The sequence below is a fragment of the Bacteroides sp. K03 genome (assembly GCF_019734355.1).
In the GTDB taxonomy this organism is placed as follows: domain Bacteria; phylum Bacteroidota; class Bacteroidia; order Bacteroidales; family Bacteroidaceae; genus Bacteroides; species Bacteroides nordii.
In genome coordinates, this window is sequence record NZ_JAASHC010000020.1 from 1 (window position 1) to 57,671 (window position 57,671).

Genomic DNA, 57,671 nt, shown 5'->3' on the forward strand with positions numbered 1-57,671 from the left:
ACTTGTTTTAACTACAAAGATAATATTTCAACCTCTATTTATTATGATGCAAATCTAAAGGATAAACGCAGATTTTCTGTAAAGAATATTGTTTTCAAATATCACACAACAATCTAATTCGTGAAAATCTACGATCATCTACGCTTTATTTGCGTTTTAATAAATTCGTATTTATAGAGTATACTCATTTTGAATCAGTACTTATCACTTACAGAATATAAAAAAAATAGAGAGAGAACTGAATTATATAACACCAACATCACATTATTAAAAGCGGAAGAATCACCCGAAAACAACATTAATTTCCTTTATATCTGTGACAAAACAAAAAACTATGCGACTTATGGGATAAATATCAACTCAATTATTTATCTTTGTTAGCTTTAAAAAGAGCTGGCATAAAAAACAATAAATACAATGAAAGATTTCTTTAAATTTACGCTTGCTACAGTAACAGGTATCATACTGTCAAGCATTGTTCTGTTTTTCATCGGTATTATGGTGATTTTCGGAATCGTTTCATCATCTGACACAGAAACAGTGGTGAAGAAAAACTCAGTAATGATGCTCGACCTAAATGGTACCTTGGTAGAACGTACTCAGGAAAGCCTGGAAGGTGTACTCTCCATGCTCACAGGAGACAATTCAAATGTCTATGGTCTCGATGATATCCTTACTTCCATTAAAAAAGCAAAGGAGAATGAAAACATCAAAGGAATCTACATCCAAGCTTCTGCATTAGGTTCTCCGTATGCTTCTCTACAAGCCATTCGCAATGCATTGACCGACTTCAAAGAAAGCGGAAAGTTTATCGTAGCTTATAGCGATGGATACACACAGGGACTTTACTACCTGTCCAGCGTAGCTGATAAAGTAATTCTGAACCCAAAAGGTATGATTGAATGGCGAGGAATTGCCTCCGCCCCAATATTCTACAAAGACTTATTGCAAAAGGTAGGTATCGAAATGCAAATATTTAAGGTAGGCACTTACAAATCAGCTGTCGAACCGTTTATCGCAACTGAAATGAGCCCGGCCAACCGTGAGCAAGTAACTGAATTTATCGGTTCTATCTGGGGACAGGTTGTAAGTGGCGTATCTGCCTCTCGTAATATATCACCAGACTCACTGAATGCTTATGCAGACCGCATGCTGATGTTTTATCCCGCCGAAGAAAGTGTAAAATGTGGGCTGGCAGATACACTTATTTATAAAAATAATGTACGCGACTATCTCAAACAACTTGCAAATGTTGATAAAGACGACCGTCTGCCTATATTAGGCCTTGATGATATGATTAACGTAAAGAAGAATGTTCCAAAAGATAAAAGCGGTGATATTGTAGCTGTCTACTATGCATCAGGAGAAATCACAGATCAGTCAGGCTCGGCTGCTTCCGAAGATGGTATCGTAGGCAACAAAGTAATTCGCGACTTACGCAAGCTTAAAGATGATAAAGATGTAAAAGCAGTTGTATTACGCGTAAATTCTCCGGGTGGTAGTGCTTTTGCTTCCGAACAAATATGGCATGCCGTAAAAGAGCTGAAGGCCGAAAAACCGGTTATCGTTTCAATGGGTGATTATGCTGCATCAGGTGGTTACTATATTTCTTGTGTAGCCGACACAATTGTTGCCGAACCCACCACCCTGACCGGTTCTATCGGAATCTTTGGTATGGTGCCCAATGTGAAGGAACTTGCTGATAAAGTAGGGATAACTTATGATGTAGTAAAAACCAATAAATTTGCCGACTTCGGAAACCTCATGCGTCCTTTCAATAATGACGAAAAAGCACTCATGCAAATGATGATAACCGAAGGGTATGATACATTCCTTACCCGCTGCGCCGAAGGCCGTCATATGACCAAAGAGGCAATTGGAAAGATTGCCGAAGGCCGTGTATGGACAGGTGAGACAGCAAAAAAGCTCGGCCTTGTTGACGAACTGGGTGGTATAGACAAAGCGCTCGACATCGCTGTAAAGAAAGCTAATCTCGATGGTTATACCGTTGTTTCTTATCCGGAAAAGAAAGATTTCCTTTCTACTCTGCTTGATACGAAACCGACCAATTACGTAGAATCACAATTGATGAAAAGCAAACTGGGTGATTATTATAAAGATTTCAGCTTACTGAAAAATTTAAGCGAACGCTCTATGATACAAGCCCGTGTTCCGTTTGAACTGAATATTAAGTAAACCATTCTGCATGGAAGAAAGCTTTATCAAGATACATAAATGGCTCTACCCTCTTTCGTTCCTTTATGGAGCAGGAGTAGCCTTACGAAACAAACTCTTTGACTGGGGATACCTCCGGTCAAAGAGTTTTGACGTTCCTGTCATCTGCATCGGCAACATTGCCGTAGGAGGAACAGGTAAAACGCCACATACCGAATATCTGATAAAGTTACTTCACCGTGAATATCAGGTTGCCGTATTAAGCCGGGGCTATAAGCGTCGTACAAAGGGATATATATTATCTACCCCTGAAAGCAATGTACGCAGTATCGGAGATGAACCATTTCAGATAAAATCTAAATTTCCCGATATACGGGTAGCTGTGGATGAAGACCGTTGTCATGGCATTGAACAGCTTTGCACATTGGACAATCCTCCTGTCGAGGTTGTTTTGCTTGATGACGCTTTCCAACATCGTTATGTTAAGGCCGGATTCAACATTTTACTGACGGATTATCACCGTCTGTTTTGTGATGATGCATTATTACCAGCAGGCCGTCTACGCGAGTCTATTCAAGGAAAGAACCGGGCACAAATAGTTATTGTTACCAAATGTCCACCCGACATCAAACCCATTGACTTCAATATCATTGCTAAAAGGTTGAACCTATTCCCATACCAGATGTTGTTCTTCTCGTCATTTCGTTATGGAAATCTGCAACCGGTATTTCCAGAGGTAGCAGGAAAAACAGAACAGAAGTTATCTTCCCTGCAAACAGATACACAGATATTGCTCCTTACCGGTATTGCCTCGCCAATTACTATCATCCAGGAGCTGGAAAGATATACATCGCATATAGATCTGCTGTCATTTGATGATCATCATAATTTTAATCAACATGATATGCAGCTCATTAAACAGCGGTTTGACAAGCTGAAAGGTGAACAACGGTTGATTATCACCACAGAAAAAGATGCTACCCGGTTGGTACATCATCCCATATTAGATGCGGAGTTAAAAAGACATATCTATGCGCTCCCCATTGAAGTAGAGATATTACAAAATCAACAAGATATTTTTAACCAACACATTATTGGCTATGTTAGAGAAAATACAAGAAACAGCAGCTTTTCTAAAAGGAAAGATGCATACAAGCCCTGAGACAGCAATCATCCTGGGTACCGGACTTGGTAGTTTGGCAAATGAAATCACTGAGAAGTATGAGATAAAGTACGAAGATATTCCTAACTTCCCTGTGTCTACTGTTGAAGGGCATAGCGGAAAGTTAATCTTCGGCAAATTGGGTAACAAAGATATCATGGCAATGCAAGGCCGCTTCCATTACTATGAAGGCTACTCCATGCAGGAAGTGACTTTCCCTGTACGTGTAATGCGTGAATTAGGAATAAAAACACTATTCGTATCCAATGCCAGTGGTGGTACTAATCCCGCTTTTGAAATCGGTGATCTGATGATTATCACAGATCATATCAACTATTTCCCCGAACATCCGCTTCGTGGCAAGAACATTCCATATGGTCCCCGTTTCCCGGATATGAGCGAAGCATATGACAAAGAGCTTATCCGTAAAGCCAATGAAATAGCTAAAGAAAAAGGTATAAAAGTGCAGCATGGCATATACATCGGTACACAAGGACCAACCTTTGAAACCCCTGCAGAGTACAAATTATTCCACATCCTCGGAGCTGATGCCGTAGGTATGTCCACCGTCCCTGAAGTAATTGTAGCTAACCATTGTGGTATCAAAGTATTTGGTATTTCGGTTGTAACTGACCTGGGTGTAGAAGGAAAAATTGTAGAAGTATCACATGAAGAAGTTCAGAAAGCAGCTGATGCAGCTCAACCGAAAATGACAACTATTATGCGCGAACTTATCAACCGCGCTTAATAAATTAAAGTCACTTCAATCTTAAATTACAAACAATCCCATGTGTTTATGACCAAATAGTGGTTATAAACACAGGAAATAAATCGTAAATTATAAATATATCGATGCGAACAGAAATAGCAACCCTGGGTGAATTTGGCCTAATCAAGCATCTCACTGAGGGTATTGAACTAAAAAATGAATCAAGCAAGTATGGAGTGGGCGATGATGCCGCCGTCCTCTCCTACCCTTCAGATAAGCAGGTATTGGTCACCACCGATCTGCTTATGGAAGGCGTACACTTTGACCTTACCTATGTACCTCTCAAACATCTCGGATACAAATCTGCTATCGTAAACTTCTCTGATATCTATGCGATGAACGGAACTCCGAAACAGATAACCGTGTCCCTCGCCCTCTCCAAGCGTTTCAGTGTGGAAGATATGGATGAGTTTTACGCTGGCCTTCGCCTGGCATGCCAACAATATCATGTAGACATTGTAGGTGGTGATACTACTTCTTCACTGACAGGGTTGGCTATCAGTATCACTTGTATCGGAGAAGTAGACAAAGATAAAATAGTCTATCGTAACGGTGCAAAAGAAACAGATCTCATCTGTGTCAGTGGTGATCTTGGTGGCGCCTATATGGGTTTACAATTGCTGGAACGTGAAAAAACCGTTTTTAAAGGTGAACAAAATGCTCAACCGGACTTTTCCGGTAAAGAATATCTGCTTGAACGTCAGCTTAAACCCGAAGCCCGCAAAGACATCATCGAAAAGCTAGCTGCTGCTAATATTGTCCCTACCTCTATGATGGACATCTCTGATGGGTTATCTTCCGAATTGCTACACATCTGTACTCAAAGTAATACCGGATGCCGTGTATATGAAGAACATATCCCGATTGATTATCAAACGGCTGTTATGGCAGAAGAATTTAATATGAATCTCACGACTTGTGCCATGAATGGTGGCGAGGATTATGAACTACTCTTCACTGTTCCTATTGCAGACCATGAAAAGATTTCAGAAATGGAAGGTGTACGATTAATAGGACATATTACCAAGCCAGAGCTTGGCTGTGCACTAATAACCCGAGACGGACAAGAATTCGAGTTAAAAGCACAAGGCTGGAACCCATTGCAAGAAGAGAAATAGGATGTAACCCACCAGATATCTGTCTGAAGATTAGCATTACTAATTGAATCTCTGGACCAATAAAACATCTTTAACAATAAAATTTACCCCGCCATAAAGAACTATGGCGGGGTAAATTCTTTAAAAATGAGCTTCTTTGAAAGAGTTTTCTATAATAACTCACTTTTATTTCACGGAATTCTTTTATCCTCTAACTCCCATAAATTTGAAAGGTAACGCTATCTTAAACTCTTTGGCCGTATTCCCATGATACATTTCTCCATTAGCAATAGACAATTTAAGTACGGGAGCTCCTTCTGAGAAATCCAAATCCCGCAAATCCACCCAAAAAGTATTTGGAGTCAGACTTGACTCAAAAAAATATCTCAGACTTTTACTTTCCGAAACAGTCCTCCATTGTGTAGTAGAAATTTCGGGACTTTCAGGAGTTGATATACCGTAAGGCACAGAGGCATTACGGACAACACTAAATACACTGGCAACAGCTATCCTTTCATCATCAGTTTTCGGTAATGCATTAATATAGAAACTAGCTCTGGCAAAACGGTCGGCTGCGCGATTCGTTCCGGGTAAAAAGCTCAAACCTCCTATCGTTTTCCAGTATTCATTTAGTGCCAGCTGTTTGTCATAAGTAGGAGAATTAGTCATTACTTTATAATCTTTATTATGATATACAGTAAGTCTTCCACCTACATACTCAAAGATAGCACAATCACCCGTAACATCGGATATAGATAAATGCAATGTTGCTAAACGAGACCCATCCGGCATCATATCTGATACCACCTGAAAGGTATCTTCATCAATATAAGAAACGGCCTCTTCCACTGTTGCAAAATTATCCAGCATATATTGTACCCACGCTGTTATAGCAAGCCCCGGTTTATTTTTATCTCTTACCGGATATTGTGTTTCGGGTAACCAAAGTAAATTGGCAACTAGCCCTTTCTCATTCATCCCATCCGTACTGGCAATTTCAAAAGCAGAGGTTACTACGCTTCCATATCTCGACGTCCACTTCAACGAATTTGTTCCAGCTTCTCCGTTACGCATCATTCCTTTTGGAAATGCCCAAAGGTTACTATGCATTTCTGTTTTCCAGTCCATAGAGCGACCGGTTGCTACCATCCCATTTGTTCCTGAATAAACTACTCTTGTACACATAATTAAAGTTTTAGTTAATGGTTCATTTATTGGCTATTAATTCATGAAATTCAATCAAACCGAACTCCTACCATAAAATATAGCTATCATTCGTAATAAGAACAAAAAAGTCTATCAAAAAACGTTAGAATTAAGTTATTGAAATCTAATATTCTCCTTAATTAATAAGTAAATAAGAGAAAAGTAAAAAACAATATTTATATATTGAAGAAAATAAATTTAAAGAATCCGGATAAACTTTTTAATTCTGTTGTTATATAATAAAGTATCAAGAAAATAATGATTATGATATTAAGTAACCTTTTAATTATATTTACATTTTCTTTTATGGCTTTGTTTCCGGTAATAAATCCATTGGGAAATGGTTTTGTCGTTAATGATTTTCTGAACGAGCTGAATGATCATCAGCACAAAACAGCTATTCAGAAATTAATTATCAACTATATTCTGATCGGTATAGGTACTTTGGTGATAAGGCATTTATTTTTATTGATCTTTGGTTTGGCTATTCCTGTAATTCAGTTGGGAGGAGGGTTACTTATCTGTAAAACGGCAATGGAGTTATTATCCAATTCCGGTACTCCAAATAAATCTGATAAAAAATATATAATTAAAAAAAATGAACCATGAAAAGATTTTTTACATTCTTATTACTTTTATTTCTCATACTTATTCTCGTACTGATAGTAAGAACTTTCACCTATCAATTTAAGAAGATAGAAAAAACCGGAGATAATAAAGAAGTAGTGAATACTACTCCTTCTGAAAAAGCCATACGTCGTTTTGTCGGTGGAATACGTATTCCAACCATTAGTAATGAGTTCTATGAAGAAACCAATTTCAAACCTTTCGGAGAATTCATGAAATATCTGTCCGATTCTTATTCTGAGGTATATAAAGTAATGGACACAGATACCATTAATACATATGGCATGATCTTTCATTGGAAGGGAAAAAACGGTAATTTGAAACCGGTTTTATTCTTATCGCATTATGATGTTGTACCCGTAGCCGGCTATGATCCATCTACTATGATTCCTGCTGATACCATTTTTCAGTTGAATGACAAACCGTTACCTCCAATTCAGTCTTATGCTACCAAATGGGATTATCCACCATTTTCAGGAGCTGTAATAAATGGCCGTATCTACGGACGTGGAACGCTCGACATGAAATGTATGCTCTTTTCATTAATGGAAGGAGCTGATAATTTAATTGCTGAAGGTTTTCAGCCAGAAAGAGATATCTGGTTTGCTTTCGGACATGATGAAGAAGTAAGTGGACGTCAAGGAGCTGTAAAAATAGCAGAGTATTTCAAAAATAAAGAACTGAATTTTGACGCTATTTATGACGAAGGGGGTATTATTGCTGCTCCAAGTTCAGCTATAGAGTCTATTAAAGTTCCATTAGGCCTAGTTGGAACCGGAGAAAAAGGCTTCCTTACTTTACGTCTTACAGTAAAAGGAATGGGAGGACATTCTTCTATGCCTCCGAAAAAAAGTTCGTTAATCTATGCAGCAGAAATCATTGAGAAACTGAACAGTGACCAGTTCCCTGCACAAATTATTTCCCCAATTGCAACCTTCTTTGATAATGTCGGAAATGAGATGGGATTCTTTTCCCGTATGACAATAGCAAACCAATGGTTACTCAGACCGTTATTACTGAGAACAATGGAAAAATCTCCTGCATCCAATGCACTGGTTCGCACAACTACAGCTGTAACAATGGCTAAAGGTAGTGATGCTCCAAATGTTCTGGCTTCCGAAGCAGAAGTAACGGTAAATTTCCGCATCTTACCAGGTGATTCAGTTTCTGGTGTCATAGAACATGTGAAAAAACTATGTGAAGGTTACGATATCGCCATAGAGGTAATTTCTCAACGTGCCCCCTCAAATATTTCTCCGGAAAACGTAAGAGGCTTTGAAATTATAAAAGAAAAAGTAAATAAGATCTACCCTGACGCGATAGTTACTTCTTATATAACAATCGGTGGTACAGACTCTTATAAATATCAAACAGTAAGTAATGATATTTACCGCTTCATGCCTATATGTCTGAATCAGTACGAACAACGTACAATACACAATGAGAACGAATATATATCATTAGAGAATTTTGGAAAAATACAATGGTATTTTAAGGAGTTACTAAAAACTTATTAGACATTGATTCTTATAACCAGAAAGAATTTCTACACTAGTAAATAAAAGGCTATCTTAAAATTTAATTTTGGGATAGCCTTCCCCCCTATGGATAATGTTATAAAAGACAATGGCTATTACTTTTCTTCTATAAATATAGTTACATTATAATATCTTATATATAAATGAATTATCCAATGATTTATCTCCCTTATACATATATCAGTAGCATTTCATTAGGAGACTATAGAAAAATATAGTTACCGTTCCGATAACCTACAACACAACAAGTAATATACTCAATGAATAAGCCATAAACCAAATATTCTTTTCAATAAAATGAAATATTTTCATCAAATAGATAATTGATAATAAACACTGTAGCTATTTATCAGTGTTTTTTATTTCTCCTCCTCTTGCAAGATAAAAAAACTTTCGCTACCTTTGCAATCGCAAATAAGAAAGGTGCCATAGCTCAGTTGGTAGAGCAAAGGACTGAAAATCCTTGTGTCCCCGGTTCGATTCCTGGTGGCACCACTTGTAAAAAAGAGAGTTACTCAACATAGTAGCTCTCTTTTTTGTTTATATATCTACCTATTTACCTCATGATTTAAACTGAAAGTTAAACCAGTTTTCTTATGGACACGGACATTAACATTTTGTGTATACAAGTCTAAAACACTATTAAATGGCAAACATCCCGTAAGCGAATGTTACCGGAAATTTAATTGAATTATCAAAAAAGCCTAATGCCACTATCAAATATCAATTGTTTATACAAAGTATATCTCTGAGGTTACATCAACACCCCGCATAGTCATTTGTGTTTTTTAACAAATACATCAGATGGTTTGTTATAAAAATATAGTTAAATTCGCGCCCCGTAATAGCTTATGGAAAGAACTATATGTTTTATCAATAACATAAAATACTAATAATAAAGACTTTGCACATTCCAATCAGCTCGTATTTTAGCTGAATTCATATTAAACATTTATATTATTTATAACTTAATTAAAAGCTATTTATCTTATGCTGAAACAGTTTTTAAAAGTACTGCTTCTTCTAGTGTGTGCTGTTTACCCGTACAGCCTCCATGCCAAAATGTTGACTATAGAAGAAGCTGCTGAAGCCGCTGCTAATTTTTTTAATGCTGGTAACATTTCGAGACTAAGTAATCCCGATGCTTTTGAATTGGCGTATACATCACAAAAAAGTGACGGGACACCTGCTTATTATGTGTTTAATGCCAAGGATGGTCGTGGATTTATCATCATATCAGCCGATGACAAGGCAATCCCGGTTGTGGGATACTCTTATGAGTCTTTATATATACCGGATGAAATATCTGATGTCACTACGATGATGCTTAACAATGCTGTAAAACCGGTTGGAAATAATATCACCGAGCTTCGCAAGCGTGTAAGTATGCAAACTTCACTGACAAAGTCTATCAAAACTCCAGAATGGAGTCAGGAAGCTCCATTCAACGGTCAGATACCTAACCGCCGCCTCGTTGGTTGTGTCGGAACCGCTATGGCTACCGTTATGAAATATTATAATTATCCCTCAATGGGTAACGGTTCACTTGACGGTACGGATTTCAATGTCCAATATGATTGGGGCAATATGAGGATGGACAACTATCGTTTTGGATATTCTACAGCTGAAGCTGATGCTGTAGCTACACTGATGGCTCATTGTGCTATATCGATAAAAACAGATTTCGGAATGTATGGTTCGAGTGCTTTTGAAGTGCGTGTTCCTGCCGCCCTTATATCATTTTTCGGATATGACCCAGGGGTATCCTATAAAAAGCGTTCGGAAACCGACCGAACTGTATGGGATGCCATAATTGTTGACGAGATCAATGCCGGACGACCAGTGATCTATAGTGGTCAAGATGTCTCAGTAGGTCATGCTTTTGTGTGCGACGGATATGAGATAAAAGGTTCAGTACCTTATTTCCACATCAATTGGGGCTGGGGTGGTTCGGCCAACGGTTATTTTTCTTCCGATGCTCTCAACCCAACTGTAAGTACATCACACAGTTTCAACGACCAGACCACTATCATCTATAATATCAAGCCCACCGAAACAGCTGTCAAATGGTCACCTGTTCATATCACAGCCGACGAACGTCAGATCGGTATAACTTCCGACGCAGTAGATATCAGCCCCGATATGAAGTTCACCATAAGAGCTGGTGCCTTTAAAAACGTTTCATATGAAAATTTCTCAGGAAAAATTTCTGTGGCTCTTTTCTCTGCTAATGGGAAATTGAAAACATTACTGCATGATGGTAAAGGACTATCACTTCAAGCAATGCAGGTGATGACGCCAAGACTTTATTCTGATTTTGCATGTTCGGTACCTGCCGAAACCGTTGTCGCTAATGATGATATAATTCGTATGGTCACTATAGCCAACGGCTCTGACGAGTGGTTACCGGTTACCGGTGACCTTATCACAATAAATGAGATTAAAGCAAAAAACAATTCCATACCGTATTTTTCAATTGACATACCGATCAACGTAGACGGAGCTATCATATCGTATGCCGATGTAAAAGTAATCAAAGGCCGTGACTACACATTTAAGGTCCAATCCGCTTCCCCCGACAAGGTTATAACAGTCAAAGCAAACGGATTCATCCTGGCTCCAAGTACCGATAATGTTTACAAAATTGAAAATGTCACCACTGACCAGCAAATCCGTATTATCGTACAGTCAATGGAGGATGTAGTGAATAAACGCAATCTATGGGTAACTGCCGGTAACCTTGAGAAGCTTATCAGTGAAGCCGATGCCGGAACGATTAAGGAACTGACACTTTATGGAACGATCGACGTCCGTGATTTCACATTTATACGCGAACGTATGAAGCTAACCATGCTTGATATTTCTGGTGTGAACATAGTAGCCAATGGTTCGAATCCTGCTAATGCCATTCCCACTAAAGCATTCAGCGGCTACTATTCGTTACAACATATTGAGTTGCCAAAGTCTCTCACCATTTTGAAAAATGGCTGTTTCAATGCCACTGGTCTGCAAAAAATCGAAATTCCGGCATCAGTGGGTACTTACGAATATAATATATTCTTAAATTGCAGCAGTCTGAGAGAAGTCATTGTACGCCGTCAATCGCCGGCATGGATCAATTGGTGTGTGTTCACAGGGACACCTAAATCTAAACTTGTGGTACCGGTTAACACAAAAACAGCATATTCGTCAAAGGAGAACTGGCAGGATTTCAAAGAGATTGTTGAGGAAAACTCTGCTCCGGCTTCTTCTTATATGATTGTTCTTGAAGAGACAGAAGGTGTAAAGATCACTCCTGATTCCGAAAGTCTTGAAGTGACACCCGGTTCATTGTTCTCATTCACCGTTGAAACTGACAATCGTTTTGGTGATGCCAAAATGGAAGTTTTCGCCAATACAACCAAATTGAATGCCGGAACCGATAACCGATATACCATCGCCGTCAACGCCAACACTATGATTCACGCTAATTTTGTTCAGCCACAACCTACAACTCGCATATCTTCGTGGAAGTTAACTGATTCAAGGGGTGGTGTAGGACTGGTAACCGACGTAATCAATGTTATTTCCGGCAAGACATTTACCATACGTGCCAACGCATTGGCTATTCCTCAGGATGACGCCTCGATGTTCTATGCTGCCGTGCTTACGGATGCTAATGGTGCTATTAAAGAATTCATTTCGCCTGTGTTTACTAACTCAGGAACGAATTATGGCGACCTGCCATGTAGCTTCAGCTGTCAGGTGAAAGAAGCTTCGGTACGTGAGGGTAATCTTGTACGTGTCGCAACTTCGTACAACAAAAAAGAATGGCATCTCGTCAAAGGAATAAATGAAAACGTGAAAGATTCAATCAAGGCCGTAGGCAATGAGGTGTTGTACCACAAGATCACTATGCCATCTTCTGTTCAGGGGGCCACTATCCAGGGGGCTATTGATCAGATCGTCCATGGTATGGACTTTACATGTAAGATCATGCCGGTTTCTGTTGCTGACGCAGTAACGGTGTCGATCAATGGTAAGATTGTGGCTGATCGTCAGGGAGTAGCCCAAATAAAGGTTGAAAGTGTACGTGAAGATCTTGACATAACCATACAAGTAGTGGCTGCCGGAGACGAAACTTATACAGCAATCAATCTCAATGCAGGAGAACTCGCCTCAAAGACTTCTCTTGCCTTTCCTTCACGTCTCAAATTAATAGGTGAGATGAATGCCGCTGATTTTAAAACATTGCAGGACAATGCAGCCAAACTTGTAGCTCTTGACTTGACCGATGTGACAATAAAAAGTTCGCCTACTCCTAACTCACTACCTACCAATGCTTTTACGTCATCAAATCCGACGAAAGCAACAGCTTTGTCAACTATCCTTCTACCTAAGAATCTGAAGAGTATAGAGGCAAGTGCATTTTATCGCTGCATGAATATTAAGGAAATAACAATTCCGGAGACAGTAACCCATATCGGAAGCGGTGCTTTCGCAACCTGTATTAAACTTGAAAAAATAGTAGCTCTGTCAAAAACTCCGGTACAACTGAAAAGTAATCCGTTCCCAATGAATAGCGCCAACATAACTCTTGAAGTTCCCCAAGGCACTGAATCGGCATATGCGAACAGTGAATTCTGGAAAGAACTCCAACATACAACTTCAAAAGTGTTCTATAACATTCAGATCGACCCGGACAGAACTTTCCAATATTCGGCAAGAGAACCGTTGGCCAAGATTGAAGGGCCTGTGGGAAGTGCAACTAAAACCGTAATGCTTGGTTTACCCAATTTCAAACCGACCTCTTATAAGCCTAATCCGATTTATCGTCCCGAAGTCGCATTTAAACTTTATGACAACAAACAGGATGTAACGGCTCAACTGGCCCCGCTTGACCCCAGTGCTTTCAATCCCGGTGGTTATTACCAAGTGAAATTCTACGGTTATGTAACAGATCCTCAATACTTGACTTGTCCGCAGAACCATACCATCGATGTGGTGTTCCATTACGAAATTAAATTCAAGGATGCCTCAGGAAAATCTAAAATCAACTTTGTAGCTCTCAATGAGGCAAACGTGTGGAAAGATGTGAATATGTCTCTGTTTATTGAAGGCTCTAAAGATCATAAGACCCTCTATAAGGAAGGTTGCGATTACAAGTTTACTGTCGTTTCCGAAACTCCGAGTATGACTCCTAAAGTCAAAATAGCCGGTGAAGTTGTTCTTCCGGATGAAAACGGTATTTATGTGATCACTAACCTACAGTCGGATATGGAAGTTGAAATCACGATGGTTCCTGTTGAAGGTGCGGTTCTCAAACCGGAAGAAGTGATCCATATTGATAAAGAAGAAGCCGATGGGATTGTTGAACTCGGATTGTCGGGAGAAATGACCGATACGGCCTTTGAACACATACGTGAAAACTTCACGTCTCTGGAAACCATTGACATGTCTGCCATCGAAAACAGCGAAATACCTTCAAATGCATTTGCCGGAATGGAAAACCTCACAAATGTAGTGATTCCGGAAAACGTTACCTCTATAGGAAAAAATGCGTTCGCCGGCTGTTCGCAACTCGAATCGCTGACACTCAATTCGGTCGATGCGATAGACGCCGGAGCTTTTGACGGATGTTCTTCGTTGACGAGTATCACGCTTTTCGGAAACTCACAGTCTGACAAGGAGCAAGGCTCTACCCGTGTACGTAATACCGCAGGCATAAACGATCAATCGTTTGAGGGTATAAATCCCAACTGTATAATATATGTTGCAGAAGGTTTGGAAAAATCAATCTCTTCGAAGTCAAACATTGTGGTCAACAGTGGTGGTACGCGGGTGGCTTCAACCGACATCGTCCTCACTGACGGTTATGCTTTCAATGCTCCGGCAAGCTTTAATCTCGGTGAGAAGACCATCTCACTGTCAGTTGAACTGAACTACCCATCCGGAAATGAAAGCAAAGAATGGAAAGGTATAGTCCTACCGTTTGTACCCACGCGCATGTCCGATGGAAAAGGTTATGACTATACCATCGGTACTTCGGGTAACCATACAGTCAGTATATTGTCATTCAACGACAACGCTACAATACTCGAAAACCAACCTTCAATTGAAGCAAATAAACCGTATATGATACATCTCAACGGAGAAGTGGATGATTCAATCAACTTTACATTCTATGCGAACGGCATACCCGCTACACAAACAGACGAATCGCTTACGTTTGACGTACCTATGACTCCGCTATCGGAATCTATCGCAAAAGCAGGTAGGGATTTCACTCTGTTCGGTAATTATACTTCTACCAATGCTGCTTCTGACACATACGTACTTGATGATGAAGGTTACAGATTTAACCGTATCGGCGATGAAGAAACAAATCTTGTTATCGCACCTTTCTCGGTCTATGCAAAAGCTAATACTTCCGAAGTTGAGGATTCATTTGAAGTTGGTAAGGTAAACATCACAACCGGTGTTGACAACCAGGCACTCTTCCAAGGTGAAAAACTAAAACTTATCAAGGAAGGTTCAAATCTTGTGATAATCTCGGATGTGGAACAAGATATTGACATATTTACCGTCTCAGGAATACCTGTCATATCAATCTCCGTTAAACCCGGCTCTAACACAATTTTCCTTAATCCGGGTATTTACATAGTCGACGGTATCAAAGTGATTTTCTAATCATAACCTTTCCGACAAATACGGATTGAAATATAATAAAAGTTGGTTATAAAAGTTTTTCCAAAACCTTATAACCAACTTTTATTATTTTCTTAATGTAATCGCCTATGCGTAATTCGATATTTACACAGATATGATATCCTCTTTTGCCATCGTATTGGCAAGACTTTGCCAACCTATTGGCAACACCTTGCCATCACATTGGCAGAGTCCTGCCAATGTGATGGCAAGAAGTACATTATACGATCCAGCTCTACCACTCATAACCCTCTATATAATCATCAAATACGATCGGCTCGGCCGCCCCATATTTTTTTAAAATATTCACCACACTTTGTTGCTCGGCAGGTGAGAGTAAACGCTCTCCTTTACGAATACGATAATATGTTCTTTCACTGAATCGATTTATCAGTTGAGGAATTACTTCCCGTATTTGCTTTTGAGTCAGATTCTCTATGATATTCATAAAGCCTTTGGCAAAGCGAACTTTGGTACTTGAACGATAATAAGGGCAATCTTTTTTCAAAGTAGCTTGATGCTTCGGATTGATAATCATTAAAAACTTTATACTATCAGCAGCTTCCTGTGCAACTAATTGCCTCAAACAAGTAGACGCCCGAGGACATTGATAATTAATGCACAGAGGATAGTCTTGTGGAACTTCCGAAAAACGATCTATTTCTTTTGTCTTCATAATTTTATTATCACCCGGCATTATTGTGATATTCCGGTTACAAACAATCACTAATACAAAGATAAGTGTATTCTTTCTTTATTCTACCATTAAATGAGTCCAAAAGAAAACTTAGCTGAAGTAAAACTACACCATTCCCAGTAATAAAACAATGTCTAACCTCTATAATTATTTCCATCATTAAAGATTAATTTTACCTTTGTGGAACAAAAACAATAATTTATAGCTATACTATATGAGGTCAATGAATATAACCAGGGAAGAAATGTGGGCAAAGCAGCATCTATCGGCATCAGACATTGATTACAGTCTTTGGGAACGTGACAAAAGCATGCTTCACCGCATGTCCAAACTAAGTCACAACTGTACATTCGTTGTTGATGTTTATAAATGCAGGTATGCTTTCGCATCCTCCAACTTCGTAGATTTACTGGGATATGACAGCCACAAGATAGCTACATTGGAAAGACAAGGTGATTATTTAGAATCACGCATTCATCCAGATGATTTATCACAACTAAAACGGTTGCAGGTTGATCTTGGTAAGTTTATATTCGGTTTGCCTATCGAACAAAGGAATGATTATTGTAATATCTATAGTTTCCGGGTACGCAATGCCAGACAACAATATATACGAGTTATCAGCAAACAACAGGTTTTAGAACAGGCTCATAACGGAAAAGCCTGGCTCATAATAGGAAATATGGATATTGCCCCCAATCAAAAGGAATCCAATCAGGTAGATTGTACTGTACTGAATCTTAAAAACGGAGAAATATTCTCTCCCTCTCTATTATCAACAACACAAATAAATCTGACGCAACGTGAAACTGAGATCTTACAGTATATTCAGAAAGGGCTTCTAAGTAAAGAGATAGCCGACAAACTTTGTATCAGTATCCATACGGTTCATATTCACCGGCAGAATCTATTACATAAATTAGGTGTACAAAATTCTATTGAAGCCATTAATACCGGATTGAAACTGGGGCTGTTGAGTTAAATCTCATATCAACACATCATGGCATCCATTCTACAATGCCTGTAACCGGATGCTCTTGCCGCCATACCTCAAATTCCGCATAACTTCTTACTCCATCCCGAATAACAGCCTGATAATATTCTATCCCTATAATCTTTTCCGTATCAGGAGTTTCATACTTCAAGTTCAAAATAGCCAGCCTTGTTTCGTCAGTTAAAACAGTTCTCAAACGTTCTGCCACTCTTTCAAAATAACCATCATATCGGGAGCCCTTCCGGATATGAATCATATCAATCTGCCAAAGTTCACTCTCAGAATCCTGATACCAGGCATGCCACTCCACACAGGCTTCAACTGTGTGCAGAAGATTTACACACTCAATCTTCTTTATAGCTATATTTTCTGAAAGTTTCGCCATTGCCCGGAAACTGTCAGTCAAAGTCAAAGGTGAGGTATAAATATGCAAATCAATATCCCGGTGTTTCATCAATAACCCTGTACTCAAGGAACCCACCAAATTCACTTTTGCACCAATACTTTCCCATATCGGGATAACACCGGTACTCTCTATTATCTCCCAGGCTTTTTGCTGGTTCCGGCCCGCCATATCAAGAATATCCATCTTTCCGCATTTGAAGTAAAGTGTGCAAAAGTAGAAAAAAGGCTGGATATATAGCTATAAATAACTATTTATCCCCCCAATGGAATGAACTAACTTTGCTGCCTTTTCAGACCGTTTTAATATAATAATGAAAGAGTTATGGTATTTAATAAAACAGAAGAGCAAGAGAAAGAATATTTGCAGGAGATAATCAACACCCTCAATGACGTGATTAATAATACGAGTGTATCAGTGAAAGAACACGTAGATACATTACAGGAGTACAAAGAGTATTTATGGTCAAATAAAGATATTGATCCACATGAAATTCGTTCTATGAGGGAAAGTATCTTAAATCATTTTGCATTGGGTGAAAGTGTAATTGACAAGCGCAAAAGACTGAGTAAAATAGTAGGCATTCCTTACTTCGGCCGGATAGATTTTAAAGAAGAAAGGGAGAAAAGCCAGACAATACCGGTTTATATAGGAATACACACATTTTATGACACCAACAAAAAGATAAACCGGATATATGACTGGAGAGCTCCCATCGCAGGTATGTTTTACGACAATGAACTGGGAAAAGCTACGTATTCATCCCCTTTGGGTGAAATAAGCGGAGAGATTTTGCTGAAACGTCAGTACCGTATCCGCAATGGCAAAATGGAATATATGCTTGAAAGCTCTCTGACTGTACATGACGATATTTTACAGAAAGAACTAAGTTCGAATGCTGATGACAAAATGAAAAACATTGTCACAACCATTCAGCGGGAACAGAACCGTATTATTCGTAATGAAGATGCACACGTACTTATCATACAAGGAGTTGCCGGATCGGGTAAAACCTCCATCGCCTTACATCGCATCGCTTATCTTCTTTATACACTGAAAGGAGATATTTCCTCCAAAAACATATTGGTGGTTTCGCCCAACAAAGTTTTTGCCGATTACATCTCTAATGTACTCCCGGAACTTGGTGAGGAGACTGTTCCCGAAACCAGTATGGGATATATTCTTTCGGATGTACTCGGTAACAAATACAAATATCAGAACTTCTTTGAACAAGTAACAGAATTACTTGGAAAGCCTACGGGAGAATTTATCGAAAGAATACAGTATAAGGCTTCATTTGATTTCATCTCACTACTTGATAAGTTTATTCTATATATGGAAAATAACTATTTCAGAGCAACAGACGTAAAACTAACCAGACACATTACTATTCCGGCCGAATTTATTGATGAACAATTCAAGCGATTCAGCCGCTACCCAATGCGCCAACGTTTTGAGACAATGACCGATTATATTCTGGAAATGATGACAATCAAATACAATTTTACAGTTACTACCGCAGAGAAAAATCTGTTGAAAAAAGAAGTAAGAAAAATGTTTGCCGGTAATAACGACATTCAGGTTTATAAGAACTTTTTTGAATGGGCAGGAAAAAGCGAAATGTTCAGGATGCGCAAAAGTCATACGTTGGAATATTCTGATTTAGCTCCTTTAGCATACCTGCATATAGCATTGGAGGGAAAAAAAACTCACAGCCATGTCAAGCATATCCTGATAGACGAAATGCAGGATTATTCTCCTATACAGTATAAAGTCATTCAAAAACTTTATCCTTGCCGGAAGACGATTCTGGGTGATGCATCCCAATCTGTCAATCCCTATGGCTCATCCACTACTGATATGATTCAAAGAGTATTTACAACGGGAGAAGTGATGAAACTATGCAAAAGTTATCGTTCTACTTTTGAAATTACCAGTTTTGCACAAAAAATTCTGCCCAATGAAGAGTTAGAACCTGTCATAAGACATGGTAAACAACCGGTGATTCTTCAATACAGAAATACAGAAGAAGAGATATCCGGTATTACAGATTTAATATTCACTTTCAAGAAATCAAATTATAAGTCACTTGGGATTGTATGTAAAACGGAAATTCAGGCAAAATCCCTTGCAGAAAAACTTCAGGCACACATAGAAAATGTTTATTTCCTGTCGAACCAAAGTTCGACTTTTGTAAAAGGTATCCTCATCACTTCGTCGCACATGGCGAAAGGACTGGAGTTTGACGAAGTCATCATACCACAGGTGGATGACAAAAACTATTGTTCGGCAATTGATAAAAGTATGCTTTATGTAGCAGTAACAAGAGCTATGCATAAATTAACAATAACTTATTGCGGAAAGCTGAGTAAACTTGTTCCTTAAATTCTGGTAACTCTTCTCACAATCGAATTTACAGAGATATCAATCATTTACTTATCAGATTTTTATAGACAACTGTATTGAGCAATTCTTCACGCCTCTGTTTTGAGACAGGTAGCTCCTTCCCATTGATAAACAGGCGGCCTCCGGATATCAAATCGATATAGGATATGTTGACAAGAAAAGAACGGTGTATTCTGAAGAAAGACTCTTTAGGTAATATCCCTTCCAGAGAAACCATTGTCTGATGAATAGTTAGAACTTTGTCTTTGAAGTATAGTTTCACATAATTCTGCATTCCTTCTGCATAGAGAATATCTCCCCAGGCAATCCGTTGGAAAGCATCTCCCTGCCGGACATACATATTAGATTTAGCTTCTTCATGCTCATTCTGTAATACCAGCTGAGAAAGGAACATACTTTGAGCTTTTGACACAGCTTGAAAGAAACGCTGAAAGGCGATGGGTTTCATTAGATAATCGACAACATGCAGCCGAAAACCGTCAAGTGCATACTCTGAGTAGGCTGTAGTTATAATTGTCAGCGGCGGTTTCTCTAAAGATTCTAAAAATTCAAGCCCTGACAGGTGTGGCATATTGATATCCAGAAACATAAGATCTACTTCTTTCGTCTTAAGAATATCTGCCGCTTCTAATGCGGATGAACAAGAACCGGCAATTTCCAGAAAGTCCAGCCTGCCAATGTAATTGACAATTCCTTTTATTGCAATTGATTCATCATCAACAACCAGACACTTCATCTTATATACCCCTTTACGTTTCATTATAATCTCTGCCATTCTCAAATATTAATTATAAGTTTAGTCCGATAATCGGTATCAGTTTCTTCTATCAACAAATGATAATTCCCGAAATACAATATCTCGAGACGTTCTTTTATATTTTTAAGGCCCAATCCTCCTCCAATCTTTTTTTTCTTAGGTAATATTGATTTCGAGTTCCCAACATCCATGCAGATTCTATCTTTCTCCTGTTTAAAATAAATGTTGATATATCCTTTCTCAAAATCAGATTTCGAGACATGCTTAAATGCATTTTCAACGAATGTGATAAAAAGCAATGCAGGAATCTCTCTTTGTGGATCCTCCACTTCCCACGAGCAAGTTACCACTACTTTGTCACCCCAACGGACTTCTTCTACAGCGATAAAATCTTTTAAAAACCGTATATCCTGTTCCAAAGTTACGCTTTGTTTATCCCCATTGTATAGTTGATAGCGTAATATATCCGAATATTTTATCAGCAAATCGGATGCCAACTCCACATCCGTCTGCATCAGGATATGGATATGATTTAATACGTTAAACATAAAATGCGGAGTCACCTGGTGCTGTAAAGTGCGGAGTTGATATTCAACAAGTATCTTTTGTGATTTGATGTATTCAAGAAAGAAACGTAGTCCACATATCGTAATATTTATAATGACTCCCGCCGAAAGAGGAACAAAAAGAACATAAGGTTTCAGATCTGTTAAATCAAAATAATGGGAATATGGAAATACACCTGTTCTCTCGAGATGGAAAAAGAAATAAATACATGCGAGAAAAAGTATCCCAATAAGCATGGAAAAAGAAAAGAACTGGATGGTAAATGTCCTTGCTCTCTTTTGTTTCATTGCCTTTAACAAAAGAGGTCCACTTAAATAATTTGCAATAGGGCATATGATAAGTACAAATGAAGTTGAAAACAAAACGGATTCTACTACAGACTGCGTCTGCGGCATAACCTGAAGCAAAAAAATAAAGAATATCATTATCCAAAATGGGAAAATAATATATTTATCGTTCTTAATCCAATCAATTTTCATGCTGCAAAGTTAACGTATTAACCGATAGATACATTACCATTCGTCAAAGGTAAACTGATCATTCGTCAAAAAGATTTCGGCACAAGTGTTCAAAAGCCGAATTTTGGCAATAAATTATCAGATTCAGATTAAACTCTTCCGTATGAAAAAAGTTTTGTTCTTACTATTTATTGTTATTAATTGTTCAGGTGTGAATGCTCAGATCATGTTTAAAACCGAATACTTTGGTACCTCTGCTTATCGCATGATGGAAGGCGAAACAGATAAGAAAGTAGGAGACTGCAAAGGATCGGCAGTCGTCTATCAAGGAGGCATCAATATTCCTTTATCAATAAAACTGAATGAGAATAATCGCCCCACAATGTGGGCCGTCAGCTTGGGAGGAGCATATGCCAAACTCGAAAATAAGAACTTTACAGAGCCCCTGGTTATTGATGAAATTCTGAATATCGGATTAAGTCTTAGTCATTTAAGACCATTGAACGGTAAGTGGTCAATGCTGATGGCTATCGGTGGAGGTATCTACATGCCATGTACCAAACTCTCCCAAATCAGATATAAAAACATACTGGGAAATATAGGCGCCATTTTCATTTATCATTTGAGACCGAACCTTGAATTGGGAGGAGGTATCGCTATGAATAATTCTTTCGGGTATCCAATGGTTTTCCCCGCTATTTATTTTAATTGGACAACGCAAGGTCGCTTTACCGTTAAGATAGCCATGTTAGAAGGTATTGAAATGTCGGCAGGATATACTATCAACAATAACTTAAACTTAAATCTGGCAGTAGAGATGAACGGACAAATGGCTCTGCTGGAACAAGACGGAAAAGATAAAATATTCACTCACCAATATTTCGTGGCAGGGCTTCGTCCGGTAATAAAACTTGGGAAGCATGTATCAATCCCCATCACAGCAGGTATCCACGCCATGCGCCCGGCAGAAATGACCAACAGAAATCTAAAGAGTATGTTTCAAGACAAAGGGTATTATTTTCAAGTCTCTCCTTATGTTTCAGCAGGGTTACAGATAGGGTTTTGAGACGAAAAAAAGGACGATTTCCCCTTACAGAGAATCGTCCCTTTTTTATTATTTCAGTATATAACTCCTTCTTTATTAAAGAGCACCTACTTCTTTCAAGGCTGCGTTTGTTTTGCGAACAGCCTCAGCACTTGCTTTGAACTTAGCCATTTCTTCTTCGTTCAACGGAAGTTCTACGATTTTCTCGATACCATTCTTACCCAGGATTACAGGTACACCACAGCAAAGATCGTTTTCACCATATTCACCTTCCAAAGCTACAGAGCAAGGAATCATCTTCTTCTGATCGTGGATGATAGATTCAACTACAAATGCTCCTGCTGCACCCGGTGCATACCATGCAGAAGTACCCAACAGTTTAGTCAGTGTAGCACCACCTACCATTGTGTCAGCTGCAACTTTCTCCAACTGTTCTGCTGACAGGAAGTTAGAAACCGGCATACCTTTGTAAGTAGCAAAACGAGTCAAAGGAATCATAGTAGTATCACCATGACCACCGATAACCATACCTTCTACTTCGTTAGCATTGCAGCCCAAAGCCTGAGACAAGAAATATTTGAAACGTGAGCTATCCAAAGCACCACCCATACCGATGATACGGTTCTTAGGTACACCCAAAGCTTTCAGTGACAAGTAAGTCATTGTATCCATCGGGTTAGAGATAACTACGATAATAGCGTTGGGAGAATATTTCAGAATGTTTTCAGCTACTGATTTCACGATACCAGCGTTAACACCGATCAGTTCTTCACGAGTCATACCCGGTTTACGAGGAATACCAGAAGTGATAACAACAACGTCAGAGTTTGCAGTCTGAGCATAATCATTGGTGCAACCAACAATGGTAGTGTCGAATCCCAACAGTTGAGCTGTCTGCATCATATCCATTGCCTTACCTTCTGAAACGCCTTCTTTTACGTCCAGCATTACTACTTCGTCTGCTACTTCATTGAAAGCAAGTACATTTGCACATGTAGCACCTACGTTACCTGCGCCTACTACGGTTACTTTTGACATAATACTTATATTTTAAAAAGTTGATAATTAGTTCCATCTTTTTGCGACGACAAAAGTACAACGATAATCGTTATTAAAGAAATATTTCCGTAATAATTTTAGTTAAAGAGACAACTCCTACCAAGATGTAGTTGTACTAATACTTTTCTTCTATTAAATCGGTAGTTGCACTTCATCTGAATACCAAATGTACACTATCCGAATGACAGTTGTATTTCATACGGTTATTAATTTGTATATTCAAGAAAAGAAAACTTAAACAAGCTCTTAAAAGAAAAAACTACGTGAAACGCTGTGTTACTATGTAGCGAAATGATTAAATTTGCGGCGAATTATCATCTAACTAAAGAAACATGAATAAAAAGACCCTGCTCATTATCGCCGTATCGGTATTGGTGATTGCTCTTGCCGGCATCACGTATCTACTGTTCACCGAAAAGCAGAATAATCGCGAACTGGTTGAAGAATTTGCTCTTGAGAAAGAAGATCTGGAAAACGAATATACCCGTTTCGCCCAGCAATATGACGAACTGAAACTTACAGTATCCAATGATTCACTGTCCGTCTTACTGGAGCAAGAACAGATCAAGACCCAACGTCTTCTTGAAGAATTGCGTACAGTTAAAAGTAGTAATGCCACTGAAATTCGCCGTCTGAAAAAAGAATTGAGTTCATTGCGTAAAATCATGATCGGTTATATCAATCAGATTGACTCTCTCAATAAACTGACTAATCAACAAAAGCAGGTGATCGCTGAAGTAACACAGAAATATAACGCTGCTTCACGCCAGATAAACAATCTGTCGGAAGAGAAGAAGAATCTGAATAAAAAAGTGACTCTGGCTGCTCAACTGGATGCTACCAATATTTGGATAGAGCCCAAGAACAAACGTGACAAAAAAGTGAAAAAAGTAAAAGATGTAGTGAAGTTTACTATCGGTTTTACCATTGTTAAGAACATTACTGCAGAAACCGGTGAACGTACGCTGTATATCAATATCTACAAACCCAATAATGAAGTGCTGACAAAGAACGCTGCCAATACGTTTGAATATGAAAACCGTTCACTCCCCTATTCTATCAAAAAGTATATTGAATACAACGGAGAAGAACAACCCATTACCGTTTTTTGGAATGTAGAAGAGTATCTCTCTGCTGGCACATACCGCGTAGATATTTTTGCAGATGGTACTATGATTGGTTCACAGCGGTTTACCCTTGAATGAGTGCTTTTCCATACATCAAAGGTATGACAAACAATTGAAGTATTTATTCAAAAAGTGATTTTATAAGAAAAATACCAATATATTTGACGTCCCATTACAATATATGTTATTGCAGATAACAATATATGTAATGGGACGTTGTATATAATGACAAATGTGATCCGTATATTTAATTGCCCGGCTGTACAAATATATTTTAAAATCCTTTCATATCAGCGGATAAAAAGATCTTTTTCCAAGAAATGTTTTTTAGTCAGCTCCAGGATGATTCCGTAATTAATCACCAAAACTTTCCGAACAGCCTGTTTGTTCCAATAAGTATCTTACAACAATCAGTATTTGCCGAAATATGCTTTTAGAGGAAGATGGGTACTACGGGTACAATTCTACGATTAATTTTGGATCTATTTCATCTTCTGGAATTATCAATGAAATTACATTGGTATTTCCTATACCGTCTCTGTAAGCTCGAATTGAAAGTACACCACCTGAATATACATCAGTTTCTGCTGTGCGTTCAATTAAATTCTGACCAGTCAACAGTAATATTCCCTGACCATAATCCGTACACAATGGTTTTCCATCTAATTCTATAACCAACATCCCATTCCAGGTGGGATTAGATACATAGATTTTCATGTTTTTTATGACTCAATTTTCCGTAATAAGGTTTCGAGGCCAATCTTTATTCAATTGCCCCCATAGGTTGGATGTACATAAAAAGACAAAAAGTAATAATATAATTTTTGTGATTTTCATAAACATAAGTTTTAAAGGATGATACAATCGTGTTTATATAAAACATTTGAAGAGGTAATGTTACCAATCAATAGTACTATTGAATTTAAATCGACAAATAAAAAAATAAGGGAACTACTATATTATCAAAATATTAATATGTAAAAAAGGAAAGAGCCCGGTATAATACCAGGCTCTTATACTCGTTAGAAATATTAATTCGTCCAACTCAACAGAGATGTTTTCAGTCTCTATTTATTACAAATAATATCTAATCTTATAGCAAATCAATTCTTAAGAACTTTGATTGTACGAACCTCTTTACCGTCTTTCATTACTTTCACTAAGTAAATACCATTAGCTCCGAGGGTAATACGCATGTTTTGACCGGCATAAATAGCCTCTGCCTTTTGGGCAACAAGCATTCCGGAAACATTGTACACAGCAACTTGATAGTTACCATCTTCAGCAAATTCTACAAAGAGAACATCATCTACGGTATAAGTATGCAGTTCACCTGCTTCTTTTTCTTCAATTCCCGTAGGATCAATAACGGAGAATACTGGATAATCCTTAGAATCTAATCCAAGCGTGTTTTCAAGTGTCAAAGTTACAGTATAATCACCTTTCTCTGCATAAGTAAGCTTAGCAGAACCAACAATATCATTACCGGTAACGTCACTGATTATAGCACGTTTAGTTTTCCACGTAGGCAATGTTTCAATCTTATATGCAGATCCGGGAATAAACGGAGTACCGGAAATATAAAGCGGATTCTGAGGAGTTTGAGTTCCTGAACCTTCCAATTCTCCTGCAGCAATTTTAAATACACAAGCTTTCGCTTCAGGTTTAGTACCCTTCGCAACAAAGAAGTTACTTTCATCTGTATCTGTATCAAAATCCCAATAAGCCAATACATTTTCTGGAAGATTATCAGCATTAAGACCAGCTTTAGAAGCCTGAATGTCTTCTTCACTCATAACTCCGTTCCAAACCTGCAATTCATCCACTATACCGTTATTGAAAGTAGGATTCGATCCACGGCCGCCACCTAAGCCCATCCAGTAGGTAGAAGGAAGAGCAAAACGTATAGAACACCAATCTTCGGTTGTTCCTTTTGCATTAGCAAACTCCCATGTGGACTCCTGCAAAATACCGTTAAGATAGAATTTAGAACGGAATTTACTATCCTCGTTGTATTCAAATGTCAATACAATGTGATTCCATCCATTAGGTGTAACTATGGTTTCAGGGAATACATATTTAAGCTCAGCAGAACCACCAGCAGTTGAACTACGGAAAGTATATGTATCCAATTTACCTTCAGAGTTAATATTAGACCAGAACCACCCCCAGTTATTAACAGGCCAAGTAGCTGTACGGTCTTCAATACTAAAGAATGCCGTACTACCTGGTAAAGAGGTAAATCTTACCCATGCAGAAACAGAGAATGACTGGTAAGAACCTATTCCTAAGGGTTGAACCGGGCCACCTACCCAACCTTCATCAATTTCTACACCACGTGATGCAGCACCATTCGCTTTTCTACCTGTATAGCCAAGAGTCAATTTATCACCGACTTCGATTTTAACAGATGATTCTCCTGCTTCCTCACTACCAACTGTCAAGCTTTGGATTTGAGGCAAAGCACCTACATCCCAACCTGTAATCTGTACATAATAATTAAAACGACGGGTACCGTTTGACTCGATTACCTCAAGATCATATCCGCCAAGCTCTTCAATACCATTTGCTACAGAAAATTTAACAGTTTCACTTGCTTGGGCCACGACATTACCATCACTATTATAAAGTTTCCAGTCAGCAGCCGCATGACGAGGATCTACATAAGAGATTTCAAAATCTTCACCTGGTTTAATTGTAGTTTTATTAATCTGGATATCATCCATAGTAGTATAGTCACCCATATCCATATAGTCACTCCATGCTATTTCAGAATCAGTTTTAGTATCAACCGATACAGCCGACACACCAAGACGTATACGTTGTACTCCCTGCATGTCAGTAGGAATAGAATAATACATACCTGCCCAAGAAGTAGTAATACCCATAAGTACAGGTTCACCACCTTCTTGTTGTGCATACAACTTAAACATAGAAGCGTTTACATCAATATTATAAACAGGAGAACCGGTTTCTTTATTGTTAGCCATATTGAAAATCACTTTAGCATCAACCCCTTTATAGTGATTACCAAGTACTTTCGCTACAGTAATTTCAGGTTTGGAAGGAACAGTAACTGCACCACGGGTAATGGAAAACTCTCCAAGATAAAGTTCCAGATTTTCAGCATTCGTAAAATGAAGACCAATCATCGCGACCTCTTTATTATTAAGTGCTATAAGAGTACCGCTAACTTTAAATGTCTTTTCAACCCAAACCTCATCATCGGCTTTGTCAGAAACAGAAATTACTTTAAGATTACTTTCTCGCAAAATTTCTGTTTCATTACCTTTAGCAGATAAAATCAAGTTAACATCAGTCTGTCCATTCACAAGTTTGTAACGAACAGTAATTACATCATTAGTTTTCAACCCAAACTCTGTTTTGAAAAGATGCAGATATTCATTAGCACTCGATCCGAAGATACGAAGACAAGAACCACCTATATAAGCATCATCCCACGTAAACTGGGCATCTAATCCATTAGCCACAGTCTCTTTACCCATGAATGAAGAAGCAAACCAATAACGCCACGTAGGAAGATAATCTTGTACACCTATATTATACCATTCATTGTTATTCTGACGTTCGCCTTTCCAATTGAAGAAACGACCATTACCAAGATTAAAGAATGTTACAAACGGTTCTTCAGAAAGATCCCATTTCAAAGAGCTGCGTGCAGACATAAATGCTGACATACCAAACCACTTTTCATCGGGGAAGTGACTACGTGAATTATAAACCTCGATTTCTTTCACCGGATTACGATTACCGTTAGTAAAAAACATATCAAGAATCTCTTGGTATGTAGCCTGTTTAGCCATGTCCGAACTACCTTTTTTAGAACGTCCAGCCCAAAGCATATTGTAATCGTGAGCTCCCCACAAGCCAATAGACATCGGATACTGGGTAAGAGTAGTCCAAGTAGAAGGATCTCCTCCCTGCATATTGAATCCGGCATAAATATCCAACGGATTACGACCGGGAGCAACAGTTTCAATATTGGAAAGAGAATTTAATACTCTTGAACTCCACCAATTGTAATTAAAGAAAAGAGATGTACGTATATGTTCACCATCTCCAAATGTTTCTTTATTATGATTACCAATACCTGTATCGAAACTTATACCACCATTATCATTGGTTCCGTCATACCAGAAGTTTTCTGCCAATTGATTACCATGCTCAACAAGATATTTATGAATAAATTCATGTTGGGTACGAAGAAGGGGTAAAGCACTGGACATACCATAAAACTCTGAATTATAACCAAGCCCATCTACTCCATGATAATAAAGAAATTTAGCCAATTTTTCATTATCAAGAGCAACTTGATCATTTAAAGCTTGTCCCCAAGCACCGTCATTTGCACTAATACCTGCATTAGGAATACTTGCAACACCAGATACACCTACACCATTTTTATGGGCAACATCCGCAAAACCACCAGGTACCCAACCATGAGGTGAAGTCCAGTTACCATAATGAGTGACATAAGACCATGTACTAAATACTTCTGAATCAAATACACCGTTTGGACGTGCATTCACATTACCTCCAGTAGCAGTACCTACAGGAACCCAAAAAACAAGTTTTTTGTCATTAGCCTCAGTTAAAGATTCATTAATCTGAGTTGCAGAATTACGAAAACGCTCTTTAGGTTTCACACGAGAAATGTAGAAGTTTTCATCTTCAAATAAAGGAGTACCGGGAGTCCAATCATTCACATAGCCAGCTAAACCTGCGCTATTAGGCCAAAACATGTACTCTTCTTTCAGTTGCTGCGCATTGGCAGAAAAAGAAAGTGCCACAATTCCGGAAATTAAAAGTAAATTTCTTTTCATGGGAATAGTTTTTAAGTTAAAAAATAATTAATTTAAACAAATTGGAAGTAATTTCAAATATTTGTTCATATTGAAGCAGGAGGCTCAAAATATCTAAGTTTCAAACCTCCTACCAATGTGTTATCGAACTCCTAATACATTTTCTGCTTTAAGCGTAAATGTTTTATTATCAACTTCAAATGAAAGATCAAACGAAATCAATGCATCTGCATCGCGAGAAGCAATAGTCACACTTCCTGAAGTCGCACTTACTTTTGCCCCATCAATTTCAATATCTGTTTGGTGATCACTGACAGAATAAGTTCCATCATAGTTATCATCTTTACCCACACCGGCCAATGTAATCATAATAAGTTCATAGCCGGATTCAGGAGTAACCAATATCACAAGATCATCTTTGTCAGAATACACAACGGTATTTTCATAATCTGTATTAGAAGAAGTATACAACAGATTCTCCTGTAAACCAATCACTTTAACAGAAGCTGCATCAGATCTAACACCATTTACTTCCACCCTAACCGTAGTTGTACCTTCAGCAATAGCAGTAATTATACCTCTACTTCCTTCTACTGGGGTCGCAGTAAGTATGGATGGATCAAATGATTTCCAAATCACATCATAAGGATTAGTCCCACCTGAAACTGTAGTAACATTAACACCCCACTCAACAGACTGGCCGACAAACAGAGTACGATTATTAGTAGATTCCCACAATACACTCTTGATGGATTCAGTAATAGTAACAGGTATTTCGAGTGTCTTGTCACTGGATGTCAATACAAGCTTTGTTGTACCCACCTTAAGTCCTTTCAGAGTTATCATATTTCCATCATATTTACCTACTTCTACAACCGTAGGATCTTCCGCTATCACTTTTGGTTTATGGTAAGCATAAGAAGTAGAAGGAACAACTCCTGTAGTCAACATAAGTACATCACCCATAGACATAGAAACCGAAGAACGATCTACTGTAATTTCATCTACCGGATAACGGGTTTTATAATTCTGAACTGTAAAAGTTGCCACCAGTACCGTATCCGGAGTAATACAGTGAAATTCCGCTTCCCCTTCATCAATCCCCGAACGTACAGTCAACACGGCATCAAACCCTTGGTTCTCAACAAATTCTTCCTCCATTCTTGTAACTACCACTGAACTGCCTGATATTACCTCCCAACGATATGCCTTATAAGCAGCTTCAATATCCTCCTTAGCTCCACTTTCAATATTCATAGCCACACGTATCGTAGCCTCCGAATTTATATCCATATTCGTTTCATTGGTATAAGCAAACCATTGTGGCAGTACACTTTTATCTGGTCTTGTATCAAGATAAGGCATATCAGCATATTTTTCACCATAGAAAGTAGCATAAATCACCGGCATTAATAGAACACTACAACTTGCACTCTGAGCGGTGGCCTGTTCCCCTATCGAAACAGTAATTTTACCTTCACCGGCACTACGTGGGGCAGCATAATGAATCGCCACAAGTCCCGCTTCTTTATCTATTGTCATCGGAATTTTGTACTCTTCAAGCCCTTCTATTGTATATTGAGGTGTAAAATCTTCAAGAAGTTCTTTAGGTGAAACTGCAAATAACACCGAATCATGAGTAATATCATAACTACGTTTGGAAGAAATTACAAGCCCCTCTTCATTTACAGGAGTAATACCTTTAGGAAGATTGGTAGTAACAGTCACAGAAGTAAGAGCATATTTACCATTTACAAGCTCCGCTTTAAGTTTAGTCTCTTTCCCTTGCGCACCTAACACACAAACGATTGCCGTATCGCCAAGTATTTTTGCGACTTTTTCATCCAATACAGACCATGCAACCGATGTATTGATGCGATCACCACTCAAATTAGTAACTAATGCCGATATTTTTATCGTATCACCCACTCTCAAAATAATATCCGTTGGATTAAGGGTTATATATACCTCAGTTGCACCGTCAAGCGTATCGTCTTCATTACATCCGACGAAAATCCCCATACATAGGATGGCTATCAAAAAGAATATTACGTTTCTATATAGTTTCATCTGATATATTTATTAAAAGTTTACTGGAATTACTATCTGACAATCATTATCTTCACTCGTTTCCCCACGCTGTTCAGTCGGCACATCCCAAAATACTCGCGTACCACCGTTATTAGGACCACCAAGGGCTTCCACAAGTGAAGTTATCTCAAGAGTGTTATTAGAGGTTTCTACCAAAGGAATCCGACGCAGTTGAAGTTCAGTATCCACCCCCGGCATATTGTTAAGAAAAACAGGGAACAAACGTGGATATCCCGTACGACGGAATGTAGTCCATGCCTCTGCACTCATCGGGAAATTAGCAATATACTTCTGAGTAATGATTTTTTCCAGTTTCAGCTCATCAGAATCTGCATCATTCCATTTTACATCCACTTTCACACGCCCTTTAATATTATGAATTTCATTAAGCGGGTCCTTATAATCTACATCCTTAACCTCTGTCCGATTAATATATTCATTAATTGTATTCTGATCAGTAACTCCATTCTCTTCTAAAGCAAGACGAATACCGGCTTCATAAAAATCTTTAGCAGTACCTCCCATATTCCATCCTCTTAGAGCACCTTCGGCACGTAGTAACAAACATTCTGTACGCTTGAAAAAAGACTGATGCATATATTTAAATTCATCGGTTAATGTAGCAAAAGGACCATAACCACCTTTATCTTTTCCCGTAGTATTATTATTTCTCATATTAATACCGGGACGCATCCCATATACGTCAATAGGAGCCGCCACACCTGAATTTTTGTCTTTAATAGGATATGCATTCGTATCAAACCAACGTGTCAATAGTGGATTTCCAAAGTGTTTAAGAATATTTTCCAATGACGCACCCAGACGAAGATCATGCCATTCATTACAAATCCTCCATAAGCAACATGAAATCTCACTGGTTGGATAGTATGCTATATCTTTATCATCGTTTAGGGTTAAGACACCTATCTCATCGGCTACTGCTTCTTCAGCTTTTTGTTGGGCTTTACCAACATCATACTTCACTATATTCATAGCCATACGAAGTTTGATACTATTAGCAAACTTCACCCAACGTCGCCAATCACCATAAGAAATTGTCTTATTAGGATCTTCTATCTTTTCTAATTCAGCTTTTGATGGCTGTCGTTCTTTAAGGATAGTGATAGCCTCATCAAGATCTTTAAAAATAATATCATAAATATCAGCTCCCTTTTCATAAGTCAACGGTGGAATACGATTTACATTACGCCAATCAGTAAAAGGAGCAGCCCCATAAAAATCGACAATTTCATGTGCGGAATACGCTTGAATTATCAACCCAACAGCACTCCATTCAGGTTTTCCTAGTTCAGTAGCATGAAAAATAGCGTTAACAGACTGTGTAAAAATCTGATTATCCATAGGACCACCAAGGTAGTCATTAGGATATGTATAAAGAGTAGGTAGCGGACCACCAAAAGTAAAAGTACCTTTCGAAGTAGTCCAATATCCGGCATAGTTGTCAATACTATTGGCACGATAATATTGATACTTATGAGGAGCCCAACTACCATTAGGTTCATGAGAATAATTAATCATAAAAGGAATAGCACCACGAAGTTCTTTTTCAAGAACAGTAATATCAGTAGCTCCCGCACCTGCTTCATTGCTATTATCCATATCTTCTTGTTTGCCTATCATCCAAGGATATTCTTCCTGAAACTGGTCACCACAGCTGATAAGCATACCCGCTGACAATAAAGACCCGGCAATGAAACCAATTGAATATATTATTTTTTTCATTTTTGTATTTTATTTTTAAGAAGACATACTTATTTAAAAGTTGAATTTTAGTGTCAATGCATAACTGCGTGTAGTTGGCAATGAATAACAATCAATACCAGAATAACCATTAGCAGCTGATACAGAGATATCCGGATCAATTGGCGAATCTTTATAAATAAAGAATGCATTCTTTATAGAAAACTGTGCAGTCAATCCCGTATTCTTACCAAGTAAGTTTGAAAAGTTATAACTTAAAGAAATATCACGCATACGCAAATTGGTAGCACTGTAAACATGATCTTCCATAGGATAAGCACCAATAGTAGTATAATAGTTCTCAACAGGAACCTTATTACCAGAACCATCAGGAAGCTCTTTTAAAACATATTCTTTTCCGTTTTGCGTAACACGCTCACCTTTTAAACGATCGTGAGCCGAGCGTTCGGAAAGACCGAACAAATCAAGATCAGGTTCTGTAAGAGACATAACCTTTCCACCAATACGTCCGTCAATAAGGAAATACAAATTAAAGTTCTTCCAAGAGAAAGTATTGTTCCATCCAAGAGTAACAGGAGAAGTGGTATTACCTACATAAGTCTCATATTTACCAGACTCCATCACAGGTACAGCGTTCTCATAATCACCTGCACCGTTTATTTTTATATGTCCGTTTTCGTCACGAGCAAAGGAGTTTACATAAATATCTCCATAACGTCCTCCTTCAATATACTTAATCTTAAATGCATTGGTTCCCATTTCTACAATGTAAGGTGCTCCACTTTCTGTCTTATAAGTTTCCAAAATACGATTGTCGTTCCAAGCAAAATTAAAACCTGTTTGCCACCGCCAATCATGATTAATATTCCAACGGTAACCTGCAGAAAACTCAAGACCATAATTACGAATCTTACCAGTATTCACAGGTTTAGATTCACCATTGGCTGTACTAACGTAAAGAAATTGATTACGAAGTGTAGAATTATAATAGGTAATATCAAAATTGAATTTATTATCAAATAACCATACATCAAGACCTGTTTCAAACGAAGTTGTAGTTTCAGGTTTAGGATCATCAAATAATGGCGGACGAGTATTTACAGTACCATTACCGAAATTATAACTTTGGCGGGAAAAAAGAGTGTTGGGTATAGGATTACCCACAACAGACCAACTTCCACGCCATTTTAACTGATTAAGCCAATCTAAATGAGGTAAAAATTTATCCAAAAGCACATTAACACCAGCTGAATAGTAATCGAAAGACTTGTATCCAGACCCTTGAGTAAACTGTTGAAATGATTGTGCCCACTCTAAACGATAACTACCGTCAAAATACACTTTATCAAACAGTCCAATAGAAGCTGTTGCAAAAACAGCTGTACTCCAATCGGAATAATTCCAACTATCATTAGCGGATGTCGCACTACCATTTGGATTATTGGGACGACTATACTTACTATTTTGAGGAACAAATGCATTGGGTATACCACAAGTATCAATATTAGTAGTAATAGATGTATTACGACTATAATGTCGAGTAAAACTAGTACCCACTGCTACATTAACATCTACTTTATCATCCAGACGTTCGTTATAGGAAACCATATGATCGTTATAAATATCACTTGTACGTGAGTCACTTGAATAATATTTACCACCTACATAATCAAAGCCTACACGATTCATTCCTGCATATTCTTCATTCAGATTATTTTGAAGTACATAGTCTACACTAAACCGCGTCTGATATTTTATATTTTTCCAGATGATAGCATCCAAAGTGATGTTCCCCATTATACGATCACGCTTCTGTACGTCATTATACATATTAGCTACCCAATATGGATTATTTAAATATTGATCATACCAATACCAAGTCTGTACAGGTTGTCCTGCTAACTTAGGATTTCCTTTTTCCGGATCGTTTACTATATTATCCGCTCTTGTTCCAATATGTTTATAATTATGCTTAAAATAGCGCATATCAATATCAGCAGGAGTACGATACAATGGATAAAGTGTACTCAAAGCCTTACCAACTACCGGAGCATTATTTGTTTTTTGATGTATCCAGTTAAGACTTGTACTGATATTGATACGTTTATCAAACAAAGAGAATGCCTCCTTGAGCATCACATTGTTACGACGGAAATCATTATTAGGAATAAGTCCTGTTTGATACGTATTATTATAAGAGAAATATGTACGGGAATTTTCCGTTCCACCACTAAGTGTTATACCGTTATTAAGTGTTACGCCTAAATTAAAAAAGTCTTTTATAGAATTACGGGCAGAGTTCATTAGATATGGAGCAGATGCCACATCATCTGCCGAACGTGTACCGATTTCAGGTCCCCATGCCGACCACTGATTATTATCACTAATACCAAAAAGCTGCTGAGTATGAGGATACATAGCGATTGTCTCAACAGATGTACTACTGGAAACATCTACTTTTACAGTACCGGAAGCACCAGATTTAGTGGTGATAACAATCACACCATTATTAGCAGCACTACCATAAAGTGCAGCAGCATTCGGTCCTTTAAGAATAGTCATATTTTCAATGTCCTCAGGATTAATAGTAGACAGTAAATCATCGCCACTACGTCCACCACCATAAGCTATTCCATCAGTGACTTGCGACCCCATACCATCTTGCATAGGCACACCATCAATAACAATTAATGGCTGATTGGTTCCAAGAATAGAAGTGGAACCGCGGAGTACTATTTTAGAAGCTCCACCACCTGCACCTGCATTATTAGGAGTAATAGTAAGCCCCGCACTCTTTCCCTGAAGTGAATTAATGAAGTTCGTTTCTTTAATACGGGTCACTTCATCATTTTTAATAGTTTGCGCTGCATAGGTAAGAGTTTTAGCCTCGCGGGTGATTCCCATAGCTGTCACAACCACCTCATTCAAAACCTGAGTATCTTCTTTCAGAACAACATTAAAAGAACTAATACCAGCTATTGGTAATACAGCCTTTTGATAACCGATGTAACTAAACTCAAGTACAGCCTTATCATCTGGAACTTCTATAGAATAATTACCGTTAATATCAGTTATAGTTCCCATAGCAGTTCCTTTTACTAATACACTTACCCCAATCAATGGTTCTCCATAATTATCAGAAACTAAACCTTTAATAACACGCTTATTCTGTTGAACTACTTCTTTTACAGCATTAGTACCTTTAGAAGAATAAAGTACCAGATAATCATTCTTCACTGTAAATGTTGCATTAGTGTTTTCCAGTAAATTCGCCATAACAGAAGATAGTTTCTGATAATTCGCTTTCACTGAGACGATTTGGTCAGGATTCACATCTTTAGTATTGTATACAATACGTAGTGAAGTTTGACGACCAATCTCATTCAATACTTTACTTAAAGGAACATTTGTAAAATCCAAACTTATTGCTACATCATTTTGTGCTGTAGCATACGTAAAGAATGGAACAAAAAGAAATAGGGAAAATAACAAGAGCTCAATCTTGTACTTTAGATTTTTTTTCATTGGGCATTTTTTAACGTTAACAAAATACTTATTACCTTAATCATAGATGTACATTTTGTACCAAATACAAATTTTCTTCCATTAACTTTTTTCATTCATGTTCTTCATTATTCAATATAAAACAATATATATTAATTTTAATTCTCATTTTAAGGTCTTATATTAATATTACAATCCAAAAGCAAATGATACTAAACAAGAAAAGTATTTTATTATATTTTTTTGTGTCTAAATCTGATAATTAAAAAATAAACGTAGTGAACTAAGTAGAATAAATCTCTTAGCAAGTAAGATCAATATACAAAAGATAGTATCAACCAAGAGAAAACGTAATATAGTACGCAAGGAGCGAATAATCGAACGAAACAAATCCAAGTATATTTAGCAGAATAAAAAAAGAGGTGAGTAGAAAAAAACAAACTTCATTATTTCTACTCATCTCTTTTATTTTGCATTATAGCAAAAAGTATGTATCATTAGTTCCGTAATTCCGTCTTATTATCCTATAAAAGAAGTATCCTTACTATTATACTCAAAAAAACTTAAATCATTTTGCCAATTCATAGAAAGCCTCTACTTTTGTTTCGTTGTTTATGCAATCATTATTCTGTCAGTTTTAAGAGAAAAACAGGAAATCTTCATAAACAAAGTAGTTGAATTTTATGTTGTAAAAAAAGAAGTATCACCTTTATAATACGCAAGATGCAATGAAAAAAATATTCATTCTGACAATTCTGCTAAGCATTTTCTTTTCAACAAAAGCACAAAGTATACTCAACTTAGATAGTTGCCGTGCATTGGCTTTGGCCAACAATAAAGAGTTGCTCATCAGTAATGAGAAAATAAATGCTGCACATTACCAGCGAAAGGCTGCTTTTACCAATTACCTTCCCAATATCTCGGCAACGGGAGCCTACATGAGAAATCAAAAAGAGTTTTCGCTATTAAATGATGCTCAAAAGGGTGCGTTATCAGGGTTAGGGAACAGTATAGGAGGTCCTCTACAGCAAGCCGGACAGGCTATTTTAGGGCAACTGCCCCCTGAATTGGCACAAAAACTCGCCCCGGTCATCACACAAATGGGAAACGAAATGATCCCTGCTCTCAACGGAGCAGGAGAATCTTTGGTAGATGCCTTTCGCACTGACACCCGAAATGTATATGCAGGTGCTATTACCTTGACACAACCCCTCTATATGGGAGGTAAAATCCGTGCTTACAACAAAATCACTAAATACGCTGAAGAGTTGGCGCGCCAGCAACACCATTCTGGCCTACAAGAAGTTATTCTAAGTACGGATCAGGCTTACTGGCAGGTGGTTTCACTAGTAAATAAGAAGAAATTGGCGGAAGGATATCTGGAGCTTCTTCAGAAATTAGATAGCGATGTAGAGAAGATGATTGCCGAAGGGGTAGCAACTAAAGCCGATGGATTATCTGTACGTGTGAAAGTAAACGAAGCCGAAATGACACTGACTAAAGTAGAGGATGGGCTCAGTCTTTCAAGAATGTTGCTTTGTCAACTATGCGGGCTTGATTTAACTACTCCCATCGCGCTCGCTGATGAAAACATAGAAGATTTGCCGCTGTTAAAATCAAATGCACAATTTGACATGACCACTGCTTATGCCAACCGTCCGGAGATACGTAGCCTGGAACTTGCAACCCAAATATATAAGCAGAAAATAAACGTAACCCGCGCCGAACATCTGCCTTCGGTAGCATTAATGGGAAACTACATGGTTACTAACCCTTCTGTCTTCAACGGCTTTGAAAATAAATTCAAAGGGATGTGGAACGTAGGTGTTATGGTGCAATTACCTATCTGGCACTGGGGAGAGGGAATGTATAAAGTAAAAGCTGCAAAAGCAGAATCCCGCATCGCACAATATCAGTTGGAGGATGCGAAAGAAAAAATAGAGTTACAGGTTAATCAAGCTGCCTTCAAAGTAAACGAGGCCACAAAGAAACTGGTAATGGCTGAAAAGAATCAGGAAAAAGCAAACGAAAACTTGCGTTATGCCCGCCTGGGATTTCAGGAAGGTGTAATAGCTACCAGCAATGTACTCGAAGCTCAGACCGCCTGGCTATCTGCCCAATCAGAGAAAATAGACGCTCAGATAGATGTAAAACTGACGGAGATATATCTACAGAAGTCATTGGGAACACTTAAATAGTGGACAGTTGACAATTGACAATTGACAGTTAGCTGCGCTGTCAACTATCAATTTGCGATTGTCAATTGTAAATTGTAAACTGTAAATTAAATAACTGTAAATTAAATAAGTAAATAACAATAGTTGAAAACGAGTTGCCTTGCACACCTGCATAGCAACTGTCAATAGTCAACTGTAAATTGTAAATTAAATAACTAAATAACAATGGCATCACAAAAATCACAGAACAGCAATATGCTGCTTGCATTTCTTACCCTGTTGGGAGTTATTGCATTGGTTGCAGTCGTTGGTTTCTTCATGCTCCGCAAAGGACCGGAGATTATCCAGGGGCAGGCAGAGGTAGATGAATATCGTGTATCAAGCAAAGTCCCGGGACGTATCCTTGAATTTCGTGTAAAGGAAGGGCAAACCGTACAAGCGAGAGATACCCTCGCTATTCTTGAAGCACCGGACATTGCTGCTAAAATGGAGCAGGCACGTGCCGCAGAAGCTGCTGCACAGGCACAAAATGAGAAAGCAATCAAAGGAGCACGCCAGGAACAGATACAGGCTGCTTACGAAATGTGGCAGAAGGCTCAGGCGGGTGTTGATATTGCCGAGAAATCATACAAACGGGTTAAGAATCTGTTTGAACAAGGAGTTATGCCAGCACAGAAATTAGATGAAGTGACCGCGCAACGTAATGCGGCTATTGCTACAGAGAAAGCAGCAAAAGCCCAATACACAATGGCGAAGAACGGTGCTGAACGCGAAGATAAAATGGCTGCTGCCGCTCTTGTAGAACGTGCTAAGGGAGCTGTGGCAGAAGTAGAGTCCTACGTTAAAGAGACTTTCCTCATTGCACAGGCGGCTGGAGAGGTTTCCGAAATATTCCCTAAAGTAGGTGAGTTGGTAGGTACCGGAGCACCTATCATGAACATTGCCATTCTGAAAGATATGTGGGTGACTTTCAACGTACGCGAAGACCTGTTGAAGAACCTCACTATGGGAGCAGAATTTGAGGCCATTGTTCCTGCACTGGACAACAAAGCCATCAAACTAAAGGTAGATTACATGAAAGACTTAGGTACTTATGCAGCCTGGAAAGCAACCAAGACAACCGGTCAGTTTGACTTGAAGACCTTTGAAGTACGTGCCCGCCCCATGGAAAGTGTGGAAGGGTTGCGCCCGGGCATGTCGGTGATTATTAAGAAATAATTGAATAATGTGCCAATTGGATAATGTACCAATATGCCAATTGGCTGCGCTATGATGCTGCGCAATAAGGTAAGGAAGGTGTACTACTGTCGCGTAATATATTGGTAAGTAGTACTTCAAATTTAGTTCGTACTATGACAGCGTTTTATTGAAACGCAAATAATCGCAGATTTTCGCAGATTAAATGGCTGCGCTATACTTGAGCGATGATATGCTTTGCGTGAATCTGTGAGTTTCTGCGTTTCAATAATAGTATCATATAATGATGAACGATTACTTATATTATTTAATTGGCCTATTGACCTATTATTTAATTGACACATTATTAATTAGAACACTATTCATATGAAAGAAAGAGAAAAGAAATACATAGCCCTGTGGCTGGTCATGAAGCGCGAATGCCGTCGCCTCGTGTCACGTCCGCTTTATCTCTTTTGCATGGTTATTGCACCACTGTTCTGCTACATATTCTTTACTACACTTATGGATTCCGGTCTACCTACCAACCTGCCTGTAGGTGCGGTAGATATGGACCAGTCGGCCACCTCCCGAAATTTGATCCGTAATCTGGATGCTTTCGGACAGACAGCAGTAGTAGCACATTACGGAAGCGTGGCCGATGCCCGTATTGCCGTGCAGGAAGGAAAGATTTATGGCTTCTTCTATATCCCCAAAGGACTATCGGCAGATGCACAAAGCCAGCGTCAGCCCAAGATTTCATTCTATACCAACAATTCCTACCTCATAGCCGGTTCATTACTTTTCAAAGATATGAAGATGATGAGCGAACTGGCTGCCGGAGCTGCCGGTCGTTCGGTGCTTTATGCCAAAGGAGCTACCGAAGACCAGGCAATGGCTCTGTTGCAACCCATTGTGATCGATACACATCCGCTGAACAATCCCTGGCTGAACTATTCCGTTTATTTGTGCAACACACTGGTACCCGGCGTACTCATGCTGATGATATTCATGATCACCGTCTACTCCATCGGTACGGAAATAAAAGACCGCACCGCCCGTGAGTGGCTTCGTATGAGTAACAACTCCATATACATTGCATTGGCGGGTAAGTTGTTGCCTCACACGGTGGTATTCTTCATTATGGGTATCTTCTATAATGTGTACCTGTATGGTTTTCTGCATTTCCCATGCAACAGCGGTATCCTGCCCATGATACTGGCTACCCTTTGTCTGGTGCTTGCTTCCCAATGTTGTGGGGTCGTGATGATAGGTACACTGCCAACGCTGCGTCTCGGATTGAGTTTTGCTTCCTTATGGGGAGTTATCTCGTTCTCCATTTCCGGCTTCTCATTCCCGGTAATGGCAATGCACCCGATTCTTCAGGCATTGAGTAACCTGTTTCCGCTGCGCCACTATTTCCTGATCTATGTAGACCAGGCACTCAACGGTTACAGTATGATTTATTCGTGGCCCAACTATATGGCATTACTGATATTCATGATGCTCCCCTTCCTGGTGGTTCACCGCCTGAAAGAAGCATTGATATACTATAAATACGTACCCTAATGAAAGATATAACATTCAAAGAGAAAGTGAAACAAGGCATCAACGACCTGTTTTACATTTGGCTGCGAGAGTTCCGTACTACTTTCCGTGACCAGGGGGTACTTATCTTCTTTGTACTCGTGCCACTGGTATATCCGCTCATCTACGGATTCATTTATACGAACGAAGTGGTACGTGAAGTTCCCGCCGTTGTCGTGGATGCTTCGCGAAGCTCACTAAGCCGTGAGTATCTGCGGAAAGTAGATGCTACTCCGGATATTAATATTGTGGCCTACTGTGCCGATATGGAAGAAGCTCAACAGATGTTGAAAGACCGGTTGGCTTATGGTATCATCTATATCCCTTCGGAATTCAGCCAGGATATTGCACGGGGCAAGCAAACACAAGTCAGCATCTATTGTGACATGAGTGGATTGCTCTATTACAAGAGTATGTTACTTGCCAATACAGCCGTGTCTCTGGATATGAACCGGGATATAAAAATAGAACGTGCGGGTAACACCACTGCCCGGCAGGACGAAATCACCGGTTATCCGATAGAATACGAAGATGTTGCCTTGTTTAATCCCACCAATGGTTTTGCCGCTTTCCTGATCCCGGCCGTATTGATTCTGCTGATACAACAGACATTATTGCTTGGCATCGGCCTCTCGGCGGGAACTGCCCGGGAAAATAACCGCTTCAAAGACCTTGTACCTATCAACCGGCACTACAACGGAACATTGCGTATCGTTATGGGAAAGGGATTGAGTTACTACATGGTTTATTCGTTAGTATCGGTATACGTACTTTGTGTAGTTCCCCGCATATTCAGTCTGAACCAAATTGGGCAACCCGGTACCCTGGCACTGTTCATGCTGCCCTATCTGGCAGCCTGTATCTTCTTTGCCATGACTGCTTCCATAGCCATCCGCAACCGGGAGACGTGTATGTTGCTTTTCGTATTCACCTCCGTTCCCCTGTTGTTCATTTCGGGAATATCCTGGCCGGGGGCTGCCATTCCTCCGTTCTGGAAGTACTTCTCCTACATCTTCCCGTCGACGTTCGGCATTAATGGGTTTGTACGCATCAACAATATGGGAGGTACGCTTAGCGAAGTAGCATTTGAATACAAAGCCTTGTGGCTGCAAACCGGATTCTATTTCCTTACCACTTGCCTCGTATATCGCTGGCAGATTTTGATGAGCCGCAAACATGCGATCGAGCGGTATAAAGAGCTGAAAGAAAGGGAGAAGGGAGATAAGACAAGGGAGAAGGGAGAATTGAGAAGGGAGAAGTAAGGAAAGAGTTCGCCATCAATCGAGAGGGTGTCAAAAGTAAAACTCATTATCAATCAAACACAGATGATCGCTGATTGATGCAAAGATTAAATTAAATCTGCGTCAATCAGCGATCATCTGCGTTTCTAAAAGTTGCATATTGAAGCTTTATCCGGCTTTCAACACACCTTCTTCAAAAGCAATGGTACTACCGGATACATTTCTTAATCACCGGGCAGACCAACTCGGCATAACGCATCATCCCCAGGTCGGTAAAATGAACGCCGTCCACAGTGGCTTCTCCGTCATGTCCCAACATATCTTTTGACGAGATCATATAGATATTCTTCTCTCCCCGCTTTTTGAGAGACTGAAAAATAGCATTCACCGTTTCGTTCTTCTGTGCCACTTCTTCGGCAATACGCTGATCGAAACGGGTATGGGTAAAGATCGGATCTTCCAGAAAGATAACCGGAGTATCGGGATGCCGACTCCGGATGATTGTATAAAACTTATCGGCACGTTCCTTCATTTGTTGTACATTGGCATTGGGTACAAAGTCGAGCACATAAACGGAAGCATCCACACCAGCCACTACCTCGGCTATTTCCAGATCGAGCAAAGCATTTCCACTAAATCCTAAATTTACACATTCACGATTCAGCCAACGGGAGATAATATTGGTATGCGCCATTCCCGGACGACTTGCACAGCCTCCCTGCAAGATACTGGTGCCATAAAACACTACCGGTTTCTCACGTATCGGAAGATTAACTTCCGGTTGGGAGATCTCTGCCAGTGAATCGACCCCGATAGAAAGTGAAGTCACACCATCGTAAAGGGGGAGATACAGCATATATTCCCGTTCCACCGGTTTCATATGGGAGATGATCTTCGCCTCGTTTACCTTACCGGACGGACGTCCGCTGTTGACAAATACCCACTTGCCATCCTGAAGGCAATAAAGATCGAGCCCTTTGATACCCGTCGGTGTCATGTGGTTCATGCTCCTATTGAGAAGTACTTCCCACTTCGCGGCAATGGTGGTGGAATTGGAACGGAAGCGCAGTGCCAGCCCGGCACTGTTTTGCCCCAATGCCCATACAGGCTTGCGAGAAATGTTCCTTAGAGAATCGGGTAGCCTCTCATAGCGGGTTGCCGAATTTTGTGTTGCCTTACCCAACAATGGAAAGGCGGAAGCATCATGGTACACAAGCTGGCTTCTTAACGCCAACGTACAAAATAGCAAAGCTACTGCAAGGATGTAATTTTTCATATGTTACTGAAATTAAGACTCCCCAAAGGTAAGAAATAAAATTCATCAAGTAAAGAGAGAGGTTAGGAAAAGGCAAAGCGTTTGATTATTATTTTACACAAAACATTTCCCCGAAGCCGCACGTCATGCCCGGCTCCGGGGAGAGGGTACCTCGGCTCCGAGGAGAAGACCCTTCGGCTCCGGGGAGGAAGCTGCTCGGCTCCGGGGAGGAAAACGAGCTATACAATTACTGATTATCAGCACATTACAAACACATCATTTAGCATTCCGAGACGCACATAGATGGTAATATTATACTACATTCACTCAATCATCGCCTGACGCACCTCCCCATGCGGGAAGCACATCATTGCTGAAAAGTGATAGGTTCCTGCCTCCAATGCGAAAGTAACCGTATCCTTTTTCTGAGACTCTAAACGTACTCCCTTTGCCTCTTTCCATCCGATACTTCCTTCTTTAACAGAATCAAGACGGACATTCGGCAGCTTCAAAAGAGCTGTGGTATTGGCAGGTATCACCACTTCGATATCCAGTTCATTCTCCCGTACTGTCCAGTTGGAAACGATGGTACCATACATAGAGTTGTAGTGTGAGCGTACCTGTTTCGGTCCTTTTTCATTAATCCAGGGGGCTATGACGAACTCCCTGAATCCTGCTTCCGGACGCTGAATACCACCCAATGCCTCAATAAACCAGGTGCCAATATACAGATAAGAACTATGCAAGGCAGACCCTCTGCATTCCCAATCTTCAAAGAAAGTGCCGTTCCCTTTTTTAAGCATATCTCCCCAACCCGGGAAATCTTCTTTGGTAACCATCTCGCAGATCAAGTCGTTCCGATGATTGTCCAGTAAAGTATGGAACAGGAAAGAACCTGCCGTAATACCTCCCCAGAAATGTCCTTTACGATTGATGCGTATCTCCTGCTCAAGATGTTTCCAAACCTTTGCTTTCAGATGCTCAGGAGGCAAATCCACCATCAGGGCGATAGCCAGATAAGAAGGATATCCATTCACATAGCTGTTGTCACGTGAGTTGAAGAAAGTAGTATGCACGGCTTTGCGCACTTCCGCCGCTCTTTTACGCCAGGCAGTAGCCGCCGTTTCATTTCCCAATACATCCGCGATGCGGGCAGCCGTCTCTAAGCTGTAAATCCAGTGGCAGTTGTTAAAGAACAATGTCTCCCGGGTATCCCCCAAGGCTTTTCCCTGTTTCTCCATAGCCGAGCGTTCTGTCCAGGCATCCGGCCAAAGCCAGTCTCCTAAGAAGCTCCACTTGCTTCCCCAGCGAACCAGCATGTTGTCTTTGGATTTTGTTTCCACAAAATCGAGCCAGCGCTGAATAGTAGAAAAGCTCTCTGACAAAACACGCACATCGCCATATTGCCGGTACATCTCCCAGGGAAGGGTTATACAGAATCCGCTCCATGAAGGGCCGCCGCCACCGATATAGGTTGGAGCCGTATGCGGAACACTACCGTCTTCTGCCTGCACATCCCGCCAGTCTTCCATCCACTTTGTATAGAAAGCGGCCAACTGATAATTGTCCATGCCGGCACGCGTGGTAGCCAATGCATCGCCACCATATCCGCGGCGCTCCCGATGCGGGCAGTCTACAACAAAATTACCTAAGCTCAGATTCTCAAAAGTCCACAGTGTGGTGCGATAAAGATCGTTCAACAGAGGCATATCACACTCAAAGCCGGATGCCTGCCGGTAATCGGGACGAATCATCCATCCACGGATCTGCTCTAATTTCGGTGCAGAGCGCAAACCGGTGATCTGAACCCAGCGTCCGGTCATATAATTAAAGCGATTGCAGAAAGTACCCTTCCCACCGGGGCCTACTTTATAAATGCTATGTATACCGTAACTGCAAACGTCTTTCTCTCTTTCCGAGAACCGGAACACGATTGAATCTCCCGGCTGTCCGGTAAGCTGCATTTCAAACCAGCCGGCATAATTAATGCCCATATCCACCCGGTACACTCCCGGTTTCACCTCCTTGACAGAAAGCGGTCTGATCTCTTCCATCAGCCGATTGGGCTGTGTCTTATCGGCAGATACAACAATCTGTGGCTGGTATACCTTTACTCCTGCCCAGGCTGAATCATCAAAATCCGTTTCATTCCATCCTTCTATCTCTAAAGAAGCATCCTGAAACTCACCTGCAAAATGATGTGCATCCCAGTATCCCATCAAGGTATTGGAGCTTGCGTGGGTCTTCCAACTGTCATCTGTCACCACCCGGAGTTTCCGGCCGGAGGATAAAGTAATTTCCGCCTGTGCCAATGCCATCGGGATAGCCGGCCGGCCTTCCTGCTGATAAGCGGGGAATATGGACCAGGAAGTGCCTAACCACAAAGCAAGCACATTCTCCCCGGCTTTCAGATAAGGAGCGATATCATAGGTCATGAATCGGGCACGCGACTTATGATCCGTCACAGAAGGAGAAAGCACGGCATCCCCTATCTTCTCCCCATTCACATACAACTCATGGTAGCCAATGGAGGCTACATATATCAGTGCCTCCTGCGGAGCTTCAGTCAGCGTAAAACGCTTACGGAACCATGGATCGGGCATCTTATTGTCTACCGGCCGGCCAGCTACACTCTGAGACTCCATTTCGGCACTACCTATCCACCGGGCTTTCCAGTCATCGGCAAACAAGCCCATCTGCCAGGTAGCAGGCTCACTCCACGATGTCCAATTGCCTTGTTCATCGACTAAACGAACTTTCCAGAAACACTTTTGACCGGTAGCGAGCGGTTTTCCGTCATACACAATATTCACCGATTCTCCTGAATCCACCCGTCCGCTATCCCACAAGTCGCCCTGATTCTTATCGAGCAGTGCCCGGCTGCTTGCTACCAGAATCTGATAAGCAGTCTGTTTTTGTCCGCGTGTTGTAAGGGTAGTTCCCATTTTCCAGCTCAAACGCGGGCGGGGAACATCCAACCCTAACGGATTCTTCAGATATTCGCATTGTAAATCGGCAGGTTCCACCCAGGCAATATCTACCGTAGCAGTACTTCCTGTAGTTGCTCCGTCCGGAAAGGCTATCGTCACCTCTCTCCCATTAAGCATGATATGAACGTCCTTTTGGCTATGAAGCGGATCGGCCACCCATATTTTAAATCCGTCCTCTACCTTCTCTATATAGACGATGGATTTCTTATCGGCACCTACCGTCAGTCCGTCACCCATATCTACGGTTCCCGGAGTATAGAATACAATGGCATACGCCTGTGCCTTTGCCAATTTCACAGCCTGGATATCAGCCGTGTTTTTAATGATTCGATAAGTGTGATCCGTAACAAATCTCTCAAAATCGGCAAGCGACTGATCGGGTACCACCATGTAGGCATACGTTGCATCCGTAGCCTTTCTGCCATGATTTATCCACAGGTTAAAAATATCGGCTGAGAGTACACGCTTGTCTCCGTCAATATTAATATCTCTCCATGAGCCCGTCTGCGTTTTACTACTGACACCAACATTCCCACCCATAGGGAAAAGATATCCTACCCTGTCATGGTATACCCATAGCGGATTCTCAACCCATGCATCTTTTTTGTAAGAAGCCGAACCTGCGGCAGTACCAGCGGTCAACTCTCCTGAAAAGTAACATTGGTTCACGGTAGTAACTGCCTCTTCCGGAGAATCGGAGGTAATGCCTGCTCCTAAGCAAAGTAACACATCGTCCAGAAAAAAGTATGCCTTCCTGGCCTGCAATCCCCGATAGTCATGCTCATAAGCAATCAGTCCGTTCCTGCCGGAACTAACCCCACCAGCAAAGGCATTCGTACCGTAAAAATACCCTGCAAGCCGCGCCGAATCGGGGTGCTGGACTGCCGTAGTGCCGGGTATCCGGGTCCAGTTCCAAAGTGGAAATATATTCTTATACTCCTCTCCGGAGGTCAATATATTGGTAGCACCTAAGGGCAGGTTGTATCCTTTCATATTCTCATTATTGAGCATTTCCGTTCCGTTGGTACGGGTAGAAAGTACTTTTGCCGACAGATAATAATTGGCACCGTGCTGCGTCATGATATCCGACTTCCAGAAGTACTTGTTTCCGGGAACCGGAAACGGTGCACCTCCTAAATGTTCTATCCATGCCTGGTATTCGGCTGCATGCTCCGGGTCGTTCTGTATCATACGGCTCAATGTTGTGGCAGAAACATTGTTAACCCCACCTTTACGAGTGATGTTGCGGCCGGTTGCCCCAAATTCAAACGTACTTCTATACCCAAAGAGACGCTGCCCGTTCAAAAGAACATCCGAAAGGATCTGTCTTTTTTCCGGAGTAAAATAAGCAGCAAAAGCAGTACCATTCACCAGATGAATGTAATAAACCAGGTCATCCATGAACGACAGTCCATACCCTCCCGAATAGAGTTGCGGACGATGCTGATGGAAACTACCGTCTATCTTAATACCTTCATCCCCTTGCCGGGGCACAATCTTAATAGTGGAAGCAATGGATTCAAATCCAATCCGCACCAGTTCCATATTGTTCTCAATGCATCCTTTGTGGATGGTTACATCCGAAACCCAGGTACGGTTCTTTCCTTTATGCCCCTGGTTACCCGTGCGATCTTCCAGATAAGCGGAGTATTGCAACAACTTCTTCTCACTGATTTTATCTTTCAGCAGAATCAATGCCACCATATAGTCCTGGGGAGCCCCTATATCGATAAACCACCAGTTTTTAGACTTCGGCTGCATCCGGTTCCAGTACTCAAACCCCAATTGTATTTTGTTGAGCAGTTTCTTCGAGTTATAATATTTGTTCCCCGGCTTGCGGTAGGCATGAGCCATGGCTTTCAGACGCTTCAGATGCGTTCCTGCCGGGAAACCGGCAAATACAGTGACATAATCAATCTTCGGAAAACTACCATCCGATTGCATAGACTCCATAAAGCGGCCTATTGCCTCCTCATCGACCTCTCCTTCCAGATGCGAAGCAATCAGCCGCCGGGTCAGTTCGTCCAGTTCTTTTTGTGCATTGACATCTCCTCCCGCAAATGCGAAGGAGGAGAAGAGCAATCCTACGAAAGAAAATAGTACTAATAATCTTCTCATAGCAGCCTCTTTATTTACTCAGGTATTTACCATCCGCCACAATGTCACAACTCCGTACTGTCCTTATGAATTTAGAATCCGCCGGGGCTGCACCCTTGCACTGATTGAACTCAGCCCCTACTACATCGTCTAAGAAGAAGAGTGGACGTGCATCCGGCTGTTTGGCACAGAATCGTACATTATTAAACCGTACATTCCGGGCATGGCGTACATAGAATCCGGCTGCTGGAAGTGTGTTGCCAAACATTCTGTTTTCCGGATAACTGCTAACCTCCTCGGGAACGGGAGACATTAACATCTCCGTTGTTCCACCACCGGGATAACTCACCTGTACATTATTAATAGATACGTTTTCTACAAAAGAATTCTCAACACCGGTTATCGAACAAGCTATCAAGCTCTCGGCAGTAGCTACAATATCACTGATATTGATGTTCTTCAACACTCCGCCTTCTTTTCTGAAAGTACGGTGCCGGTCGCCTAAACGGATAAAAACAGGTGTCTGTACATCTCTCATAGAAATATTAGACACAGTGATGCCATCAATAATTCCTCCATCTACCATTTCAATGGCAACTCCTGAAATCACAGTAACCTCCGCAGAAATATGTTCCAATTGTTTGCTCCAATGACGTATGTTGTCTTCGGCAGCCCGGCGAACCACACAATTGGAGACAGCTATATTACGATATCCTCCGTGAGAAGCCGTACCAAACTTGATAGCATTACAATTACTTGCCGTCACACAATTAGTCACCGTTATATTTTCGCAAAACTCGGGATGATCACTTTTAAAGCAAATGGCATCGTCTTCCACATCAATGTAGCAATCGGATATTGTTGCATTCTTTGCATCAATATCGAGTCCGTCATTGTTATAATTGCAATGGCTGAATACCTTCAGTCCACGGATAGTTACATCTTCACATCGCTCATAGTGCTGTACCCAATAAGCAGAATTGCGTAACGTAAGATCCGTCACAACAATCCCCTGGCACTCCACTAAATAAATAAGTTTGGGACGTTTTGGCCCCCCGTCTCCATCATTGCCGAACTGGAACGTTTCACTTCCTCCCTGTCCGTCTATGGTTCCGAAACCGGTAAGCGAGATATTCTTTTGCCCACGTGCAAACAGTAATCCTGAGGACTGATTCATAGAACCCTCTTCATAGGGGAAGGCATGATCGTAATCCGCCAGGCGTGTACTACCCAAAAACAATGCACCAAAGTCAAAATGCAGATTCACATTCGATTTGAGTTCAATAGGACGTATCAGATAAGTTCCGGAAGGGATAAGGACAGTACCGCCACCTTTTGCGGAACACTCATCCACCGCTTTTTGTATAACCATCGTATTATCCGTAACACCATCTCCTTTGGCACCACGTTTTGTTATATCAATCGTCACCGCAAAAAGGGTAGACGAAAACAGCAAAGAGGCTGTCAGTAGTATTGTCTTACATTTGTTTATCATGACAAGTATCTTATTTATTGGTTAATGACTTGTATCGGCACAGAGCTTCTACATAATAATAGTCAGCATAAGTCAAAGGTGCATCTACCTCCGTGCCTGCGGGCATATTGCCTACAGAATGCTTCAGGATAAATCCGCCATTCGTACCCACTTCTGCTGTATATTCGGGTGAAGATAACACCTGTAGTATCTTCTCGGCCGCTTTAAAATATTTATCTCCCTGTTTCTCCGGCAAATACTGAGACAGTTCGAGCAATCCCGCACAGTTGATGGCAGCTGCCGAAGCATCTCTCAATGCATCCGGTATACCGGGCGCATTATAATCCCAATAAGGAATCAGGTCTTTCGGCATATTAGGATGATTCAGTACAAATTCGGCTATCTTGACTGCCTGATCGAGGTATTTAGGGTCCTTCGTAAAGCGATACATCATTGTATATCCATACAATCCCCAAGCCTGTCCACGCGCCCATGCTGATTGTTCCGAAGCACCCTGCCCTCCCTGGTAATTCTGGATACCACCGGTTTTCGGATCGTAATTAATACCGTGGTAAAGACTATTATCGGCCCTGAAGTGATTCTTCAAAGTAGTATCGGCATGTTTCACCGCTATATCATGGAATGTATTGTCCCCCGTAGCTTCGGCAGCCCAGAACAGCAGTTCCAGGTTCATCATGTTATCAATAATAACCACATAATCGTTCGGCTTACGATTGTGAGATTTGATACATCCCACTACGGGACTAAACCGGGAAATTAACGAACGGGCACTATTGACCATAATGTCTTTATACCCTGATTTTGGTGCTATACGGTCGGCATTGCCATAACTGCAATACATCATAAAACCAATATCATGCGTGCTTACATTATATTGTTCGGGCTCCAATAACTTCAACATGCGTTCTCCTTCTGCACACAACTCTTTGTTGCCGGTTGCTTCATACAGATAAAACAGAGTGCCCGGATAGAAACCGCTGCACCACCATTTGGACGAACTGTTCTCCGGTTTCTGTTTCTTTGTATCGTATGTTTTCGGAAACAGATCCGTCCCTTTCAATTCATCTCTCATAAACAGGTATTGACGTCCTGCATTCTCCAAAGCTTTGTCCACATCCACTTTTCCTTTAGGAGTGGCAGCCCACAAATTCCCAACGGACAAAAAGCAGGCCATAACAGCTCCAAATACGATTATTGATATTCTCATGGTTTATTCTGTTAGTTCTTAGTAGTTTATAAAATACAAAAGTACAATTTATTACCGGCTGGCATGATAAGTCTGTATCAGTTGCAGGTTTCGAATATATTTATTCACATCGGTTATATTCATTTCTTCCAAGCTGTAAGCCGGAACGTTGCGATCATACATATAGATATTCTCCAATATAATATTCTTCAACGGATGCTTTGCATCGTACCCTTTAATGATAGAAGGGGTATTGCCTTTGTCACGTACCCGAACATTACGGATCACAATATCTTCCACCGTCTCAGGGGCTTGCAGATAAATTTCCAGCCAACGGCTATTGTTCTTATCTCTGGGCCAGAAGCCCTCGATATCAATATTATCAAATAGAACGTTACGGGCTATCCCTTTCCCCCACTTATGATTGACAGCGATGGCACGCATACTCTTATAAGAGGTGGAGTTCACAAAACGCAGGTTCGTCTGATCCTGCTCCACACCGAATCCAAGTTTAAACGTAGCACAGCGGCTCCATCCCAGGCAGTCATCAAAAGTTACATCATCAAGCGGTTCGGGATCACCATACCACTTATCAGCAATATCAGTAGTGTGGGTCCACGTCTTAGTAGAATAAGTATCATCTTCTGCAATGGCAATGGTATGTCTCACCAGCACATGCTGGCATTCCTGAATGTCGATTGAATCATCTTCATGATCCTTGTCGTTCTCATTATAATGCTTGGTATTTTGCAACAATACATGATCACAACGAGTAGGGATAACACCCCATAAACCACTGTCGATAAAGGTAATACCATCCACCGTAAAACCACTGCACTGCATAGGCATCAATAGGTTATTCAGGTACTTATGCTGGTTACGCATGTAAGAGCCATTACCATCAATCGTACCACGGCCGTATATCTTTATATTAGAGGTGTTCTCGTCCGTATAGATAAACCAGGTGCCGTCCATCTGCAACGATTCTTTCCGGTAATGGGTGATATAGTCCTTCGGGTTTCCCGTCCCCCGAATGACGGCTCCCCCTTCCATATAGATATGTACATTGCTACGCAAAATCAAATTACCGCAATAATACAAACCGGCCGGCACATATACAATTCCACCGCCGTTGCTGCATGCATCGTCAATGGCAGTCTGAATAGCAACCGTACTTGGTTTCTTTCCTTTCTTATCTGCCTTGTACGGTTTGGAAAGAATGTTATAAATCCCCTCCCCTTCGCTATCGGGTACCTCGGTTTCCAGATTGTCTCCTGCAATGGCCAGTTCCTTCAGATTATTGATCTTCACAATCAGATAACGGGAACCTTCTATATCAAACGACAGTTTATTACCATCCACCGTAGCTTTCAGCCCTAACGAAAGCGGAGTAATCGTATAATTCGTGATTTCCTCGTTCACCGTGATAGTAACCGTTTGTCTGCCCGAAAACGAAAAGTGAGTAAAATCATAAATAGGAGTAAACGCCTGTACCGGAACCTCCGTCTCCCCGACACGAAGCGTATGCTGCTCACCCTGCTGATAGCAGGAGGCCAACGGATAAGTAACTACCTGCGTGGCTTCTGCCGCACGGAGCATCGTACTACCTATCATTAGTACACATAATAAAATAATTCTAACCATAGTTCTTAATAATCTTTTTACCTTAATACATTTCAGAGAAAGAAACCACCTTCAAATTTGCAGCAAACGGAGAAGATGCTAAAGAGGTGTTTACCCTCACTTTCACCGCTTCACCCGGCAGCAAATCCATATAGTTATCCGATACAAAATTGTCTGTGTCTCCTTCTATTGATACAAAAACCCCACGGGCAAAGACGTCACTGCTTAAAATAACCTCATATCCTCCCTCAACCGGGATGATCTCTTTCTTTATCCGGGCTTCCGGGTAACGCATGTCTTTCTGTTTCGCCAGAAAACAGTTGTTGGTATATTCTCTTCCGCCCTTGTCTTTGTAATTCACATTCACAACAACGTCTGTTCTCGAAAGTCCCCCAAGCAGTTCATCTATATCTCCCGTCCATATAGGCGTACTCGTATTGGCAGGCACATTCACCTTCTTCACTACTTGTTTCACCGTACCTCCGGTCAGTTTTAAAACACGGACGGTCAATGTTCCGGAAGTTTGTTTCAGGCGGTCGGATACGGCATAAACTTCTAATAACCCTTTCGACTTTTCTATCGGAGACACCAATATATCGTCAAATGACTTTACTGTAAAGTAATGCTGTGCCTTCCAGCGTCCGTAATAGTCACGGCTCGACCATGAAGCCACCGGCCAGCAATCATTGTGTTGCCATACCAATGATCCCATGCAATAAGGCATATCCCGCCGGTGTGCTTCCATTGCCATCTTCATAGCATCCGCCTGAAGCAGCTGGCTCATATAGGTGAATGCCCGGAAATCTTTCGGCTTACGGTATTCAGTCAGCAGAAAGTCGTTGATCCGCTTATTGGCAGCTGTTCCTCCGCGCTGGTGGGCCATCATCACTTCGGATGTAAGTTCCCAATCTCCGGCATGAGGTGCATAGCGTTTGATCGATTCAAACTCCGGGAACGACTGGAAACCGTATTCACTGAAAAAGCGACTCCGCTCTTTGTTAAACTCCGACAAGGGCTTAAACCCCTGCCACACTTCCCAATAATGCATATCACCCACCGTATGGTTACGAGTCCCCTTATCATCCGAATAGGGAGAAGACTTCCGGTAACATGCTCCCGGATGATATTCTTCGACTACCTGAGGAAGTGTCACAAAATACTGGTCTTTAAACTGTTTCCATATAAGTTCCGAATAGGCAGGATTCTGCCGGTCATAAGTCGGCTTCCAGTTCCAGTTGAACCAGGCATCCAGGCATTCGTTATTTCCACACCACAAAGCAATACATGCATGATTGCGCAGGCGGCGTACATTGTCAATCGCTTCCCTGCGAATATTCTCCAGTAAGTCGCCTTCTGCCGGAAACATGCTGCAAGCAAACATGAAATCCTGCCATACGAGAATGCCCTGCTCATCACATAGTTCGTAAAAGAGGTCGTTCTCATAAATACCCCCACCCCATACGCGAAGCATATTCATATTGGCAGCCACCGCATCACGGATTGTCTTGTCATAAATAGAATCCGTAACCCGGGGCAGAAAGTTATCACAAGGAATATAATTGGAGCCTTTGGCAAAAAGAGGTTTCCCGTTGAGTTCGAAATAGAAACTCTCTCCGTATTGATCGGGGGCAGTAATTACTTTCAACGAACGAATTCCCAGTTTCTGCTCTTTTACATCGACCTCCGTCCCGTTCAGATCCAGGGTCACAGCCATATCATACAGGAAAGGTTCTCCAAGCCCGTTTGTCCACCATAGTTTAGGTTTCTTCATGGTAAACGATACAGGCACTTTATTCAAACCTTTGGTCAGATGCACAGACTTACGGTTTTCCGTGCGATGATCCGTGCAGTTCACCACTTTCAGTTCTGCCGTCACCTCTTTATCTGCCAGCAGTTCTACCACTACATCAATAGATGCTTCGCGCTCCGTGACCGCCTTCTGATTGTAAAACACATCATTGATACGGGCATCGTTCCAGGCTTCAAGAGTAACCGGACGCCAAATGCCCGAAGTAACCAGGCGCGGCCCCCAATCCCAACCAAAATGATAACCGGCTTTGCGTACAAACACCCCTACTTTACGATCAAACAGTCCTCCATTCTCCGATTGGTCATTAGAACTACGATACTGGAATGGAACCGCCTCCCATTTAGGCATCGCTATCTTGATGGGTGAATGCAGGTACACTTCCAGTTGGTTGTCTTTCAATTTCAAAAGAGACCTGACATCTGCCTGCCACTCCCTGAACATATTGTCGGCAGAAAGAATCTTCTTTCCATTCAAAGTAACATCCGCATAGGTATCCAATCCGTCGAAACGTAAGATAATATTCTCTTTCGAAAGAAGTTCCGGACTCACATCAAAAGTGGTACGATACATCCAGTCTTCTTTGTCCACCCATTGTACGCCCCGTTCGTTCAAACGATAAAACGGATCCTCAATCAGTCCGTTGTTCAACAAATCGGTATGAACAACTCCCGGGACAGTAGCCGGATACCAGTTTGTACCCCTTGCCTGACGGAAACTCCACCCCTCGTGTAAAAATTGTTGCAAGGGGCGGGCATCCATCACTGAAAACTGAATCGCAACCAATAGTAACGTTATGATTCTATTTATTTTCATCCGGTAATTTATCTCTTCAGGTTAAACTGCTTTCTATCTACATTCCACCCTTTAACAACCAATACCGGCGCATTCTGCAGATTCTTATCGGCAGTCTCTATCGTTACAGATTTACTTTCACCCGGCATGAGTGAAAAGAAATTGTCTGTATAGAATGACGGGCGAACCGGGCGGAGTTCCTGATCCAGAAATTGCAACTGATTGAAGAAAGCAATGGAATTGGAAGTATTCTTCAAAGTGATATCCACGAAATACTTATCCTCCGTCTTTCTTACTTTATAAGAGGTATTAAGCTTTGCCTGTTTCAGCTTAGCTAAATCTTCAAAACCGGAAGAAGTAGGACCGGTCAATGTTTCCTTACCTTCGTATTTGTCGTTGGAACGCCAGTAGAAGTTAGAAGAGACTTCTTTTCCCTTTTCATCTTTCAGCCTGAGCTTAATAAAATGCACTTGTGAGATATCCTCCGGGAAACGAATTGTCAATGCATCATTCACAACTCCGTCTGACGGTAAGTTCACCTTAGCAGACTCTTCAAATACTTTCTTACTGTTTATATCATACACCTGTGCCACTACTGTATAACCCTCAAAAGGCTTATAATAGTCATTGACTACAGATACCGTATTCTTGAGGTAATCAAACTGTGCATGCAACGGTTCAAGTGCATTTGCCGTATGATAAAGAGATGCAGTTGGCTCCAGAGACCAGTCCCACATACGGGCACTGACCTGACGTACGGGACAGTTGTGATACCAGAAAAGCAATCCGGAGCAGAAACGATCTCCATAATCCAGCTTGTTATAGTTCCAGACTTCCCAGATACTCTTTGAGTTCATAGCTCCCACAAACTGACCTTTCTGGGCAAATTCATCAATAGAAGAAGACTCACCGTAGTTATTTACCAAGTCTTTATACATGGTAGACATCAGATGGAAACCATTGCCATCCAGATAATCCCACACCTCTTTATTAATAGGCCACAGATCTTTTTCATCCATCATCTCCCTCAATATCTCTACCGTAGGAAGTGTAGGAGCACCATATTCAGGATTGAAACCATCTACACGGCTACCTCTGGGAGAGGCTGTATTTTCATAATGCTGCATCGGGTTCACCTGCTTATATGGACTTCCGTCATGTACCCCTTCACACTCCGATTGCATCTGATAGCCGCGTGTTCCGTCAAGTTCCATCAGTAATTCGCGTGTACCCGTCACTTCCGAGCTTTCATTGGAAGCCACGTAATAGGCCAGAGCCGGGTGATTGCGGATACGTTTCACAGTTGATTCCACATTACTTAAATAAAC

Annotated in this window: 33 protein-coding genes, 1 tRNA gene and 1 pseudogene (1 of these 35 running past the window's edge); 16 read left to right on the forward strand and 19 right to left on the reverse strand. The window is 40.6% G+C overall.

Features of this window, described 5'->3' with window-relative positions:
• The first annotated feature begins 417 nt into the window (after positions 1-417).
• From sppA to thiL, 4 genes are all read left to right on the forward strand, one after another.
• On the forward strand, positions 418-2,196 hold the full coding sequence (gene sppA, locus HCG69_RS13915) for a signal peptide peptidase SppA (RefSeq protein WP_221650527.1): 1,779 nt from the start codon (positions 418-420) through the stop codon (positions 2,194-2,196).
• 10 nt (positions 2,197-2,206) lie between these two features.
• Entirely contained in the window at positions 2,207-3,337 is a 1,131-nt protein-coding gene (gene lpxK / locus HCG69_RS13920) for a tetraacyldisaccharide 4'-kinase (protein ID WP_221650528.1), read from the forward strand.
• Positions 3,276-4,085, forward strand: a complete 810-nt coding sequence (locus HCG69_RS13925; RefSeq protein WP_002562171.1) for a purine-nucleoside phosphorylase — start codon at positions 3,276-3,278, stop codon at positions 4,083-4,085. Before lpxK ends, HCG69_RS13925 begins: the two co-directional genes overlap by 62 nt.
• A 104-nt stretch (positions 4,086-4,189) precedes the next feature.
• Entirely contained in the window at positions 4,190-5,224 is a 1,035-nt protein-coding gene (gene thiL / locus HCG69_RS13930; protein ID WP_221650529.1) for a thiamine-phosphate kinase, read from the forward strand.
• A 183-nt stretch (positions 5,225-5,407) separates the two neighbouring features.
• Here the strand turns inward: thiL and HCG69_RS13935 are convergent, their stop codons facing one another.
• Positions 5,408-6,388, reverse strand: coding sequence for a linear amide C-N hydrolase (locus HCG69_RS13935; protein ID WP_221650530.1), 981 nt, complete (start codon positions 6,386-6,388; stop codon positions 5,408-5,410).
• 285 nt (positions 6,389-6,673) lie between these two features.
• Between HCG69_RS13935 and HCG69_RS13940 the strand changes: the two are divergent.
• From HCG69_RS13940 to HCG69_RS13955, 4 genes and pseudogenes are all read left to right on the forward strand, one after another.
• Positions 6,674-6,991: pseudogene (locus HCG69_RS13940) on the forward strand (MarC family protein); the annotation flags it as partial.
• Positions 6,992-7,014: 23 nt separating this feature from the next.
• On the forward strand, positions 7,015-8,553 hold the full coding sequence (locus tag HCG69_RS13945) for a M20/M25/M40 family metallo-hydrolase (protein ID WP_221650532.1): 1,539 nt from the start codon (positions 7,015-7,017) through the stop codon (positions 8,551-8,553).
• Between the two features lie 443 nt (positions 8,554-8,996).
• Positions 8,997-9,069, forward strand: a tRNA-Phe gene (locus HCG69_RS13950).
• Between the two features lie 495 nt (positions 9,070-9,564).
• Complete coding sequence (locus HCG69_RS13955; RefSeq protein ID WP_221650533.1) at positions 9,565-15,243, forward strand: C10 family peptidase; 5,679 nt, start codon at positions 9,565-9,567, stop codon at positions 15,241-15,243.
• A 123-nt stretch (positions 15,244-15,366) separates the two neighbouring features.
• Here the strand turns inward: HCG69_RS13955 and HCG69_RS13960 are convergent, their stop codons facing one another.
• Together HCG69_RS13960 and HCG69_RS13965 are read right to left on the reverse strand one after the other, a co-directional pair.
• Positions 15,367-15,507: a hypothetical protein gene (locus HCG69_RS13960; protein WP_221650534.1), complete on the reverse strand. Its 141-nt coding sequence runs from the start codon at positions 15,505-15,507 to the stop codon at positions 15,367-15,369.
• Positions 15,497-15,937 carry a DUF6078 family protein gene (locus tag HCG69_RS13965; RefSeq protein ID WP_221650535.1) on the reverse strand — a complete coding sequence of 147 codons (441 nt, stop codon included), beginning with the start codon at positions 15,935-15,937 and terminating at the stop codon, positions 15,497-15,499. Before HCG69_RS13965 ends, HCG69_RS13960 begins: the two co-directional genes overlap by 11 nt.
• 235 nt (positions 15,938-16,172) lie before the next feature.
• On the opposite strand from HCG69_RS13965, the gene HCG69_RS13970 reads away from it, so the two are divergent.
• Complete coding sequence (locus HCG69_RS13970) at positions 16,173-16,940, forward strand: LuxR C-terminal-related transcriptional regulator (protein WP_221650536.1); 768 nt, start codon at positions 16,173-16,175, stop codon at positions 16,938-16,940.
• A 16-nt stretch (positions 16,941-16,956) separates the two neighbouring features.
• On the opposite strand, the gene HCG69_RS13975 is transcribed toward HCG69_RS13970, so the two are convergent.
• On the reverse strand, positions 16,957-17,541 hold the full coding sequence (locus HCG69_RS13975) for a phosphoglycerate mutase family protein (protein WP_221650537.1): 585 nt from the start codon (positions 17,539-17,541) through the stop codon (positions 16,957-16,959).
• Between the two features lie 138 nt (positions 17,542-17,679).
• Here HCG69_RS13975 and HCG69_RS13980 point away from each other — a divergent pair, with 138 nt between their 5' ends.
• Positions 17,680-19,740: a UvrD-helicase domain-containing protein gene (locus HCG69_RS13980; protein WP_221650538.1), complete on the forward strand. Its 2,061-nt coding sequence runs from the start codon at positions 17,680-17,682 to the stop codon at positions 19,738-19,740.
• A 43-nt stretch (positions 19,741-19,783) separates the two neighbouring features.
• On the opposite strand, the gene HCG69_RS13985 is transcribed toward HCG69_RS13980, so the two are convergent.
• Entirely contained in the window at positions 19,784-20,536 is a 753-nt protein-coding gene (locus tag HCG69_RS13985; RefSeq protein WP_221650539.1) for a LytTR family DNA-binding domain-containing protein, read from the reverse strand.
• Positions 20,537-20,538: 2 nt separating this feature from the next.
• Positions 20,539-21,372, reverse strand: coding sequence for a sensor histidine kinase (locus HCG69_RS13990; RefSeq protein WP_255586003.1), 834 nt, complete (start codon positions 21,370-21,372; stop codon positions 20,539-20,541).
• Between the two features lie 334 nt (positions 21,373-21,706).
• Between HCG69_RS13990 and HCG69_RS13995 the strand changes: the two genes are divergently transcribed.
• Positions 21,707-22,609 (forward strand): DUF6268 family outer membrane beta-barrel protein, encoded by a 903-nt coding sequence (locus HCG69_RS13995; RefSeq protein WP_221650541.1) that lies wholly within the window; start codon positions 21,707-21,709, stop codon positions 22,607-22,609.
• A 75-nt stretch (positions 22,610-22,684) separates the two neighbouring features.
• Here the strand turns inward: HCG69_RS13995 and mdh are convergent, their stop codons facing one another.
• Positions 22,685-23,626: a malate dehydrogenase gene (mdh, locus tag HCG69_RS14000; protein WP_221650542.1), complete on the reverse strand. Its 942-nt coding sequence runs from the start codon at positions 23,624-23,626 to the stop codon at positions 22,685-22,687.
• Positions 23,627-23,979: 353 nt separating this feature from the next.
• Here mdh and HCG69_RS14005 point away from each other — a divergent pair, with 353 nt between their 5' ends.
• Positions 23,980-24,852: a hypothetical protein gene (locus HCG69_RS14005; protein WP_221650543.1), complete on the forward strand. Its 873-nt coding sequence runs from the start codon at positions 23,980-23,982 to the stop codon at positions 24,850-24,852.
• 372 nt (positions 24,853-25,224) lie between these two features.
• On the opposite strand, the gene HCG69_RS20725 is transcribed toward HCG69_RS14005, so the two are convergent.
• The 5 genes from HCG69_RS20725 to HCG69_RS14030 all read right to left on the reverse strand — a co-directional run bounded on the left by HCG69_RS20725 (position 25,225) and on the right by HCG69_RS14030 (position 36,935).
• Positions 25,225-25,491 (reverse strand): hypothetical protein, encoded by a 267-nt coding sequence (locus tag HCG69_RS20725; RefSeq protein WP_255586006.1) that lies wholly within the window; start codon positions 25,489-25,491, stop codon positions 25,225-25,227.
• A 386-nt stretch (positions 25,492-25,877) separates the two neighbouring features.
• Positions 25,878-29,618, reverse strand: a complete 3,741-nt coding sequence (locus tag HCG69_RS14015; RefSeq protein ID WP_221650544.1) for a LamG-like jellyroll fold domain-containing protein — start codon at positions 29,616-29,618, stop codon at positions 25,878-25,880.
• Positions 29,619-29,738: 120 nt separating this feature from the next.
• Complete coding sequence (locus HCG69_RS14020) at positions 29,739-31,667, reverse strand: hypothetical protein (RefSeq protein WP_221650545.1); 1,929 nt, start codon at positions 31,665-31,667, stop codon at positions 29,739-29,741.
• A gap of 12 nt (positions 31,668-31,679) precedes the next feature.
• A complete protein-coding gene (locus HCG69_RS14025; protein ID WP_221650546.1) occupies positions 31,680-33,431 on the reverse strand; it encodes a SusD/RagB family nutrient-binding outer membrane lipoprotein in 1,752 nt (583 codons plus the stop codon).
• Positions 33,432-33,464: 33 nt separating this feature from the next.
• A complete protein-coding gene (locus tag HCG69_RS14030; RefSeq protein ID WP_221650547.1) occupies positions 33,465-36,935 on the reverse strand; it encodes a SusC/RagA family TonB-linked outer membrane protein in 3,471 nt (1,156 codons plus the stop codon).
• Between the two features lie 707 nt (positions 36,936-37,642).
• Between HCG69_RS14030 and HCG69_RS14035 the strand changes: the two genes are divergently transcribed.
• The 4 genes from HCG69_RS14035 (at position 37,643) to HCG69_RS14050 (ending at position 43,116) form a co-directional block, all read left to right on the forward strand.
• Positions 37,643-39,112, forward strand: a complete 1,470-nt coding sequence (locus HCG69_RS14035; RefSeq protein ID WP_221650548.1) for a TolC family protein — start codon at positions 37,643-37,645, stop codon at positions 39,110-39,112.
• 204 nt (positions 39,113-39,316) lie between these two features.
• On the forward strand, positions 39,317-40,309 hold the full coding sequence (locus HCG69_RS14040) for an HlyD family secretion protein (protein WP_221650549.1): 993 nt from the start codon (positions 39,317-39,319) through the stop codon (positions 40,307-40,309).
• A 345-nt stretch (positions 40,310-40,654) separates the two neighbouring features.
• Positions 40,655-41,836, forward strand: a complete 1,182-nt coding sequence (locus HCG69_RS14045) for an ABC transporter permease (protein WP_221650550.1) — start codon at positions 40,655-40,657, stop codon at positions 41,834-41,836.
• Positions 41,836-43,116 (forward strand): ABC transporter permease, encoded by a 1,281-nt coding sequence (locus HCG69_RS14050; protein ID WP_221650551.1) that lies wholly within the window; start codon positions 41,836-41,838, stop codon positions 43,114-43,116. Before HCG69_RS14045 ends, HCG69_RS14050 begins: the two co-directional genes overlap by 1 nt.
• A gap of 187 nt (positions 43,117-43,303) precedes the next feature.
• Here HCG69_RS14050 and HCG69_RS14055 read toward each other — a convergent pair whose 3' ends face one another.
• From HCG69_RS14055 to HCG69_RS14085, 7 genes are all read right to left on the reverse strand, one after another.
• Positions 43,304-44,371, reverse strand: coding sequence for an SGNH/GDSL hydrolase family protein (locus tag HCG69_RS14055; protein WP_221650552.1), 1,068 nt, complete (start codon positions 44,369-44,371; stop codon positions 43,304-43,306).
• Positions 44,372-44,673: 302 nt separating this feature from the next.
• Complete coding sequence (locus tag HCG69_RS14060; RefSeq protein ID WP_221650553.1) at positions 44,674-49,458, reverse strand: family 78 glycoside hydrolase catalytic domain; 4,785 nt, start codon at positions 49,456-49,458, stop codon at positions 44,674-44,676.
• Positions 49,459-49,468: 10 nt separating this feature from the next.
• Positions 49,469-50,932: a glycoside hydrolase family 28 protein gene (locus HCG69_RS14065; RefSeq protein ID WP_221650554.1), complete on the reverse strand. Its 1,464-nt coding sequence runs from the start codon at positions 50,930-50,932 to the stop codon at positions 49,469-49,471.
• Positions 50,933-50,942: 10 nt separating this feature from the next.
• Positions 50,943-52,106, reverse strand: a complete 1,164-nt coding sequence (locus HCG69_RS14070; protein ID WP_370634152.1) for a glycoside hydrolase family 88 protein — start codon at positions 52,104-52,106, stop codon at positions 50,943-50,945.
• An 84-nt stretch (positions 52,107-52,190) separates the two neighbouring features.
• On the reverse strand, positions 52,191-53,762 hold the full coding sequence (locus HCG69_RS14075; protein ID WP_221650556.1) for a glycoside hydrolase family 28 protein: 1,572 nt from the start codon (positions 53,760-53,762) through the stop codon (positions 52,191-52,193).
• Positions 53,763-53,784: 22 nt separating this feature from the next.
• Positions 53,785-56,364 (reverse strand): glycoside hydrolase family 2 protein, encoded by a 2,580-nt coding sequence (locus tag HCG69_RS14080; protein WP_221650557.1) that lies wholly within the window; start codon positions 56,362-56,364, stop codon positions 53,785-53,787.
• 8 nt (positions 56,365-56,372) lie between these two features.
• Positions 56,373-57,671, reverse strand: partial view of a sugar-binding domain-containing protein gene (locus tag HCG69_RS14085; protein ID WP_221650573.1) — the final stretch only. It continues 1,407 nt past the right edge of the window; 1,299 of the gene's 2,706 nt are visible here — the last part of the coding sequence; its start codon lies off the right edge, out of view — the gene reads right to left on this strand; the stop codon is at positions 56,373-56,375.

Excerpts from the sequence above, each read along its gene's own strand:
- sppA (WP_221650527.1), top strand. The coding sequence starts at position 418 with ATGAAAGATTTCTTTAAATTTACGCTTGCTACAGTAACAGGTATCATA.
- lpxK (WP_221650528.1), top strand. The coding sequence starts at position 2,207 with ATGGAAGAAAGCTTTATCAAGATACATAAATGGCTCTACCCTCTTTCG.
- HCG69_RS13925 (WP_002562171.1), top strand. The coding sequence starts at position 3,276 with ATGTTAGAGAAAATACAAGAAACAGCAGCTTTTCTAAAAGGAAAGATG.
- thiL (WP_221650529.1), top strand. The coding sequence starts at position 4,190 with ATGCGAACAGAAATAGCAACCCTGGGTGAATTTGGCCTAATCAAGCAT.
- HCG69_RS13935 (WP_221650530.1), bottom strand. The coding sequence starts at position 6,388 with ATGTGTACAAGAGTAGTTTATTCAGGAACAAATGGGATGGTAGCAACC.
- HCG69_RS13945 (WP_221650532.1), top strand. The coding sequence starts at position 7,015 with ATGAAAAGATTTTTTACATTCTTATTACTTTTATTTCTCATACTTATT.
- HCG69_RS13955 (WP_221650533.1), top strand. The coding sequence starts at position 9,565 with ATGCTGAAACAGTTTTTAAAAGTACTGCTTCTTCTAGTGTGTGCTGTT.
- HCG69_RS13960 (WP_221650534.1), bottom strand. The coding sequence starts at position 15,507 with ATGAGTGGTAGAGCTGGATCGTATAATGTACTTCTTGCCATCACATTG.
- HCG69_RS13965 (WP_221650535.1), bottom strand. The coding sequence starts at position 15,937 with ATGAAGACAAAAGAAATAGATCGTTTTTCGGAAGTTCCACAAGACTAT.
- HCG69_RS13970 (WP_221650536.1), top strand. The coding sequence starts at position 16,173 with ATGAGGTCAATGAATATAACCAGGGAAGAAATGTGGGCAAAGCAGCAT.
- HCG69_RS13975 (WP_221650537.1), bottom strand. The coding sequence starts at position 17,541 with ATGGATATTCTTGATATGGCGGGCCGGAACCAGCAAAAAGCCTGGGAG.
- HCG69_RS13980 (WP_221650538.1), top strand. The coding sequence starts at position 17,680 with ATGGTATTTAATAAAACAGAAGAGCAAGAGAAAGAATATTTGCAGGAG.
- HCG69_RS13985 (WP_221650539.1), bottom strand. The coding sequence starts at position 20,536 with ATGGCAGAGATTATAATGAAACGTAAAGGGGTATATAAGATGAAGTGT.
- HCG69_RS13990 (WP_255586003.1), bottom strand. The coding sequence starts at position 21,372 with ATGAAACAAAAGAGAGCAAGGACATTTACCATCCAGTTCTTTTCTTTT.
- HCG69_RS13995 (WP_221650541.1), top strand. The coding sequence starts at position 21,707 with ATGAAAAAAGTTTTGTTCTTACTATTTATTGTTATTAATTGTTCAGGT.
- mdh (WP_221650542.1), bottom strand. The coding sequence starts at position 23,626 with ATGTCAAAAGTAACCGTAGTAGGCGCAGGTAACGTAGGTGCTACATGT.
- HCG69_RS14005 (WP_221650543.1), top strand. The coding sequence starts at position 23,980 with ATGAATAAAAAGACCCTGCTCATTATCGCCGTATCGGTATTGGTGATT.
- HCG69_RS20725 (WP_255586006.1), bottom strand. The coding sequence starts at position 25,491 with ATGAAAATCTATGTATCTAATCCCACCTGGAATGGGATGTTGGTTATA.
- HCG69_RS14015 (WP_221650544.1), bottom strand. The coding sequence starts at position 29,618 with ATGAAAAGAAATTTACTTTTAATTTCCGGAATTGTGGCACTTTCTTTT.
- HCG69_RS14020 (WP_221650545.1), bottom strand. The coding sequence starts at position 31,667 with ATGAAACTATATAGAAACGTAATATTCTTTTTGATAGCCATCCTATGT.
- HCG69_RS14025 (WP_221650546.1), bottom strand. The coding sequence starts at position 33,431 with ATGAAAAAAATAATATATTCAATTGGTTTCATTGCCGGGTCTTTATTG.
- HCG69_RS14030 (WP_221650547.1), bottom strand. The coding sequence starts at position 36,935 with ATGAAAAAAAATCTAAAGTACAAGATTGAGCTCTTGTTATTTTCCCTA.
- HCG69_RS14035 (WP_221650548.1), top strand. The coding sequence starts at position 37,643 with ATGAAAAAAATATTCATTCTGACAATTCTGCTAAGCATTTTCTTTTCA.
- HCG69_RS14040 (WP_221650549.1), top strand. The coding sequence starts at position 39,317 with ATGGCATCACAAAAATCACAGAACAGCAATATGCTGCTTGCATTTCTT.
- HCG69_RS14045 (WP_221650550.1), top strand. The coding sequence starts at position 40,655 with ATGAAAGAAAGAGAAAAGAAATACATAGCCCTGTGGCTGGTCATGAAG.
- HCG69_RS14050 (WP_221650551.1), top strand. The coding sequence starts at position 41,836 with ATGAAAGATATAACATTCAAAGAGAAAGTGAAACAAGGCATCAACGAC.
- HCG69_RS14055 (WP_221650552.1), bottom strand. The coding sequence starts at position 44,371 with ATGAAAAATTACATCCTTGCAGTAGCTTTGCTATTTTGTACGTTGGCG.
- HCG69_RS14060 (WP_221650553.1), bottom strand. The coding sequence starts at position 49,458 with ATGAGAAGATTATTAGTACTATTTTCTTTCGTAGGATTGCTCTTCTCC.
- HCG69_RS14065 (WP_221650554.1), bottom strand. The coding sequence starts at position 50,932 with ATGATAAACAAATGTAAGACAATACTACTGACAGCCTCTTTGCTGTTT.
- HCG69_RS14070 (WP_370634152.1), bottom strand. The coding sequence starts at position 52,106 with ATGGCCTGCTTTTTGTCCGTTGGGAATTTGTGGGCTGCCACTCCTAAA.
- HCG69_RS14075 (WP_221650556.1), bottom strand. The coding sequence starts at position 53,762 with ATGGTTAGAATTATTTTATTATGTGTACTAATGATAGGTAGTACGATG.
- HCG69_RS14080 (WP_221650557.1), bottom strand. The coding sequence starts at position 56,364 with ATGAAAATAAATAGAATCATAACGTTACTATTGGTTGCGATTCAGTTT.